This is a genomic window from Motiliproteus coralliicola, assembly GCF_003345655.1.
Classification (GTDB): domain Bacteria; phylum Pseudomonadota; class Gammaproteobacteria; order Pseudomonadales; family Balneatricaceae; genus Motiliproteus; species Motiliproteus coralliicola.
Genome location: NZ_QQOH01000004.1, coordinates 230687 through 288240 on the forward strand (window position 1 = coordinate 230687; position 57554 = coordinate 288240).

Annotated in this window: 53 protein-coding genes (1 of these 53 cut by a window edge); 25 read left to right on the top strand and 28 right to left on the bottom strand. The window is 55.3% G+C overall.

All coding sequences use genetic code 11. The annotated features are described in order from the left end of the window. The 6 genes from metW to DV711_RS15040 all read left to right on the top strand — a co-directional run. Positions 1-266: the final stretch of a methionine biosynthesis protein MetW gene (gene metW / locus DV711_RS15015; RefSeq protein ID WP_114696538.1), read on the top strand. It extends 325 nt beyond the left edge of the window; 266 of the gene's 591 nt are visible here — the last part of the coding sequence; its start codon lies off the left edge, out of view; its stop codon occupies positions 264-266. 43 nt (positions 267-309) lie between these two features. After that, a complete protein-coding gene (locus DV711_RS15020; protein ID WP_114696539.1) occupies positions 310-741 on the top strand; it encodes a DUF4426 domain-containing protein in 432 nt (143 codons plus the stop codon). A gap of 36 nt (positions 742-777) precedes the next feature. Continuing rightward, on the top strand, positions 778-1377 hold the full coding sequence (locus DV711_RS15025; protein ID WP_114696540.1) for an XTP/dITP diphosphatase: 600 nt from the start codon (positions 778-780) through the stop codon (positions 1375-1377). A gap of 19 nt (positions 1378-1396) precedes the next feature. Further along, positions 1397-2575, top strand: a complete 1179-nt coding sequence (gene hemW, locus DV711_RS15030) for a radical SAM family heme chaperone HemW (protein ID WP_114696541.1) — start codon at positions 1397-1399, stop codon at positions 2573-2575. Beyond that, positions 2575-3210 carry a LysE family translocator gene (locus tag DV711_RS15035; protein WP_341537597.1) on the top strand — a complete coding sequence of 212 codons (636 nt, stop codon included), beginning with the start codon at positions 2575-2577 and terminating at the stop codon, positions 3208-3210. Before hemW ends, DV711_RS15035 begins: the two co-directional genes overlap by 1 nt. A 160-nt stretch (positions 3211-3370) precedes the next feature. After that, positions 3371-3925: a hypothetical protein gene (locus DV711_RS15040; protein ID WP_114696542.1), complete on the top strand. Its 555-nt coding sequence runs from the start codon at positions 3371-3373 to the stop codon at positions 3923-3925. Between the two features lie 1339 nt (positions 3926-5264). Here DV711_RS15040 and DV711_RS15050 read toward each other — a convergent pair. Then, entirely contained in the window at positions 5265-6017 is a 753-nt protein-coding gene (locus DV711_RS15050) for a Crp/Fnr family transcriptional regulator (protein ID WP_114696544.1), read from the bottom strand. A 370-nt stretch (positions 6018-6387) separates the two neighbouring features. On the opposite strand from DV711_RS15050, the gene DV711_RS15060 reads away from it, so the two are divergent. Continuing rightward, positions 6388-6987: a uracil-DNA glycosylase family protein gene (locus DV711_RS15060; protein ID WP_114696546.1), complete on the top strand. Its 600-nt coding sequence runs from the start codon at positions 6388-6390 to the stop codon at positions 6985-6987. 6 nt (positions 6988-6993) lie between these two features. On the opposite strand, the gene torS is transcribed toward DV711_RS15060, so the two are convergent. Continuing rightward, positions 6994-9876, bottom strand: a complete 2883-nt coding sequence (torS, locus tag DV711_RS15065; protein ID WP_114696547.1) for a TMAO reductase system sensor histidine kinase/response regulator TorS — start codon at positions 9874-9876, stop codon at positions 6994-6996. A gap of 154 nt (positions 9877-10030) precedes the next feature. Here torS and torT point away from each other — a divergent pair, with 154 nt between their 5' ends. The 3 genes from torT (at position 10031) to DV711_RS15080 (ending at position 12961) form a co-directional block, all read left to right on the top strand. Next, on the top strand, positions 10031-11110 hold the full coding sequence (torT, locus tag DV711_RS15070; RefSeq protein WP_133297468.1) for a TMAO reductase system periplasmic protein TorT: 1080 nt from the start codon (positions 10031-10033) through the stop codon (positions 11108-11110). Positions 11111-11461: 351 nt separating this feature from the next. Next, positions 11462-12037, top strand: coding sequence for a hypothetical protein (locus tag DV711_RS15075; protein WP_114696549.1), 576 nt, complete (start codon positions 11462-11464; stop codon positions 12035-12037). Positions 12038-12244: 207 nt separating this feature from the next. Continuing rightward, the gene (locus tag DV711_RS15080) at positions 12245-12961 is read left to right on the top strand and encodes a DUF6639 family protein (RefSeq protein WP_114696550.1); all 717 of its coding nucleotides are present in this window, start codon (positions 12245-12247) and stop codon (positions 12959-12961) included. A gap of 39 nt (positions 12962-13000) precedes the next feature. Here DV711_RS15080 and torR read toward each other — a convergent pair whose 3' ends face one another. After that, entirely contained in the window at positions 13001-13744 is a 744-nt protein-coding gene (torR, locus tag DV711_RS15085; protein WP_114696793.1) for a two-component system response regulator TorR, read from the bottom strand. A 296-nt stretch (positions 13745-14040) separates the two neighbouring features. Between torR and DV711_RS15090 the strand changes: the two genes are divergently transcribed. The 4 genes from DV711_RS15090 (at position 14041) to torD (ending at position 18713) form a co-directional block, all read left to right on the top strand. Continuing rightward, on the top strand, positions 14041-14211 hold the full coding sequence (locus DV711_RS15090) for a periplasmic nitrate reductase, NapE protein (protein ID WP_114696551.1): 171 nt from the start codon (positions 14041-14043) through the stop codon (positions 14209-14211). Positions 14212-14259: 48 nt separating this feature from the next. Beyond that, positions 14260-15438: a pentaheme c-type cytochrome TorC gene (gene torC / locus DV711_RS15095; RefSeq protein WP_114696552.1), complete on the top strand. Its 1179-nt coding sequence runs from the start codon at positions 14260-14262 to the stop codon at positions 15436-15438. 87 nt (positions 15439-15525) lie between these two features. Then, the gene (gene torA, locus DV711_RS15100) at positions 15526-17991 is read left to right on the top strand and encodes a trimethylamine-N-oxide reductase TorA (protein ID WP_114696553.1); all 2466 of its coding nucleotides are present in this window, start codon (positions 15526-15528) and stop codon (positions 17989-17991) included. 80 nt (positions 17992-18071) lie between these two features. Then, positions 18072-18713, top strand: a complete 642-nt coding sequence (torD, locus tag DV711_RS15105; protein ID WP_114696554.1) for a molecular chaperone TorD — start codon at positions 18072-18074, stop codon at positions 18711-18713. 67 nt (positions 18714-18780) lie between these two features. Here the strand turns inward: torD and DV711_RS15110 are convergent, their stop codons facing one another. The 4 genes from DV711_RS15110 to DV711_RS15125 form a co-directional block, all read right to left on the bottom strand. Further along, positions 18781-20151, bottom strand: coding sequence for an ankyrin repeat domain-containing protein (locus tag DV711_RS15110; RefSeq protein ID WP_114696555.1), 1371 nt, complete (start codon positions 20149-20151; stop codon positions 18781-18783). Positions 20152-20163: 12 nt separating this feature from the next. Continuing rightward, complete coding sequence (locus DV711_RS15115) at positions 20164-22338, bottom strand: PepSY domain-containing protein (RefSeq protein ID WP_114696556.1); 2175 nt, start codon at positions 22336-22338, stop codon at positions 20164-20166. Between the two features lie 6 nt (positions 22339-22344). Beyond that, on the bottom strand, positions 22345-22833 hold the full coding sequence (locus DV711_RS15120; RefSeq protein WP_114696557.1) for a DUF2271 domain-containing protein: 489 nt from the start codon (positions 22831-22833) through the stop codon (positions 22345-22347). A 366-nt stretch (positions 22834-23199) separates the two neighbouring features. Next, a complete protein-coding gene (locus DV711_RS15125) occupies positions 23200-25245 on the bottom strand; it encodes a putative bifunctional diguanylate cyclase/phosphodiesterase (protein WP_114696558.1) in 2046 nt (681 codons plus the stop codon). Positions 25246-25736: 491 nt separating this feature from the next. Between DV711_RS15125 and DV711_RS15130 the strand changes: the two genes are divergently transcribed. Continuing rightward, positions 25737-26525, top strand: coding sequence for a substrate-binding periplasmic protein (locus DV711_RS15130; protein WP_114696559.1), 789 nt, complete (start codon positions 25737-25739; stop codon positions 26523-26525). A gap of 88 nt (positions 26526-26613) precedes the next feature. On the opposite strand, the gene DV711_RS15135 is transcribed toward DV711_RS15130, so the two are convergent. The 5 genes from DV711_RS15135 to DV711_RS15155 form a co-directional block, all read right to left on the bottom strand. Continuing rightward, positions 26614-27918, bottom strand: a complete 1305-nt coding sequence (locus DV711_RS15135) for a TRAP transporter large permease (RefSeq protein ID WP_207802652.1) — start codon at positions 27916-27918, stop codon at positions 26614-26616. A 3-nt stretch (positions 27919-27921) separates the two neighbouring features. Then, positions 27922-28437, bottom strand: coding sequence for a TRAP transporter small permease (locus DV711_RS15140; protein WP_114696561.1), 516 nt, complete (start codon positions 28435-28437; stop codon positions 27922-27924). 135 nt (positions 28438-28572) lie between these two features. Then, positions 28573-29559 carry a TRAP transporter substrate-binding protein gene (locus tag DV711_RS15145; RefSeq protein WP_114696562.1) on the bottom strand — a complete coding sequence of 329 codons (987 nt, stop codon included), beginning with the start codon at positions 29557-29559 and terminating at the stop codon, positions 28573-28575. A 197-nt stretch (positions 29560-29756) separates the two neighbouring features. After that, the gene (locus DV711_RS15150) at positions 29757-31124 is read right to left on the bottom strand and encodes a sigma-54-dependent transcriptional regulator (protein WP_114696563.1); all 1368 of its coding nucleotides are present in this window, start codon (positions 31122-31124) and stop codon (positions 29757-29759) included. 35 nt (positions 31125-31159) lie between these two features. Continuing rightward, complete coding sequence (locus tag DV711_RS15155; protein WP_243633841.1) at positions 31160-33142, bottom strand: ATP-binding protein; 1983 nt, start codon at positions 33140-33142, stop codon at positions 31160-31162. Positions 33143-33288: 146 nt separating this feature from the next. On the opposite strand from DV711_RS15155, the gene DV711_RS15160 reads away from it, so the two are divergent. Next, on the top strand, positions 33289-34362 hold the full coding sequence (locus tag DV711_RS15160) for a TRAP transporter substrate-binding protein (protein WP_114696564.1): 1074 nt from the start codon (positions 33289-33291) through the stop codon (positions 34360-34362). A gap of 17 nt (positions 34363-34379) precedes the next feature. Here DV711_RS15160 and DV711_RS15165 read toward each other — a convergent pair whose 3' ends face one another. Beyond that, positions 34380-35384, bottom strand: coding sequence for a CobW family GTP-binding protein (locus DV711_RS15165; protein ID WP_243633842.1), 1005 nt, complete (start codon positions 35382-35384; stop codon positions 34380-34382). A gap of 183 nt (positions 35385-35567) precedes the next feature. Further along, positions 35568-36497, bottom strand: a complete 930-nt coding sequence (locus DV711_RS15170; RefSeq protein WP_114696566.1) for a LysR substrate-binding domain-containing protein — start codon at positions 36495-36497, stop codon at positions 35568-35570. Between the two features lie 197 nt (positions 36498-36694). Here DV711_RS15170 and DV711_RS15175 point away from each other — a divergent pair, with 197 nt between their 5' ends. The 5 genes from DV711_RS15175 (at position 36695) to DV711_RS15195 (ending at position 41570) form a co-directional block, all read left to right on the top strand. Further along, positions 36695-37042, top strand: a complete 348-nt coding sequence (locus tag DV711_RS15175; RefSeq protein WP_114696567.1) for a RidA family protein — start codon at positions 36695-36697, stop codon at positions 37040-37042. 53 nt (positions 37043-37095) lie between these two features. Then, positions 37096-38097, top strand: a complete 1002-nt coding sequence (locus DV711_RS15180) for a TRAP transporter substrate-binding protein (RefSeq protein ID WP_114696568.1) — start codon at positions 37096-37098, stop codon at positions 38095-38097. Between the two features lie 123 nt (positions 38098-38220). Beyond that, positions 38221-38820, top strand: a complete 600-nt coding sequence (locus DV711_RS15185; RefSeq protein ID WP_114696569.1) for a TRAP transporter small permease — start codon at positions 38221-38223, stop codon at positions 38818-38820. Positions 38821-38894: 74 nt separating this feature from the next. Beyond that, complete coding sequence (locus tag DV711_RS15190) at positions 38895-40205, top strand: TRAP transporter large permease (protein WP_114696570.1); 1311 nt, start codon at positions 38895-38897, stop codon at positions 40203-40205. Between the two features lie 102 nt (positions 40206-40307). Then, positions 40308-41570 (top strand): NAD(P)/FAD-dependent oxidoreductase, encoded by a 1263-nt coding sequence (locus DV711_RS15195; protein ID WP_114696571.1) that lies wholly within the window; start codon positions 40308-40310, stop codon positions 41568-41570. A 25-nt stretch (positions 41571-41595) separates the two neighbouring features. Here DV711_RS15195 and trmB read toward each other — a convergent pair whose 3' ends face one another. From trmB to DV711_RS15230, 7 genes are all read right to left on the bottom strand, one after another. Next, on the bottom strand, positions 41596-42354 hold the full coding sequence (trmB, locus tag DV711_RS15200; RefSeq protein ID WP_114696572.1) for a tRNA (guanosine(46)-N7)-methyltransferase TrmB: 759 nt from the start codon (positions 42352-42354) through the stop codon (positions 41596-41598). 78 nt (positions 42355-42432) lie between these two features. Further along, positions 42433-44277 carry a dihydroxy-acid dehydratase gene (ilvD, locus tag DV711_RS15205; protein WP_114696573.1) on the bottom strand — a complete coding sequence of 615 codons (1845 nt, stop codon included), beginning with the start codon at positions 44275-44277 and terminating at the stop codon, positions 42433-42435. A 134-nt stretch (positions 44278-44411) separates the two neighbouring features. Beyond that, the gene (locus DV711_RS15210) at positions 44412-45026 is read right to left on the bottom strand and encodes a YigZ family protein (RefSeq protein WP_114696574.1); all 615 of its coding nucleotides are present in this window, start codon (positions 45024-45026) and stop codon (positions 44412-44414) included. A 94-nt stretch (positions 45027-45120) separates the two neighbouring features. Next, positions 45121-45414 carry a hypothetical protein gene (locus DV711_RS15215; protein WP_114696575.1) on the bottom strand — a complete coding sequence of 98 codons (294 nt, stop codon included), beginning with the start codon at positions 45412-45414 and terminating at the stop codon, positions 45121-45123. A gap of 18 nt (positions 45415-45432) precedes the next feature. Next, entirely contained in the window at positions 45433-45882 is a 450-nt protein-coding gene (locus DV711_RS15220) for a DUF3465 domain-containing protein (RefSeq protein WP_114696576.1), read from the bottom strand. A gap of 68 nt (positions 45883-45950) precedes the next feature. Beyond that, positions 45951-46313: a DOPA 4,5-dioxygenase family protein gene (locus tag DV711_RS15225; protein WP_114696577.1), complete on the bottom strand. Its 363-nt coding sequence runs from the start codon at positions 46311-46313 to the stop codon at positions 45951-45953. A 26-nt stretch (positions 46314-46339) separates the two neighbouring features. Then, on the bottom strand, positions 46340-46960 hold the full coding sequence (locus DV711_RS15230; protein ID WP_114696578.1) for a dioxygenase family protein: 621 nt from the start codon (positions 46958-46960) through the stop codon (positions 46340-46342). 236 nt (positions 46961-47196) lie between these two features. Here DV711_RS15230 and DV711_RS15240 point away from each other — a divergent pair, with 236 nt between their 5' ends. The 4 genes from DV711_RS15240 to DV711_RS15250 all read left to right on the top strand — a co-directional run bounded on the left by DV711_RS15240 (position 47197) and on the right by DV711_RS15250 (position 49375). Beyond that, complete coding sequence (locus DV711_RS15240) at positions 47197-47517, top strand: hypothetical protein (RefSeq protein WP_114696580.1); 321 nt, start codon at positions 47197-47199, stop codon at positions 47515-47517. Positions 47518-47933: 416 nt separating this feature from the next. Beyond that, positions 47934-48146 (top strand): hypothetical protein, encoded by a 213-nt coding sequence (locus tag DV711_RS19390; protein WP_133297469.1) that lies wholly within the window; start codon positions 47934-47936, stop codon positions 48144-48146. After that, on the top strand, positions 48125-48553 hold the full coding sequence (locus DV711_RS15245; RefSeq protein WP_114696581.1) for a hypothetical protein: 429 nt from the start codon (positions 48125-48127) through the stop codon (positions 48551-48553). Before DV711_RS19390 ends, DV711_RS15245 begins: the two co-directional genes overlap by 22 nt. Before the next feature lie 24 nt (positions 48554-48577). Further along, positions 48578-49375, top strand: a complete 798-nt coding sequence (locus DV711_RS15250) for a DUF2971 domain-containing protein (RefSeq protein ID WP_114696582.1) — start codon at positions 48578-48580, stop codon at positions 49373-49375. A 289-nt stretch (positions 49376-49664) separates the two neighbouring features. Here the strand turns inward: DV711_RS15250 and DV711_RS15255 are convergent, their stop codons facing one another. The 7 genes from DV711_RS15255 to DV711_RS15285 form a co-directional block, all read right to left on the bottom strand. Beyond that, positions 49665-51788, bottom strand: a complete 2124-nt coding sequence (locus DV711_RS15255; RefSeq protein ID WP_114696583.1) for a DEAD/DEAH box helicase — start codon at positions 51786-51788, stop codon at positions 49665-49667. Positions 51789-51792: 4 nt separating this feature from the next. Further along, a complete protein-coding gene (locus tag DV711_RS15260; protein WP_114696584.1) occupies positions 51793-52707 on the bottom strand; it encodes a HamA C-terminal domain-containing protein in 915 nt (304 codons plus the stop codon). A 920-nt stretch (positions 52708-53627) separates the two neighbouring features. Continuing rightward, a complete protein-coding gene (locus DV711_RS15265) occupies positions 53628-53981 on the bottom strand; it encodes a hypothetical protein (protein WP_114696585.1) in 354 nt (117 codons plus the stop codon). Between the two features lie 60 nt (positions 53982-54041). Continuing rightward, complete coding sequence (locus DV711_RS15270; protein ID WP_114696586.1) at positions 54042-55520, bottom strand: coiled-coil domain-containing protein; 1479 nt, start codon at positions 55518-55520, stop codon at positions 54042-54044. A gap of 96 nt (positions 55521-55616) precedes the next feature. Continuing rightward, positions 55617-56696: a site-specific integrase gene (locus DV711_RS15275; RefSeq protein WP_114696587.1), complete on the bottom strand. Its 1080-nt coding sequence runs from the start codon at positions 56694-56696 to the stop codon at positions 55617-55619. Continuing rightward, complete coding sequence (locus DV711_RS15280) at positions 56672-56851, bottom strand: hypothetical protein (RefSeq protein ID WP_114696588.1); 180 nt, start codon at positions 56849-56851, stop codon at positions 56672-56674. Before DV711_RS15280 ends, DV711_RS15275 begins: the two co-directional genes overlap by 25 nt. Positions 56852-56862: 11 nt before the next feature. Beyond that, positions 56863-57372, bottom strand: coding sequence for a hypothetical protein (locus tag DV711_RS15285; protein ID WP_114696589.1), 510 nt, complete (start codon positions 57370-57372; stop codon positions 56863-56865). Positions 57373-57554 lie beyond the last annotated feature (182 nt).

Sequence of the window (57554 nt, forward strand, 5' to 3'; positions counted from 1 at the left end):
CCTTCCCCAATTTCGGTCACTGGCGGGCCCGCTTCTATCTGGCGTTGAAGGGCAAGATGCCGGTATCCGACTTCCTTCCCTATACTTGGTACAACACCCCCAATATCCACTTCTGTACCTTCAAGGATTTTGAGGAACTGTGCCGCGAGAAGAACATTCATATCGTTAAACGCACCGTGGTGAATCGTGAGCACCGTGATCACTGGGCCAGCAACCTGTGGCCCAACATGCTCGGTGAAATCGCTATCTACCACGTCACCAAATAACGGCCGCACCGGCACCGACCGGAGCGCCGTCCAGGAGGCCCTTATGCGCCGTTCAATCTTTACCCTGCTGCTGGCCATGCTGCTCCCGGGTCTGACCCAGGCGGAGCAGTTTGAGGCCGTTGACCATTACCAGATTCATTACAACGCCCTGGGAACCACCTTCCTGCTTCCCGAGGTCGCCGAGCAATACCAGATCCAGCGCAGTAAGGTTCGCGGGCTGGTCAATATCTCGGTGCTGGACAGTCGTGCCGACAACAGCGCCGTCGTGGCGCAGGTTCGTGGTGAAATCCGCAATCTGGTGGATCAGCGCCAACCGCTGAATTTCCGCCAGGTGCGCGAGGGCGATGCGATCTACTATATCGCCGAGTTCCGCTTTACTGACGATGAGCGGCTGTTTTTTGAGTTGCAGGTGCAGCCCGATCCGAACGGGCCAAGCTACCCGCTCAATTTCGAGCAGCATTTTTACACTGAGTAACGGTTACCGACCAACTCCTAATTGAAGCGAGACCCCATGCAGCAGATCGTTCTGGCCAGCGGCAACGCCGGCAAGCTCAAAGAGTTCAACCAGGTACTGGCCGACTTTGATATCGAAGTCCTGCCGCAATCGGATTTCGATGTCGGTGAGGTCGAAGAGACCGGCTTGAGCTTCGTTGAGAATGCGATCTTGAAGGCCCGTCATGTCAGCCAAGTCTCGGGACTACCGGCACTGGCCGATGATTCCGGGCTGGAGGTCGATGCCTTGAAGGGGGCCCCGGGTATCTACTCGGCCCGGTTCTCCGGTCCCGGTGCTACCGATGCCAGCAACAATGAAAAACTGCTGTCGCTGCTGGCCCAGGTGCCCGAAGCTCAGCGTAGCGCCCGTTTCCAGTGCTTGTTGGTGCTGATGAAACACCCGGCCGACCCGACCCCGATGATCTGTCAGGGCACTTGGGAAGGGCGGATTCTCGAGCAACCGCAGGGCGAAAACGGGTTTGGCTATGATCCGTTGTTCTGGGTGCCCGAGTGCGAGTGTGCCTCGGCCGAGCTAGCACCGGAGCAAAAGAACAAGCTCAGTCATCGCGGCCAGGCCGTGGCCGAGCTGCTGCGCCGGCTGGCGCTGCAGAAGAGCTGACGATGGCGATAACAGTCTGATGGCTCTGATATCTGGGGCATCCACAGGGCTGCAACTCCCGCCGCTGAGCCTCTATATCCATGTGCCCTGGTGCGTGCGCAAATGCCCCTACTGTGATTTCAACTCCCACGCCCAGCGTGGCGAGATCCCGCAGGCGGATTATCTGCAGGCGCTGCTCGATGACCTCGATGCCGAGCTGAACTGGGTCCAGGGCCGGACGCTGCAGTCGATCTTTATCGGCGGCGGCACCCCGAGCCTGATGGAGGCGACGTTCTACCAGCAGCTGTTGGAACAGATCGAGCAGCGGATTCCGTTTGCAGATGGAATCGAGATCACCCTGGAAGCCAATCCCGGCACCTTCGAGCAGGCTCGCTTCGCCGGTTACCGCGAGGCCGGGATCAACCGGTTGTCGCTGGGGATTCAGAGCTTCGACGATGGTTGTCTACAGGCTCTGGGGCGGATTCACAGCGGCGCCGAAGCAGAGCAAGCCGTTGCCCAGGCCCAGGCGATCGGGTTTGAGCGGCTCAACTTGGATTTGATGCACGGCCTGCCCGGCCAGACCCCGACGATGGCGCTGGCTGACCTGGAGCGGGCGATTGGGTTGGGTACCACCCACCTGTCCTGGTACCAGCTGACGATCGAGCCCAATACCGAGTTCCACAGCCGCCCACCTAGGCTTCCCGAAGATGAAGCCCTGTGGGCTATTCAGGAGCAGGGCCAGGCGCGGCTTTCCGAGGCGGGGTTCGAACAGTACGAGATCTCCGGTTACTGCAAAGTCGGGCAGCAGTGCCGCCATAACCTCAACTACTGGCGCTTCGGGGACTACCTAGGTATCGGCGCCGGAGCCCATGCTAAACTGTCCGACCCTCTAACCGAACGGGGTGGGCAGATCGGGCGGCTGGTCCGGCGCTGGAAGGCTCGCCAGCCAAAGGCCTATCTGGCCGGGCTGAATCGGGCCGAACAACGGGTGATCGAAGCCGACGAGCTGGCATTGGAGTTTATGATGAACGCGCTGCGACTCAGCGATGGGGTCGAGGCGCAGCTGTTTGAGCAGCGTACCGGTTTGCCACTGGCGACGATCGAGCCCCAATTAACCCGAGCCCGAAGCCTGGGGCTACTGGAACAAGATCCTGCGCTGCTACGCCCGACCCTGCAGGGGCGGCGTTTTTTGAATGAATTGCTGGAGCTGTTTGTCTGATGGCGATGTTTGAACATTTCAGCTGGTTGCCGCTGCTGCTGGCCCTGACTGCGTTGACCCTGGCGCCGGGGGTCGACACCCTGCTGGTGCTGCGAAACACCACCCGGGGCGGAGGACGCGACGGCCTGCTGACCGGACTGGGGATCTGTTCCGGGCTGTTTGTGCACGCGCTGATCTCGGCGGCCGGGCTGTCGATGATCCTGCTCGGCTCGGCCGAGCTGTTTATGCTGCTGAAGCTGGCCGGGGCCGCCTATCTAGTCTGGCTCGGGATCCAGAGCCTGCGCTCGGCCATGCGTCGACGGGGTATGACGATGGAGTCGGTGGCGCCGCAGCAGGTCGCGGTCAAGGTGTCGCTACGGGAAGGTGCACTTTCCAACCTGCTCAACCCCAAGCCGATCGTATTCTATATGGCGTTCCTGCCGCAGTTTATCGACCCGAGCCATCCGGCGGTGCCCCAGGCGCTGCTGATCGCCGCACTGCATTTCCTGCTGGCGATGGGCTGGTACCTGTTGCTGGTAGTGCTGATCGGCTGGGCACGACGCTGGCTGCAGCAACCGAAGGTGGCGGCCTGGCTCGACGGCATCAGCGGGCTGGTGCTGATGGGGTTTGGTTGGCGTTTGGCCAACTCTCAGTAATAAGACTGTGTGACAACTTCTGTGCTCGCCACGTTTTCACCCAGCCTCACCGGGTTTGATTTCGAGCGTTCATCATTCGTTCTTCTTTCTGTCAGAGAACTTTCATAATTCGCTATTAGGCTGGTTCGGCATTGAAACCGCGCAATAGAGGAAAGCTCGAATGCTGAACCGTAAATCTCTGATCGTCGCCGGCCTGGCGATCTCCCTGGCCGCCTGTGGCGGCAAAGAAGTGAAGCCGCAGACTGCCGCTGTCGATCTGAACAATGGCGATATGTACGAAGTCCATCATGAAGGCCGCCTGTACGTTTTCGATGACTTCGACACCTATCAGAGCTTCCTCGTCGTTGGCGAAACCTCCTACCGTCAGACCTTTATCGGTGCCGGCCCCAAGGGTGAAACCCTGGTCTTCGGTGTAACTGGTAAGGACAAAAAGAAGGCCGCCGACAAGATCGCCGCCTACAACCTCTATCACGGCAATCTGGAAGCTGCAGAGGATTTCTACGGTGAAATGCGTGCTGAAGGCCGTATCTACGTGTTCGACCGCCTGGAAGACATGAAGACCGTACGTACCACCGGTGAAGCGCCGCTGCGTTACACCGAGATCGGCAACGGCCCCAAGGGTGAAACCGTTGTTTATGTACTCCGTAGTGAAAACAAAAAGCAAAAGCCGGTAGCGTTGCAGGCCGCCTTCAAGAAGCACAACGGTCTGATGTAATTCCGCTCGGCATTTGATGATGCCGTAATGGGCTGAAATCTCGACCGCAGCGGTTGAATGCGTTGCGGCGGGTGTCCGGAAACCTGTGGACAGGTTGGCAGGTTTTCAGAGGCTCTGTAGGGAGCACCTAGCTCCATTTTGATACCGGTGGGTTAGCTCAGACACCCACCGGTTTTTTTTGCCTGCTGGCTCTGTTTAGGGTGTTTATTCTGGATTACCGAGTGTTCGGGTAGCTGTTGTTGCGCTCCCCCGAGCGCCTTCATTCTTTGCCCATAGCGGCAAAGAACGAAGCAAGAAAACGCCTAGCCCGATGACTTGTCGGCTTCGCCGATTTCATTCGGCACATCCCTGTGCCTCACCCTGCGGGCAGCCTCCGGCTGTGCAAATTGGCTGTCCTGCCAATTTGTCCTGCGCGTTGTCTTCGGAAATGGGAACCGATTGAACTCGGCCTGCGGCCTCAAACAGTAATCCGTGCTGATCCATTCCCGAAGCCAATGATCGGCTGCGTCAAGGGCGGTTGAGTCCGTGCAAGCCGAAACTATAACCCCATTAATTTCAGAACAAACTCCCTGATCCCCTTTTGCGCCGGTGAGCATTGAGCTGTCCGATGGATCAGCGAAGACGGCTGTCTGAGTGAGCGAAGCGAGCGAGTTTCCGTCGTAGCCCATCGGGCAGTTCAACGCGCAACGAAGTCGGCGAAGCCGACCAAGCAAGCGGGGCCGCCTAGGGTTGTTAGGGAAATGGCGGCGCATTTCCCTAACACGCCCGAAAGGGCGTAACTGGAGTTATCCGCAATTGACAGTGTTTGAGCTGGCTTCCTGAGTTGGCGGATAGTTCTTATTGCGCTCACCCGAGCGCCTTCATTCTTTTCGCATTGCGGAAAAGAACGAAGCAAGAAAACGCTAGCCCGATGACTTGTCGGCTTCGCCGATCCCCTTCACATAGTCTTCGTAAATGGGCACCGATTGAACTCGGCCTGCGGCCTCAAACAGTAATCGGCGCTGATCCATTTCCGAAGCCAATGCTCGGCTGCGTCAAGGGCGGTTGAGGCCGTGCTATTTGCAGTTCCGTTGTCTCAGAATAAACTCCCACACCCCTTTTGCGCGGGTGAGAATTGAGCTGGTCGATGGATTAGCGAAGGCGGCTGTCTGAGTGAGTGAAGCGAGCGAGTTTCCGTCGTAGTCCACCAGACAGTTCAACGCATAACGGAGTTGGTGAAGCAGGCCAAGCAAGCGGGGCCGCCTAGGGCTGTTAGGGAAATGGCGGCGCATTTCCCTAACACGCCCGACAAGGGCGTAAATGGATTATTTAGGAGTTGGCGGTGTCCTTTCCGCTTCGGTTAGGAGCGGCTGACCGGCAGTCCCAGTTCGTCCTCCAGCGACTTCTGTAACACCAGTACCCGTTGCGACTCTTTCAGGATATAGCCGTCGGTCTGCATCCGAGTCAGTACCCGACTCAGGGATTCCGGGGTCAATGACAGGTAGCTGGCCAAATCCTGCTTTGCCATCGGTAACTTGACTCGTGGTGAGGTCGAACCGTTGCGCCGGTTGCGTTCATGCAGCTGGTATAGGAAGCGCATTACTCGGATCTCGGCAGGATCGCTGCGTAGAACTTTCCAGTCCTGTTCGTGCTGCTGGATCGTCATCCCCATCCGCTCGATAAAGCGGCTCTGTAGCTTGGGTGAATGCCCACACAGATCCAGCAGCTCTTTGTAGGGGATTTCACAGATCCAGGTGGTTTCCAGCGCGATCAGGTCGGTCGGATAGGTTTTGGAACCGATCCCATCGAGACCGGCCAGGTCGCCCGGATGGAAAAAACCCACCACCGAGGCGCGGCCATCGACGGTGACGGTTTCGGCTTTGACGCAGCCGGATTGGATCGAGTAGATCGAACGGAACGGATCGCTCTGTCGATAGATGGTATCGCCGGCTTGAAAGGGGCCTCGTTCTTGGATCAGATCGCGCATCTCGGCGCCGATCGATTGGTCCAGGCCGAAAGAAAGGCACAGTTTTTCAGCCTGGCAATGCTGACACTGGCGATGGCTATCGACCAGATGCAAGCGAGCCCGACAGTTTTTTTCCTGATTGGTCACAAGGGGCGTCCGTTCTTATTTTCTAATGAAAGTGATATATATCACATTCAAGTTGGCGAATACGAGTGTTCGGAAGCGTTTTCCTCGAAAACTCTTCAATGCCCGCGTAAGCCGCATGGTTAAAGGGGTAAGCGTTTTCCGGCAAGGTGACTTCGAGCCCCGAATTGATCCAACAACCGGTCCCAAAGAACCGATCATTTTCCGGGGTGTTGCCGGCGAGGGCGCGATCATACGGGAACCAAAACTCCGATTACAGTCTTTATATGATTATTTTTGGAACATCGGAATTTGTGTCCGAACAGGCTGGCCCCAAGGTGCTCCGAAAAATATAGTCGATATCTGCGAAATGGCATGGGTTGGAGGTCAATAAATGACCGATCACATGATTGAGTCCTGGCAGCAGCTCCTCGAGGACGTTAAGGCTTGTCGTCAATGCCAAGCCGATCTTCCCTGTGAGCCAAGACCGATTCTGCAGTTTGACCCTCGAGCGAGGATTCTGCTGGCCGGACAGGCACCGGGCCGGATCACCCACGAGCGTGGGATTCCATTTGACGATCCCAGCGGCGAGCGGTTGCGGGCTTGGTTAGGGCTGCAGAGGCAGCAGTTCTACGATCCCTCCAAGCTTGCCATTCTGCCGATGGGATTTTGCTACCCGGGTCGTGGTCGTAGCGGTGATCTGCCGCCGCGGCCGGAGTGTGCCCGACGTTGGCGTGACCCGCTGATGGAACAACTGACTCAGTTGCGGCTGATTCTTCTATTGGGTAAATACGCCCAGGACTACCACCTGCAGGACCGCCGCTCGTTGTCCGAGCGGGTGGCTGACTGGAAAGAGGCGGCTTCTACCGACAGTCCACTGATGATCTGTTTACCCCATCCCAGCCCGAGAAATCAGCATTGGATCAAACAGCGACCCTGGTTCGAAGCCGAGCTGCTGCCCTGGTTGCGGCAGCAGGTGGCGGATTGCCTTTGATGGGACTTAAATCGCCTTACTGAAGGCCTGTAGCGCGTCGATGCTGGCCTGAAGCAGCTTCGTCAGTTCGTTTAGCTGCTCGGCGGTCAGCGGTTGGTTTCGGCTGCTGGCTTCAAGGGCCTGACAGCGCTGATACAGTTGTTCCAGTCCCAGGCTGGCGGCGGAACCTTTCAGGCTGTGGATAAGATCCGGCTGTTGGTCGGTGTTGTCGTGGCAAGCGATCTGCTCCAGTATCTGGGGTGCGTTGCTGACAAACAGCTCGATCATCTGCTGCACCGTGGACGGGCCCAGTTGCTGCAGATCCTGCTCGAGCACCGAGGCCTTCAACAGCTCAATATCATCGGAACCGGAAGCCTGGACGGGCGGTTGCTCGGGTAAGCTCTCCGCCATCCCCATGGCTTTCATGAGGGCCTGGCTCAATGCCTGACGCTGAATCGGCTTGGCGATAAAACCATCGAAGTCGGCGGCCAGGTAGTCGTCGATCTCCTCTTTGAATACATGGGCGGACACCGCCAGGATCGGCATCGATCGACCCTGTTCGGCCAGTTTCGCTTTGAGTTGTGAGCACAGCGCCACGCCGTTGATATCGGGCAGGTTGATATCGACCAGGGCGATATCAAATGGCTGCTGCGATAGCTGCTGCAGAGCACTCTGTCCGTCGACGCTGCTCTGGACTTGGTGCCCCAGCTGTTGCAGCAAGCCTTCGGCCACCAGCCGATTGATGGGGTTGTCCTCCACCAGCAATACCCGCAGCCCGGACAGTGCCGGTTCTGAATCTGAGGCAAGCTGAAGGCTTGGCTGCTCGTCTGACTGTTGCGGCGGCTCGGCTTCGCAAAGCGGCAGCTCAAACCAGAAACAGCTGCCCTCGCCATGGCGGCTGCGTAGTTGCAGATCACCGCCCATGGCCGCCACCAGGCTCTTGCTGATGGTCAATCCAAGTCCGGTACCACCGAGTTGGTGGTTGCTGCCGACCTGGGAGAAGGCATCGAAAATATCCCGTTGCCGCTCTTCGGCGATACCGATACCGCTATCGGTCACCTCAACCCGCAGCCGGGCCGATTCAGCCTGGGTATTGAGACCGACCTGCAACTGTACCGAGCCCTGTTCGGTAAATTTGATCGCATTGCCGACCAGGTTGGTCAGCACCTGGCGCAGTTTGCCTTGATCGGCGCGAATCCTCTTCGGCAACTGCGGGTCAACCTGCAGCCGGAGCGATAGCCGCTTATGATCGGCTCGCGGCTGCATCAGCGTGATCAGCTGATTCAGCATCCGGGTCAGCTCGAAATCCTGCTCGCTGATCTCGACCCGGGTCGATTCGACCTTGGAGTAGTCCAGGATGTCGTTAAGGATATCGAGCAGGTTCTCACTGGAGATCAGCGAGGTGTCGACGTAGGTCCGTTGTTGCGGGTCAAGCGGGCTCTGCTTGAGCAGTTCCAGGGTACCGATAACGCCGTTCATCGGGGTGCGGATCTCGTGGCTCATATGGGCCAAGAAGGTGGATTTGGCCCGATTGGCCTGCTCGGCCCGCAGTTTGGCTTCGGCGTGGGCGGCGGCCTCGTTGTTGAGTTGGAGGTTGGCCTGGGACAGCTCCTGAGTGCGTTGGTCGACCTGCCGCTCCAGATCCTGCTTGTGTTCCCGTAGCTGTTGTTCGAGCTGCTGTCGGGCCAGGATATTCTGGCGGAACACCTCGATGGCACGGGCCATGTCGGCCAGCTCGTCGTTGCCGCGCTGGTCCAGCTCAATGGCCAGGTCGCCCTCTGCCAGCCGGTGCAGTGCCTGGGTCCGGTCCTCCAGTCGGCGCACGATATCGCGGTAGACCACCTTCCACATCAGCAACACCAGCAGCACCAGGGTGGCGATACCGCTGACGATCACCACCCGCTCGCCTTCGATCAGCAGCTCATTGAGCCCCTCGGTGGCTTGTCCGATCCGGCGACTGCCGTGATCGACGATCGCTTTGACCACCTGGTTGAGGTTGCTGAACAACTGCTGGTTGCTGCGATCGAGCATCCGCAGCTCCTGGTTGACCGCCAACCACTGGCGCCGGGCCTCGAAGGGGCTGCGCAGCTGCTGGATCTGGTGCAGGGTGGCCTGGGCGCGCTCGGCCCGTTGCGGGTCGGCAATCACCTGAACCCGGCGTTGCATCACTTCCAGCACTTGCAGGTACTGCTGCTCCAGCTGATCGATAACGTTGCTGCTGTCCAGCGAAGCCAGCTTGCCGATGTTGTAACGCAGCTGGTAGCTCTTTTGCAGCAGCTCCGACATCTGCTCGAGCTGGTCGATATCGTCTTCCAGGGTCTGATCCAGCGAGCGGAACACCTGCTCCGGCTCGACCTGGCGATCGACCAGATCATAAACATTCACCAGATTGACGATGGCAATGGTATTGGCATTGGCGACCTGGGATTGGGTCAGATCGGCGATCTCACTGAGCATCTGGTCCAGTTGCTGCAATCTCGAATCGAGCTGCTGCTGATAGGTGATGCGGCGGCTGGTGAGCGGTTCGAGCTGGCGCAGGTTGGTTTCGATTCGCCCCCCCAGCTGACGGACCTGATCGAGCTGTTCGGCCGAAAACAGGTGATCCAGATCGGCCCGAAACAGGGTCTGCAGCTCGGCGCTCAATCCGGCCAGGGCGTTGCCCAGGGCGTAACTGTCGGGTTGGCTGTTGGTGGTGCTGAGTAACTGGGCGGTCTTGGAGATGCCGATATTCAGCTCCGCCAGTTGCTGCGCCACCCGCATGGCTGGAATCGCCTCTTCGGACACCAGTCGCTCTTTGCTGGTCACCTGCTTGAATCCGGACCAGGCGATCAACGACGCCAGCGACGACAAACCCGCCATCAACAGGAAGGCGTAGAGTAGTTTGCGTGTGATGCCGATCCTTAGGGTCAACGCGTGCTCCTGGGCCGTTTGGGTTGAGCTTAGTGCTAACAGGCCCTAGTCTATCGACAATCCCGCTCAGGTTGAAAAGCGATTGCCGGTCGATTATCGGTGCTCAAACTGCAACCTGTCCGACGGCGGGTCCGGTCAACGAACAGGTGCAGACGTGAACAGATCCGCTTGCCATTGGTGGCATCGGTACCGATTTGGGCTGGTAACGATCATCCTGACCGTCATGATGGCATCGACGGTGCAGGCCTGGACGGTTCAATCCCGCCAGCCCCTGTTCCAGTTCGAACAGTGGCAGCAAGCCCAGATCGAGCCGATCAGCACTGCCAGCCGACCCTGGCGCCTCTGCGCACTGTACCCCCATATCAAAGACTCCTACTGGCTCAGCGTCAATTACGGCATGGTCGATCAGGCCCAGCGGCTCGGAGTGCAGCTCAAGGCGGCCGAAGCCGGCGGCTACCACCACCTGGAGCGGCAATGGCAGCAACTGCAGGCCTGCCTGGACTGGCCCGCCGATGCGATTCTGCTGGGTACGGTGGCTTATCAAGAACTCAATAGCCGATTGCAGCAGCTCGATAGCGAGGTGCCGCTGTTCGGGGTGGTGAATGATCTGTCCCGCGATGGCCTGACCGGTCGGGTGGGGGTGTCCTGGTACCAGATGGGCTTCAAGGTCGGCCGTTTTCTGGCCGAGCGCCACCCGGCCGGGAGCGCACCGGTCAAGGTCGCCTGGTTCCCCGGTCCGAAACGGTTGGAAGCCAAATCGGAAGTGGGCAGCGGAATCCGAGACGGTCTGGCCGGCAGCGCGGTGTCCGAGGTGATCACCGCCGGTTACGGCGATAACGATCGTGATGTGCAGCGGGCGTTGTTGCAGCAGCTGCTCGATCAGCATCAGGATCTGGACTACATCGTCGGCGGGGCGGTGCTGGTCGAGATCGCCATCAATGAACTCAAACACCGTCAACTGGACAAACCACCGCAACTGATCAGCCATTACTATTCCCACGGTATGTACCGGGCGCTGCTGCGGGGCAAGGTGCTGATGGCCAACACCGATCAGATGGTGCTGCACGGTCGGCTGGCGATCGATCAGGCGGTGCGGTTTCTGGAAGGGCAGCCGTTCGAGCGCGATATCGGTCCGGAGATCATTAGCTTGACCCGGGACCGACTCAGCCCGCAGATCAAACAGGATTCACTGTCGCCGGCCAGCTTTATGCCGACCTATCGGGTTGAGCCTTAGGCGTTATAAAAAGCGGTAACCCAAATAGGTTTTGCTGGGGAATAAAGCAGACTACCAGTACAAACGCTAAGCTATAGTTCGAGACGATAAGTACCGAGCGTGCCGGTAACAATATCGGTTTACTCTTCTAAGATCAGGGAGATCACAACAATCAGCATGGACAGTTTCTTCCAGTCATTTTCTTTGCTGGCCTACCCATTAGTCAATTGGGCGAACTGGGCCTGATAGATTTTGCTGCGTTGATGGATGATTTTTCCTTTATACATTGGAAGGTATGGCCAAGCTTGCAAGGAAGTCTTCCTTGCAAGGGCCAATTATTAAGATGCTAAATTAAAAAAAGAAGATACAGCAATGTCTGATAACGATCGCATCATCGAACTGATGAAGAAGGAGGGGTTCTTTGCCAGTATCCGGCGGGCAATAGACAAACATGTTGAAGGCGATCCCTGGAAGGAGCGATACATACCAGTATTATCTATCGGAGTCGCATTGGTAACTGTAATTGCTACGCCTTTAGCAAATTACTTTGTGGCTGAGCGAAAAAACGATGCGGTTTATCTAGAAGCCAAACAAAAGGAAGTCGAATACATTCAGGAAGCATATCGGGATTTTTGCACAGAATGGAAAGTGTTTAAGCCAAAAGCACTAGATGGTATGTATAGAGAGTCGGATCTTAGGCGGTTAACAGAATCACTTTACAATATCGAATTTTATGCCTCTTGGCTTGATGGCGTTTTAATTGATTCTGAAATCGATAAGTATTGGAAACACCTTGGCACTATCAATCTGTATTACGACGAAATGAGCAATCTTGGAAAATCGGATATTAATCTTAAGGACGAGATCTACCCTGTAAAAGATTTGTGTCTGGGGGTTCGGGAAGGGCTGAACAAATACCAACGAGAACTTAACAATGCCATCAACTAGGGCGCCAGATTCTTCGCTTTGCTACGAGTATGCCGCCTGTTATGGCAAGTGTTACATCAACAACTAAATTCCTGACTATTTTTTGATCCGTCACTAACAAGCAGCCAGCCCTCGCCATACAAGGCCTTCAACTATACTCCCTGCTGTTTTAACAACTCGGTCCAGACCGTTCTAGCGGTGCGGTAGATTTGAAATAGGGGGTAGTTGATGATGCACAGAAACCACCCGAAGCGTTCGATCATCGCCCTGGTGTCGCTGCTATTAGCCCCCATCTTTTCGGCGTCGCCTGCCTCCGCCGCTCAGTATCGCTGCGACAACATCCCGCAAGTTTCCCTCTCTTCATCCAATGACAGCATGCTCGACTATGTTTGCACGGCCGCCGACAGGACGTTCGAGTTTCTGGGCCGATACCAGATGAAGCCTCAAAGGCCGATCCAGGTCGACATCATCGAGCATCAGATTAACTCGGGCGGCTACAAGGCCTTTGGCAGTTACGACCGCCAAAGCGAGCGGGTCCGAATTATGTCGCTGCCCTCTGTATTGAACAGCAATCAGTCGCCGCAGATGTACAAGATGGCGTTTGATGAGGAGCATTATATCGGCGCTATCGCCCATGAGTTGGCTCATGCGGTCTTTCACCAGAACGCCGTCGACGTCGAGGAGAAGTGGAACAATACCGCCCACGAATATATCGCCCATGCCACCCAGCTCGGTGTCTTAGCGGCGCCGAAGCGTGAGCAGATTATTTCGTCTGAAGAGACGGGGCCTTGGGAATCCGGCGATGAGATCAGCGTGACCTACATGGCCTTCAATCCCACCGGCTTTGCGGTGAAGTCCTACCTGCACCTGACCCAGTTGAGCGATCCGCAGCCGTTTATCACGCTGCTGTTGAATCACAAATGGTTGTATATCTCGGTGCCTTGAGGGTTTGCGGTCTGTGAAACAGCGCTGCTAAGAGTCGGCTTAGTTCACCTCGGCGGCAAACAGGTAGCCTTCGCCGTGGACGGTGATCAGTACTTCCGGGGCTTTCGGATCGATTTCGATCTTATTGCGCAGGCGCCGAACCAGCACATCGATGGTGCGATCGCTGGGGCTGTCGACCCGATGACTGATCAGGTTCAACAGGCGCTCACGGCTCAGGACCCGGTTGGGGTAGGCGACAAAGGCCACCAGGATTTCGTACTCGGCTTTGGTCAGCTTGACCGGCTGATCGCCACAGCACAGCTTGCGGCGCGGGATATCGAAGCGCCAGTCGCCAAAGCGCAGGATGTCGCTGTCCTCTTCAACCTCCGGCTGTCGGGCTTCGGATTGGCTCGCCAGTGAGATCCGCCACAGCAGGTTCTTGACCCGCACCAGCAGCTCGCGCAGCTCCACCGGCTTGGTGACATAGTCGTCGGCGCCCATCTCCAATCCCACGATTCGGTCCACCGTATCGGTGCGGCCGGTAACCAGAATAATGCCGATGCTGGACTGGCCGCGAAGCTCGCGGGTCAGTGCCAGGCCGTCTTCCCCTGGCAGGTTGATATCCAGCAGCACCAGATCGATCTCGGCCTTGGCCAGCTCCTCGCGCATCTCGACCCCGCTGCCAGCCTGGCTGACCCGGTATCCGGCATTCTCGAAATAGCCGCTCAACTTGAGCCGGGTGATCGGATCATCTTCGACCACCAGAACATGGTAAGTCGGTGCCGGTTGGTAGCTTGTGCTCATGTCGGTTTCACTCTGTGCGGCGGGTGACGGCAGCGGGATTTGCTCGACCACTGCCGGCAAGGATACCCGGTTTTGCCGGGATGGCATCGTCCCAGGTCAATTTCTGTTAACAATTTTTCATATTTCGTTCCCGCCTGTACATAACCGCCGACAGACCCGTTCACACCCTCGCTTTAGCATTAAACCCATACAGAAGTTAATGGCATGTGGTGCCGGCGACTGCCGACCTCTCCTGCAATGGTGGTCGCCGGTTCACCCCGCTACCGATTCACGCTTAACGCCCGAGTGAGGTTGTTATGAACACGAACTCTGAAACCAAAAACGAGGTTAGCGCAGTCCAGGAAACCAAGGCGTTTCTGCTGATCTCTGCGCTGGCTATCCCGCTGCTGACCGTGCTGGGCATTGCCGGTTACGGCTTTGTCGTCTGGATGATGCAACTGCTGATGGGCCCTCCGGGCCACTTCTGATCGGCCTGCGCGAATCCGTCGCCTCGAAACTTATTCTGGAGTGAAATCATGTCTATTCCTTCCATGTGGAAAATCATCCGCTCGCCGAGCACCCACCTGAGTCTGGGTGTGCTGACGCTGGGCGGATTTATGGCCGGTGTGGTGTTCTGGGGTGCCTTCAATACCGGGCTGGAAGCCACCAATACCGAAGAGTTCTGCATCAGCTGTCACGAGATGGAGGCCAACGTCTATCAGGAGCTGCAAGAGACCGTACACTGGTCCAACAACTCCGGTGTTCGGGCCACCTGTCCCGACTGTCACGTCCCTCACAACTGGACCGACAAGATCGCCCGTAAGATGCAAGCCAGCAAAGAGGTGTTCGGCAAGCTGTTCGGCACCATCGATACCCGCGAGAAGTTTCTCGACAAGCGGCTCGAGCTGGCGCAGCACGAATGGCAGCGCTTTTCGGCCAACAAGTCGCTGGAGTGCCGCAACTGCCACGATTACAACAGCATGAACTTCGACAACATGTCGGAGAAAGCCCAGGTGCAGATGCGTCGCGCCGCCGAGCGTGACCAGAGCTGTCTGGATTGCCATAAGGGCATCGCCCACGAACTGCCGGACATGCTCGAAGGGGTCTCCGAAGCCTTTGCCCAGCTGGAGCAGAGTGCCGCGGTATCCGGCTTCGACACCGGTAAAACCTATTACAGCATCCGTCAGCTACCGATCTACGAAGACCCGCAATTGGCGGTGGAAGCCGGTCAGTTGAATGCGGCTACCCCGGTCAAGGTACTGGAGATCGACGGTGACAGCCTCAAGGTCGAGCTGAGCGGTTGGCGCCGGACCAAGGGCTTTGGTCGGGTGATCAACGAAGACTTCGGCTTCAATATCTCCTCCGGCCACCTGTCCAAGGCGGCGGCCCAGAACGATCAACTGGTCTCCGGCTTCGAGCGTAAAGAGGACGACATGACCGGTCTGGAGTGGGAGCGGATCAACGCGGTGGTCTGGATGCGGGCCGGTTCCCTGGCCGAGTCCACCGAGATGATCTGGGACTATGCCAAAGAGACTTACCAGAGCAGCTGTAGCGTCTGCCACACCCAGCCCGATGAGAACCACTTCGACGCCAACACCTGGCCGGGGATGTTCAACGGCATGCTGTCCTTCGTCAACCTCGACGGTGACAGCCAGGCGGTGATCCTGAAGTACCTGCAGAAACACTCGTCCGACTTCTCCGACGACAAGCATTGAAACCCCGGCGCGCGGGCAGGGATGGCCGTAAGTCGCGCTCTTCAGCTCACTGAAGCAGAACGAATTTGAAAATTTAAGGAGCACATTATGTCCATCAACAGACGTAATTTTCTAAAAGGCATCCTGGCTTCATCGGCGGCTTCGATGGTTGGACCCAGCCTGCTGGTTCGCAGCGCGCAAGCGGCGCAGAACGACCCCGGTATCTGGCGGATAACCGGCTCCCATTGGGGTGCCTTCCGGGCCCGGGTTTACGGCGGCAAAGTGGTTGAGGTGAAGCCGTTCGAGATGGATTCCCACCCCACCGATATGCTCAACGGTATCGAGGGGATCATCTACAGCCCGTCGCGGGTTCGTTATCCGATGGTGCGCTACGACTGGTACAAGAACCGCCATAACAGCGACACCAGCCAGCGCGGTGACAACCGCTTTATCCGGGTGACCTGGGACGAGGCGCTCGACCTGTTCCATGAAGAGCTGGAACGAATCCAGACCCAATACGGCCCCTGGGCGCTACACGCCGGTCAGACCGGCTGGCGTCAGACCGGCCAGCTGCACAGCTGCGGTAACCATATGCAGCGGGCGGTGGCGATGCACGGCAACTTCATCAAGAAGGTGGGGGATTACTCCACCGGCGCCGGCCAGACCATCCTGCCCTACGTGCTGGGTTCCACCGAGGTCTACGCCCAGGGCACCTCCTGGCCGCTGATCCTGGAGAACAGCAAGCTGATCGTGCTCTGGGCCAACGACCCGGTGAAAAACCTGCAAGTTGGCTGGGCCTGCGAGACCCACGAATCTTACCGCTACCTCGACCAGCTGAAGCAGAAGGTCGCCGATGGCGAGATCCGGGTGGTCAGTATCGACCCGGTGCGCAGCAAGACCCAGAAGTTCCTCGGCTGCGAGCAGCAGTACATCAACCCGCAGACCGATGTGGCGATGATGCTGGCGATTGCCCACACCCTCTATACCGAGAAACTGCACGATCAGAAATTCCTCGATACCTACTGTCTGGGTTTCGAGCGCTTCGTGCCCTACCTGCTGGGCGAGTCCGAAGACAAGGTCGAGAAGACCCCGGAGTGGGCCGCTGAGATCTGTGGCGTCGAGGCCGAGGTGATCCGGGAACTGGCCCGGGCGATGGCGGCGGATCGGACCCAGCTGCTGTTTGGCTGGTGCATCCAGCGTCAGCAGCACGGCGAGCAGCCCTACTGGATGGGTGCGGTGCTGGCGGCGATGCTGGGTCAGATCGGTCAACCCGGTGGCGGGGTCAGTTATGCCCACCACTACAGCTCGATCGGGGTGCCCTCCTCCGGCGCCAGCGGCCCAGGCGCGTTCCCGCGTAACCCGGATCAGGGCCAGAAGCCGATCCACGACAACGACGACTTCAACGGCTACAGCAAGACTATTCCGGTGGCGCGCTGGGTCGATGCGATCCTGGAACCGGGCAAGAAGATCGACTACAACGGCGGCAAGGTGACGCTGCCGAACCTGAAGATGATGGTGATCTCCGGCTGTAATCCCTGGCACCACCACCAGGATCGAAACCGGATGAAGCAGGCGTTCCGCAATCTGGAAACCGTGGTCACGATCGACTTCAACTGGACCGCCTCGTGCCGCTTCTCCGACATCGTGCTGCCGGCCTGTACCCAGTTCGAGCGTAACGATATCGACCAGTACGGCTCCTACAGTACCCGCGGCATCCTGGCGATGCAGCGACTGGTGGACCCGCTGTTCCAGTCCCGTACCGATTTCCACATCTTCACCGATCTGTGCCGTCGTTTCGGCAAGCACAAGGAGTACAGCCGCGGTAAGGGCGAGATGGAATGGCTGCGCGAACTCTACGAGGGTTGTCGCGACGCCAACAAGGGCAAGTTCGCGATGCCGGAATTCGCCCAGTTCTGGGATGAGGGCTATGTCGACTTCGGTGCCGGCAAGCCCTGGACCCGCCACGCCGCTTTCCGCGACGATCCGGAGCTGAAGGCACTGGGTACCCCGTCCGGCTTTATCGAGATCTTCAGCCGTAAGATCGACCGCTACGGCTACGATAACTGCAAGGGGCATCCAATGTGGTTCGAAAAGAGCGAGCGCTCCCACGGTGGGCCCGGCTCCGACCGCTTCCCGCTGTGGTTGCAATCCTGCCACCCGGACCAGCGATTGCATTCGCAGATGTGCGAATCCGAAGCCTACCGCAGCACCTACAGCGTGCGGGGTCGTGAGCCTATCTACCTAAGTCCGGAAGATGCCCGTCGTCGCGGTATCCGTGATGGTGATCTGGTGCGGGTCTACAACGATCGCGGCCAGCTGCTGGCCGGGGCGCGTGTCACCGACGACTTCGCCACCGGGGTGGTAAGGATCCACGAAGGGGCCTGGTACGGACCGATGGACGAGTCGATCGGGGCGCTGGATACCTACGGCGATCCGAACACCGTGACCCAGGATCTGGGGGCTTCCAAGCTGTCCCAGGCCACCAGCGCCAACACCTGTCTGGTCGAGATCGAGAAATATGTCGGCGAGGTGCCCCCGGTGACCGCCTTCGGTGGCCCGGTGGAAGTCCGCTAGCGAGAAGTTCGGCCGCTAATGGCGTCCACAATCAACGGCGGTCCTAAGGGCCGCCAACGCTCTGAAAAGCGAGGAATCTCATGAACAGTTTCAGCGAATTGTCAGAAACGCGGGCAAGTATCTACTGGTGGTTTTCGACCCTGTTTGCCAGCGAGCTGAACGATGAACAGCTGCAGGCCTATTGCGGTGAGGAAGGTCGCGACTTTCTGCAGGGGCTGGCGGATAACGGCTTGAGCGAAGAGGTCGGCGCGCTGCAGCAGGTATTGCAGCAGCTGGCAGCGCAGGACCAGCCCCGGCTGGAACTGGCGGCTGACTTTACCCAGTGCTTTCTGGTGGATCAGAAGAGTTCGGCATTACCCTATGCCTCGGTCTATCTGTCCGACGACGGCCTGCTGTACCAGCAACCCCACCTGGATATGCTCGACCTGCTCCAGTCCGAAGGATTGGCGGTTAACGAGGGGATGAACGAACCGGCCGATCACTTGGCGATCATGTTGGATTATCTGGGCAACCTGGTGATGCAGGGGGTGAATTCGAGCTCCGATGCCGAGCAGGGCATGCTGCTCGAGAAGCAGCTGAGTTTTATCGAGCAGCAGTTGATGAGCTGGGTACCGGCCTTTGTCGAGCGAACCCAGCAGCTCAAGCAGACCTTCTTCTACCCTAAGGTGGCGATGCTGTTGTTGGCCTACCTGCGACTGGATCAGACCTTTCTGAGTGACTGAATTACTCGAGAAGGTATCAACAAAAACGGGGCACCCAAGGGAGCCCCGTTGTTCGTTTCTGTTCCGTTTACTGCAGCTTGGCGATCACCTGGCTGCCCTTGAGCGCAGCGTTGTCCATTGCCATCTGAGCCGCGGTGTCATCGAACACGTCCTTGATCGACTTGTCGGCACCGGCGGCCAGCAGGAACTCGATTACTTCCGGTTTTTTGCCCAGCAGCGCGGCGTGCATCAGCGCGGTGGTTTCCTCACCGTCCTTGGCATTCAGATCGACACCGGCATCGACAATCTTCTGTAGCAGCTCGATCGGCTGGCCACCCTTGACCGCGTAGGTCAGGGCGGTGCCACCCTTGGCATCTTTGGCGGACAGGTCGGCACCCGCGGCGATCAGGCGGTCAATTACAGCGGTGAAATCGTCACCACGCAGCAGCGCGGCCAGCAGTGGAGTAACGCCTTTGTCGTTGGCGGCGGTGGGCTTGGCACCGGCATCGAGCAGGGTTTCGATTACCGCCGGCTCCTTGAACGACAGCGCCAGCAGCAACGGTGTGTTACCGGCATTGTCGACCGCGTTGACGTCAAAGCCACGCTTCATCAGCGCGTCGTAGCCCTCGGCTTCTTCTTCGCGGTTGGCCATCAACATGTGCAGCGCAGTCTGGCCACGGTCGTTGGTGATGGTCAGGTCGTAGCCCTTGCTCTCGAGGAAGGCCAGACGCTCTTCGGAGGTGGCCTCGTCGGCGACCGTCAGCAGCACACCAGCGTAGCCGTAGTTGTCGGCCACTTCCGGGTCTTCGCTCATGTTGTAGAACTTCTCCAGCATCTCGACGTTGTCGTTGGAGGTCAGCGCGCGCATAAACAGGTCGCGGCCTTCACCGTCGATATAGCCCGGATCGTAGCCCTTGTCTTCGAGCAGTTCGAACATCTTCATCGCCCGCTTGTTGTAGGCGAAGGCGCCCAGCGGGGTGATGCCCAGACGGTTCTGCTCGTTGAAGTCCAGACCGATCTCCTCGAAGTATTCGACGATGCCGGGACGGAATTTTTTGTTCTTCGACAGCCAGTATTGCGGGGTCTCGCCCATGTAATCACTGACCTGGTAGTCGGCGCCGAATTCGGCGAACAGTTTGATCAGCTCGAGATCGCCGTAACGGGCGGCGTACAGCTCGGCGTACACTCCTTTACCGCCTTCGGGACGGTAAGGCAGGCCCTGCTCCAGCAGCCAACGCATCACCTCGATCGAGGCTTTGCCGCGCAGCGCGTAGTGCAGGCCCTGACGGCCGATCTTCTGTTTCTCGAGCAGGCTGTAACCTTCGTCCAGCTTGGCCTGCACGTCCTCGATGGTGGCTTCCTTCCAGAACTTCTTGGTCAGGAAGGGGTTCTTGGCGTGCGCGCCGGTGGCGAGCATTGCCGTCACCGCGAAGGTGGAAAGCAAGGTTCCGAGTTTCATTGCAGGGTCCTCTTAGTAAATATCTTCAAGATAACGGCCGCATAGGCGCAATTCGGCAAGGCTGAGCCCTATGCTGGCGGAAATGGTGTCAATCTCTTCGGCCACGGCGCGGGCCATGCGGGACGAGCCGCAGACCATGATCGTTGCGCCTTCACGCAGGTGGTTGGCCACGGTATCGCCGGCACCGCGCAGGCGGTCCTGGACGTAGGCCTGATCGTCGTGACGAGAAAAGGCCGGGTGGAAGCCGGTCAGGCGTCCGTCGCTCTGCCATTGTTCGATGGCGTCGCGGTAGTAGAAATCGTGATCGGGGTGCCGTAGTCCGAAGAACAGCTCCATCGGCTGGTTGCGGTTCTGGCGGATCATGCCGGCGAATGGAGCGATGCCGGTGCCGGCGCCGATCATAATGGTGGGCGCACGACGGGCCGGTCGGAAATCCGGGTTGTGCTCGACGTAGGCGTCGACGCAGTCACCGGGCTCCAGCCCCAGCAGGTAGTTGGAGCAGATACCACCGTCGACGCTGACCACGCACAGCTCGACCATGCCTTCGCGTTTGGAGGAAGCCAGCGAGTAGAGTCGTGCTATCGGATCTTGCGGCGGCACGATACCCATCAGATCGCCGGCCTGGAAGCCCGGCAGACGGCGGCGTTTCGGCGCGCGGAAACGCAGAATCGCCGACGGTGCACCGTCGTAACCGATAAAGTTCTCTCGTTCGGCCAACTCCAACTGACGAGTCTTCGGTCGCGGCGGGGTGTAATCCAGCACCAGCGCATCCAGCCCCAGTTTGGGCGCAATGGCATGGCCCCAGGCGGTGAAGGCCTGGGCCGAGCGACGGTTGATATCGCCCATCGGCAACAGACTTTCGCGGCCGGAAGCCTCGAGTGCTTGTTGGCATTCGATCGCAAAGGCGCAATAGGCCGGGAAGGCCTTGTCGCCAAAGCCGAGTACCGCAAACTGGTTAGCCCCTTGGTAGCCGGGCAGCCGATCCAGGAATTGGGATGCGCCCGAGGGCGGGGTGCCATCGCCGTAGGTGGCGGCCAGCAACAGCAGGGTGGTGTCCTCGCGTAGCTGGCAGGTGTGGTTCATGCCGCCCAGATAGACCGCTTTACCGGCATCGCGCAGTTGTTGCGCCAGGTGCGAGGCAAAGCCCCAGCTGGTACCGGTTTCGGAACCGACCAGAATCACGATCTCGGCCGACCCCATCGACACCATACCCCGTGGGCGCGGATGACGACGACGCAGCCAGATCACCACCCCGGTGATGGCGAAGAACGGTACCGATAGCGAGATTAGCCCGGCGATCGCGCCCCAGGTCGACGCACCCTGGCCTGTGTGCAGCAGGGTGAACAGGTCCAGCACCTGGGTCAGTGCCGGTACGCTTTCCTGGCCGATAATCTCACCCGACTGGCGGTCGATAAAGCTCAGGGTACCGCCTTGGCGCAGCACGTAGACATCCCACCAGTCGGCCCAGATCGGGAAACTGAGTTCGGTCAGTTCGCTGAGTTTGATGCTATCGAACACCGCCAGATCGGTGGCAGGGACCGGGTCCGCCTCAATTCTGGACTCGGGATAGGTCGGACCATCATCGACACCCGAAGGTACGATGCCGTTGGAGACCAGCGACATCCAGGTTCCCGACAGCACGGTGACAAACAGCGGTATCACCAGCAGGCGACCGATCAGGGTGTGCCATTTGTCCATTCCCCGACCTTTGACCTTGGTAAACAGCCGACCAAAGCCGCCGAGCCGGCGGGCCAGCAGGGTCAGCCCGGTGATTGTCAGCAGCAGCATCGCCACCACGCCGATCAAGGTGATCTGGCGACCGTCAGGTCCCAGCGCCAGGTTGCGGTGCAGGCTGTTGACCAGATCCATAAAGGGATTGGGGCGATCTTTGCGCGCCAAACGGCCATTGTGGGGATTGAACGGGACTTCGCGAGAGCCCGCAGCATCGGCACCGCGCAGCAGCACCCGACCGGAATAATCGATACGGACGCGATCAATCTCGAAATAGGGATTCTTTTTGGCGGACAGGCGCAGCACATCACCCACGGTCAGCTCACCGAGCTCGTGCACGTTGCGGTCGAATCGCTTCAGGATTGGATCGATCGACAGGATCGACCCGGTCACGGCCAAGAAGACCAGCAACAGACTGAGGGCAACTCCGGCCCAGCGATGTGTCTGACGCCACATGGTCAATTACAGCTTGTAGCGGATGTAGCGGACGTAACCGGTGCCGGCGATCTTCTGTCGCTGGTTGGCCTTGGTCAGATCAACCTCGGCATCGGTCTGAACGTTGTCGGCATTCTCAACCGAGGTCTCAACCCGCAGCTTGTAGCCGGCATCCACCAGCGCCGGATCGATATCAATCCGCATCACCGAACGCGCACCCGGCGCAGTGGAGGCGCCGGTGATGCCGTCGACATCCTCACGGGCGCGGCTGTGGTAGCCAAACCAGCGCTTGGAGTCGGGCCACCAGATCTTGTCCGGGCCAGAAACCCACAACGTACGGTCGAACTTGCCCTTGGGGTTGACCAGGTAAACGTGGAAGTAGGCTTCGGGACCGTTGTATTCGTTCAGTTGCACCAGTACGACCGCCTCTTTCGCCTGAGCCGGAAGGGCAAAGGCCAGCAGCGATGCGCCGACAAGAAGGTACTTACGTAATTGGGCCGGTAGTGAAAGCAACATGGTGGGTCTCCAGTGAATGTTAAAAAGGTGCCCGCCCCCAGACCTGACGGCAGGGAGAGTGCGGAATAAGTCAGCTGATCACTGTTGATGTCCAGGGCCTCAACGTGGCGCTATGGACAGGGAAAAGCCTGAATAAGAATTGGAGTTATTATTTTTCGAAACACTATTATCAATATTGAGAATCGTATTTCAATAGATAATGAGAATGGTTAGCGTGCTTTGGTAGCTATTAGAGTAGGTAGTGTTACGTGTACAGCAATAGCTGCTTCGTGATTCTTTGTATGAATTTCAACCGCTTGCGAGTAGTTGTGGCATTAAACCCTGACGGATTGCCCGTCAGGCACAGCTACCGTGACTGGATGTGACTCAGTCATGTAATCCGTTACTGCGTTGTTTGCAGTTGGGTTTGAGGGTCAGCACGTTACTGGCTTTGGCCGGGACGAACTGGGCATTGATCTGTTCGACTGGCAGCGGCTTGGCGCACAGATAGCCTTGACCGGTCTGGCAGCCGAAGCGGGTCAGGTCCTGCTCCTGGCGCTCGGTCTCTATCCCTTCGGCGACCACGTTTAATCCCAGCGAACGGCCCAGTTGGATGATGTTGCGCAGGATGATGCCGGTGGCTGCATTGTCCTGATACTGGTCGATAAAGCTCTTGTCGATCTTCAACGTATCGATCTGCAGGTCGCGCAGGTAGCTCATCGATGAGAAGCCGGTACCGAAGTCGTCGATGGCGATCGTCACCCCCAGCTTTTTCAGGTTGGCCAGCACTTCCCGGCTGTAGTCGCTGTCTTCCAGTAGCGCGTGCTCGGTAATCTCGATCTCCAGCGAGTCGCCGCTGACCTGATGCCGGGTCAGCAGCTCGACCACGGTGCTGAGGAAGTCCTGCCGATGGAAGGTGTAGGGGGAGATGTTGACGGCCACCTGCTTGAGCTTGAAGCCCTGGGCGTGCCACCGCAGCGTCTGCTTCAGGGAATCTTCGAGCACCAGGTAGTCGATCAGGTGGATCAGGCCGATCTTCTCGGCCACCTCGATAAACTGGTCCGGGGCGATCAGGCCGTGCTCTGGATGTTGCCAGCGTACCAGGGCTTCGAGGGCGGTGATCTCCTTGGTCTGCAGTTCCCACTGGGGCTGGTAATACGCGATCAGCTGGCGTTCCTGCAGGGCTTCACGCAGGTCGTGTTCGATGGTGATGCGCTGTTGTACGCTGGTCGACAGCGACTGGCTATGCAGCTCAAACCGATTCCGACCCATCTCCTTGGCGTGGTACATGGCCGAGTCGGCCGACAACATCAGGGCTTCGGCGTTATCGCCGTCGTCGGGATAGATCGCCACCCCGATGCTGGCGGTGACATAGGAGGTCACCTCGCCGAGCCGAAACGGCTGGCTCATCTCACTGGTCAGGCGCGATGCGATCTCCTGGGCTGTCTCGACGGCATGGCTCTGGCCCTTGAGGGTTTTCAGCAGCACCATAAATTCGTCACCACTGATCCGGGAGGCGGTGTCCAGTTCGCGCAGGCAGCGACTGATCCGCACGGCGGTCTGTTGCAATAGCTGATCACCGGCCTGGTGACCGTAACGATCATTGGTGGTCTTGAAGTGATCCAGATCGATAAACAACAGCGCGAAGCTGGTCTCCATCCGTTTTGACTCCAAGATGGTCTGGGCCAGGCGGTCGGTGAACAGGGTCCGGTTGGGGAGTTGGGTCAACGGGTCATAGTTGGCGCGGAAATTCAGTTCCAGATTCTTCTGCTCGATCTCGTGATTGGATTCCGACAGCGACTGCAGTAGTTGCTGTTTCTGCCGTTCGCGCTGATAGAGGGCCACGCTGAACAGCAGCGCCAGCAGGGTTGCTAGCACCAGGATGGCGCCGCCGGCAATTTTGAACTGCCTCAAGTCGGCGGCGATCTGGCCTTGAATATCCTGCTGGACAAAGTCGGCCTCGTGGATAAAGGACTGGAACACCCGGTCGAACTCCTGGTCAAGATCCGAACCGGCTTCAGAACCACTGAGGTTCTCGTAACGCTGGACCGCGATCTGACGAAAATTCTCCAACTTGGCCCTGACCAGGGTGATTGCCTCACGCAATGCCGGCTCATTCAGGGGCTGATAGGTGTGATTGTTTCGGCGGCCTCCGCGAAGCAGGGCTTCGGCATACCAGTCCGCCTGATCGATATGGGTCCATACCGAGCTCATCGACTCGTTGCGATCGCCGGAGAGAATCTCTTCGAACCACAGGTGCGCGGTGGTCGCCTCCAGCTTAATATTCATCACCGCATGCATCTGGGGCACGTGGTGGGCATCCATCCGGTTGCCCTGGTAGAACAGAAACGACATGGCCAGCAGGAAAACCAAGGCGCTGATGCTGGTGGTGATCACCAGCCGGCGGGGGTTGAGTGCATGTTGCTCTGGCATACCAATATCCCTATCGATTTTTACAACAACAGCAAGTCCAGGCCATTGATCGGATTAAATCATCCTTAGCGGGGATTATCGAGGCGGTTATCTGAATGGGGGAACGCAACGAACCATAAATTGATTCTAGAGCAGAGTTGCCGATTTCGCTGTCACCCTGAGGTTGAGAGCGGAAAATTCACCTAATCGTCATGTTGTTGATCAGCAGCCGGGTAGAAAGTTCGGTCTTAGTCTGTTGATTAATATCGATTTAATCCGGTTTGGTCGGGTTGGCCCTGAGTGTCATCCCTTCCCTGATCTGCACCCGTAGCGGCCGTGGAATCACCCGAAAATCGGTCGTCAGCCCCACCTCGGTCGGGATGATAGATGTCGATGGCCGAGATCTTTCCAACGAAGTGCGCGCGAAGCTGCTATACCCATACTGTTGGGGCTGTTATTGAGGCTAAGGTTCTTGGTTGCTGTCCGGAAATCAGTCGCAGAGGTTAACTGCCATGCATCGGTATCTATGGGCACTGTTGTTGGTGCTGGTATTGGGAAGGGCGAACGCGGACGCGCTTGAAGATGGCTGTGCTTCGTCGCTGGAGCAGATCCAGTGGTTGAGCGAGCATTATGCGCCCTATAACTTCGTCGGCGAGCAGGGCACTCCGACCGGTATGACGACGGAGATCCTGCTAACCCTGTTTCAACGTCTGGGGGCCAAGGTCGATGCTGAAAATATCGTGTTCCTGCCTTGGGCCCGCTCCTACCGGACCATTCAGATCCGACCGGATCACGGCCTGTTCTCCACCACCATCACACCGCAGCGGGAAAAGCTCTTTACCTTCGTCGGACCGATCGTTCCTATCAAGGTGGCGCTGATCGCCAAGCGCGACAAGCAACTGCGGATCGGCTCGGTGGAAGATATGAACGATCTGAGAATCGGCACGGTGAAAGACGACATCGGTGAGCAGCTGCTGCTCGAAGCCGGGGTCAATCCGCTGGCCATCCAGCGTACCAGCTATGCGGATAATCTGGTGATTCAGCTGATTCGTGGGCGGTTGGATGCCATCGCGTACGCCGAAATGCCCACCTTCTACTACATGAAGCAGCTAGGCGATAATGCTGCCGACTACGAAGTGATCCATGTCTTCAGCGAGGCAGAGATGGGGGTGGCGTTTCACCCCGCCACCGACCCGCTGGCCATTGCCTGCCTACAGGAAGCGCTGGATAAGTTGAAAGCCGAAGGTGGAGTAGAAGAGGTGGTCAACCGTTATATCGGAGAGCTGCCGGAAGCCCCCTAGTTTTCGTTTCCATCATGGAAAAAAGCCCGCCGCGGTTGAGCACCGGCGGGCTTTTTTTGGGCTTTGAATTGACAGCAAGACCTAAGGGTCAGGACGTCATCATTGTCGGCAGGTACAGCACGATCGACGGGTAGAGGGTGATCAGCACGATGGCGAGCGCGATCATAAAGAAGAACGGTAGCGCAGCCTTGGCGACATAGAAGATGTTCTTGCCGGTCAGGGCTTGAATCACGAACAGATTGAAACCCACCGGCGGGGTGATCTGCGACATCTCCACCACCAGCACCAGGAAGATACCGAACCAAAGCAGGTCGATATTGGCCTGGGTCACCATCGGCAGCACCACCGAAGTGGTCAATACGATCACCGAGATGCCATCGAGGAAGCACCCCAGCACCACGAAAAAGATGGTCAGGTAGATGATCAGCTCCACCGGCGACAGGCCTAGTTGGGCGATCCAACTGGCCAGTGCATTGGGGATGCCGATAAAGCCCATCGCCAGGGTCAGAAAGTGGGCACCGACCAGGATCAGCCCTAGCATGCAGGAGTTTTTCACCGCCCCGGCGATGCTGTCCAGCAGCCCGTTAAGACTGAAACTGCCCAACAAGGCTGACAGCAGCAGCGAACCGGCCACGCCAAATGCGGCGGCTTCGGTGGGGGTGGCGATGCCTTGGTAGATCGAGCCCAGTACGGCGGTGATCAGAAACACGATCGGGATCAGTTTTTTCAGCGACCGAACCTTGTCGGCGAAGCTGTAACTGACATTGTCGGCGGTCTTGCCCTTGCGCCCTTGGATCAGGGTCCAGATGGCGGTGAAGGCCATAAACAGCAGAATCAGTACCAGACCGGGGAAGACGCCGGCCAGGAACAGCCGGGCGATCGAGACTTCGGCTGAGACGCCGTAGACGATCAGGATGATCGACGGCGGGATCAGCAGACCGAGGGTGCCGGAACCGGCCAGGGTACCGATCGACATGGCATCGTCATAACCGCGGCGGGAAAGCTCCGGCAGGGTCATCCGGCCGATGGTCGCGGCCGTTGCTGCCGAAGAGCCGGAAACCGCCGCGAAGATGCCACAGCTAAGAATATTCACGTGTAACAGCTTGCCAGGAAATTTTGACAGCAGCGGGGATAGGCCTTCGAACAGGTCTTGCGACAACCGGGTGCGGAACAGAATTTCACCCATCCAGATAAATAACGGCAGTGCGGTCAGCGACCAGCCGGTCACGGCGCTCCAAGATGAGGTTCCCAGCAGCAGACCGATACTGTCATTGCCAATTAAAGCCAGGCCGATGACCGAGATACCAGTCAGGGTCAGTGCAACCCAGATACCGCTGGTCAGCATTAGCAGCATGCTGACGACGACGATGGCGCCTACGATTGAGATATCCATGATTTACTCCGTACTGCCCAGGGCTTCTTCATGGGCGATAAAGCCGGGCGTTTTACCCTGCAGGGCGGCCAGGAAGCTGTCGGTGATGGCGATAAAAAAGAACACCGAGCCCAGTGCCATCGGCAGCTGTACCAACCACAGCGGAACGGCCAGATAGGTGTCGGTCACATCGTTGTAGATGTAGGACTCATAGGCGGTGTAGGCGGTGTAGTAGGCCAGGTAGCCGCTGATCAGCAGGCCGGCGCTGAGGTTGAAGAATTCAACCAGGCGGCGGCTGGGGCCGCTGAGCCGCGATAGCAGGATCGTGACCCGGATATGGTTGCCGCTGTTGAAGGTATAAGCCAGACCGAAAAAGATCGTGGCCGACAGCAGCCAGCCGGCGAAGTCTTCTGAGGAGGGAATGATAACGCCAAAGAAACGGGCGGTTATCTGGGCAAGAATCAATAGGGTCATCACCACTAGACAGGTGCCTGAGAGCACCAACGAGGAGGTGTAGAAGTACTTTTTCAGCGTCAACATGGTCGTGTACCGATCCGGTTAGTGCATCGATGAATGGCTCAATGCGCCGGATTTTTTTATCGTTTTGATGGCAGAGATCGTGGGGTAGCCATCCACTTGGTGGCGGATGACTACCCTCGTATTCTCGTGTGAGGCTTACATCGACTGGTAGGAGTCCATCACGCTCTTGCCGGTGTTACCGGCTTCGTTGAGCCACTCATCAATCATGGTGGCGCCGATCTTCTCCAGTTCGGAAACCAGTTGCGCGCTAGGCTCGGTTACCTTGATGCCGTTCTCGGCCAGGGCATCGGTATGCTCAACGGCCAGCTTGCGACCCAGAGCCCAGCCCTTCTTCTCGGCATTGGCCGCCGCAGTCAGGATCACCTGCTGGGTCGCTTGATCCAGGCGGTCGAACACGCGCTTGTTGGCGAACACCATGTTCTTCGGAATCCAGGCATGGATGGTGGTGAAGTGCGAGATGTAATCCCAGCTCTGGCTGTTCACGCCGGTGCTGGGGGAGGTGATCATCGCTTCCACCGCGTTGGTGGTGAACGCTTGCGCCACATCGCTGAATGGGATGTTGACCGGTGTGGTCCCCATCAGATCGGCCAGCCGTGAGGTGGTTGGGCTGTAGGAGCGCATCTTCATGCCTGACAGGTCGGCCAGGCTGTTAACCGGCTTGTTCGAGTACAGATCCTGTGCGGGCCAGGGGGAGGTGTAGAGCAGAATCAGGTTCTCTTTGGCCAGGGCCTTGTTGAGGGCCGGCTTAGAGGCTTGGTAGAGCTTCTCGGCGCTGTCGAAATCGGTGGCCAGGAACGGAATATTGTCGAGTTTGAAGATCGGATTGATGTTGCCAAGGCGACCGATAAAGACCTCACCGATCGGCACCTGACGGGTTTTGACCGCGCGGTGGATCTCCGGGTGCTTGATCAGTGAACCGCCGGAATGAACATTAACCGTCAGCTTACCGTTGGCCTTAGCGTTGATCTCTTCGGCAAAGCTTCGGGCCACCTGGGTTTGGTGGGTTCCGTCACCGTAGGGTGTTGGCATATCCCAGCGGGTCGCGGCGGAAGCGGTGCTGGTTGCTCCCAGGGTCAGAATCGAGGCGAGCAGAGCTGCTGTTGTTTGGGTAAACCGTTTCATTGTTGTTCTCCAGATCTGTGTGATTAAGCAATACCGAAGACGGTTGCTGTATCAGCTATTGCAAGCCAGGGGCCAGATCTGAAAAAAGAGATAGTTTCTTTTAAAACAATGAATTAGGAATTTCTGGATGGTCTTGATAAGCTTGGAATGAGTCACTTTTGACACGTCGGTAGAACCGTCGACGTGTCAGTTTTAACTCAGCCGTCGAAGTAATCACCGCGCTCGAGCTGGTACTTTTTCATCCGCAGATAGAGTTTCTTGCGCGGGATACCCAACGCCTGGGCGGTCAGTTCGATCTGGCCGTTCTGGGCTTTCAACGCCGCGATGATCACCTCCCGCTCGTAACTGGCGATCAGGTCGTCGAGATTACCTTCGGTCGGTACCGAGGCCGGGGCCTGGTTGAGCAGGGTTTCGCCGGTAAACGGTAGTCCCAATGCCCAGCGCTCGGCGGCATTACGCAGCTCGCGAACATTACCGGGCCAGCATTGCAGGCTCAGCTGTTGCAGCAGCAGCTCGGGTACCGGCTTGCGTTCGCGGCCGTAGTGCTGGCTGGCCTGCTCGGCGAAATGGGTGAACAGCAAGGGGATGTCGTCCTTGCGCTGATCCAGGCTGGGAATGTCGATGTTGGCGACGTTTAGGCGGTAGTACAGATCCTCACGGAAGCTGTGTTGATCGGCGGCCTGGCGCAGGTCGACCTTGCTGGCGGCAATGACCCGGATATCGATCGGAATCTCGGCATTGCCGCCGAGTCGTTGCAGGGTCCGTTCCTGCAGTACCCGCAGCAGTCGAACCTGCAGTGATGGCGGCATGCTTTCGATCTCGTCCAGAAACAGGGTGCCGCCGCTGGCGTGTTCGATCTTGCCGATCCGCTGCTTGTTGGCGCCGGTAAAGGAGCCGGCCTCGTGGCCGAACAGCTCGCTCTCGATCACTGACTCGGTCACCGCGCCGCAGTTGAGGGCCACAAAGGGCTTGTCCTTGCGAGGACTGAAATCGTGCAGGCAGCGCGCCACCACCTCTTTGCCGGTGCCGGTCTCGCCGTGGATGATCAGATCGACATCGATCTGGGCCAACTGCATCACCGTGTCGCGCAGTCGAACCATCGCCTCGGTCTGGCCGACCAGGCGATGATCGAGCTGGCTCTGGCCATCGATGCTTTGCCGTAGTCGTCGGTTCTCCAACACCAGTTCGCGCTTCTGCCAGGCCCGCTCGACCGTATTGAGCTGGTGCTGCGGATCGTCGTTCTTCTCCAGGAAATCGTAAGCGCCCTGGCGGATCGCCTGGATCGCGATGGCGATATCAGCGTGACCGCTGAACATGATCACCGGAATCTCCGGATCGATCTCGAGGATCTTCTGCAACACCTCCAGTCCATGCATGATGTCCATCCGAACATCGCAGATGACCACACCCTGCCAGTCCATCGATAGCTGCTCCAGCGCCTGCCGTGGGTCTTCCACCGCCGTTGCCTGGTAACCCTCCAGATCGAGGGTCTGGATCATCGACTCGCGGACGATCTCTTCGTCGTCGATGATGATGACCTGGCCGGTGGGGGTGACTGCACTCATGACTTGTCTCGTTATTTCTCTGATTACTTATTTCGTTACTTATCGCGTTGATGGCGGGGTAGCTGGATACGGAAACTGGCGCCGCTGTCATGGTCGTCATTGACCGTCAGCCTGCCGCCGAAATTCTTGATGATGTTATACGAAATGGACAGCCCGAGCCCGAGACTCTGGTTGCGCCGCTTGGTGGTGAAGAAGGGCTCGAAGATCTGCTCGCGCAGCGCGTCGCTGATACCGGGGCCGTTGTCGCTGACATCGATCTCAATCCGATCGTCATGATGGCGACAGTCAATCCAGATCCGCTTGTCAGCCTGCTCGTTCATCGCGTCCAGCGCATTGGTGATCAGGTTCAGGATCACCTGCTCCAGTTGGACCGCATCGGCTTTGGCCCGATTTTCGGCCTGATCGAAGCTAATCTCGATTTGGGTCTGCTTACGGACCTCATCGCCCTCGAGCAGCATCAACACGTTGTCGATGACCCGGTTCAGGTCGACCACCACCAGATTGACCGGCTGGTTGCGGGCCAGCGATTTGAGCCGGGTGATTATGGTGGTGGCGCGTTTGGTCAGATTGGCGATCTGATTGAAGTTCTTCTCGGTATCTTCCAGTCGGCCGGCATTGAGCAGTCGCACGCCGTTGTGGGAGTAGTGGCCGATGGCCGACAGCGGTTGATTGATCTCGTGGGCGATACCGGCGGACAGCTGTCCCAGCGCTGCCAACTTACCGGCCTGCACCAGCTCCTCCTGCAGCGTGCTGAGCTGGTCGCGGAAACTGATCAGCGAGCGCGCCATGGCGCCGATCTCATCGTTGCCTTTGACCGACACCGGTTCCTCCAGATGGCCGTTGGCGATCGAGCGCATGCTGGCGTCCAGGCTGGTGATCCGCGCCACCATGTAGCGGCCGACGTAGAGCCAGACCACCAGAATCGAGAACAGCAAACTGATCGCCACCATCAGCAGCATCCAGAAACGGCCTTTCTGGATGGTTTCGCGGGCGCTGATCACCGAGGCCTGGGCCGACTCCTCGATCCGGTTGGTCTGTAGCGCGATCAGATGGTTAAGCCCTTCCAGCTCGTCCCCCATCTGGGTCAGCAGCCCTTGGCCTGCCTCCAGGGTTGCGCGCTCCTGGCTTCGCAGCCGGAACATGTTGTTGTCGCCATGGGTCAGGAAGACGATATTGGTGATGGTCTGCTTCAGAGTCTGGGCGCCCTGGATATTGCCCAGAGACTGGATCGCCTGCTGGATCTGGCGGGTGATCTCATCGGCATGGGTCTGGGTGGCGATCAATGAGTTCAGGTCCGGCAGATGCTGGGCCCGATCGACCAGGTTGATCAGCAGGTTGACGTCGGCCTTGATCTGAAACAGCCGCTGCAGATCCAGCTTGAGATTGCTGGCCTGTGGCTGTCCCAGGCTGTTGATCACAATCCAGGAATCCGGGAAATCCTGGTTGTAGTAGCTGGCCAGGCTCTTCTGGGCGTTGTCGGCCAATAGGTTGATCTCGTTCAGGAAGTTGGAGGCGATCCAGCGCAGGCGTTGGTTTTCCGCCCCTTTTTGCCGCTGCACCGCAAATCGTTCCAGCACATTGGTATCCAGTGCTGCCAGGGTGGACCTGAGTGTGGCGATCCGATCAACCAGACTACTGATCGTCTCTGGATCACGGGTATGGTCGGCGATCTGCGGCAGCAGGTCGGTCATGGCGGTGATGTTCTGATGCAGCTGCTGCCAGATCTGCTGGCGGCCGGGGTCATCACCGGCAGCCAAGAGCGTCGGGGCCAGCAGGGTGATTCTACTACCATGCTCGCGCAGATCGGCCATCAGCCCGAGGGTTTGGATATTGTCCTCGACCACCTGATTGAGTTCGTCACCGAGGCGATTATAGGAGACCCAGCTGATGATACTGGCCAGCAGGGTCAGTGCGCTCAGGGCGCAAAATGCGATGAAAAAGCGGCCACGGATCCCCAGCCGACGACTTCGAGTCATAGAAAAACTGCCTTGATCGGTCTGCTTTGCATCATACGCCATGGTTCCACCGAATGAGAAAGCGGGATGGAAAAATCCCTGCCGTCGAATAGCAGCCATCCATTGGCTGACGTAGTTAATCGGTTGGAATCAGGCTACTCTGGTGCCTGTAAATAGCGATCTGATTAAGGCAAGTCTCGCAGTTACTTATGAAATGGTTATCACAACACTCTCGCATACGGGCTCGCTCGTTGGCCTTAAGCCTGGCACTTGCTCTGATCAGCTTGCCGCTTAAAGCCGGCGACACCCAGATCATCAAAGCGGTCGGTACCTGGGACTATTTCACCAACTACCAGAAGCACGAAGGACCATTCTGGAATCAGCATATCGCCGAGGTGTCGGAAGGGACCATCGTCGGTGAGATTAAACCCCATACCGAACTGGGCCTGCAGGGTTTCGAGATCATGCGGTTGGTGAAGAAGGGGGTGTTCGATTTTGCCTTTGGCCTGCCTGGCTATGTGGTCCCCGAGAGTGAGATTTTCGAAGGCGCCGACCTCTCATCCCTGGTGCAGAACATCGCGGTGCAGCGCCAGGTTGCCGATGCCTATTTCCATACTCTGGAGCTGGCATTTGCAGAGAAGTACAACGCCAAGCTGATGATGCTGTATCCGTTCCCGAGTCAGATGCTCTGGTGCAGCAGTCCGGTGCGCAGTGTTGCCGACCTGAAGGGCAAGCATGTGCGGGTGTTCCTGACCACATTGGGCGACTTTATTGAAGGAGCCGGTGGGGTGCCGGTCAGCGCACCGTTCAATGACGTGTCCGATGCGTTGGAGAGTGGGATCTTCGATTGCGTGATCACCGGCACCATGTCGGCCTACACCGGTGAGCTCTACAAGGTGGCTCCCTACGGCTTCACCCTAAGGGTTGGCTGGGGGCTGGCGTTCGGTGCCATGAATCTGAACAAGTGGAACCGGCTTAGCCCGGAGCAGAAGTCGCTGTTGCAGCGTGAGCTGGCGCAACTGACCGACAATATGTGGCGCGAGACTGCCACCGAAGATGCGATCGCGCTGTCCTGCCTCTCCGACGGTCCTTGCCCGATCGGAGAGGTCGGTAACATGGAGCTGTTTACCCCGTCCGATGCGGACCTAGCGGCCCGCAGCAAGATCGCCCGAGAAGTGGTGTTGCCGCGTTGGGCCCAGCGTTGCGGACCCGATTGTGCGGCGAACTGGAACCGAACGGTCGGTAAAGTGCTGGATTTGAGGGCGCAGGCGATCGCCCACTAAATCTTGATGAGCCGCTGTTAGCTGGTCGGATTTACCCGACAGGCCATCAACTCAGTCTCCCAGCTCGAATCTCTTGCGGGGGCGATAATCTCGATGCGGCTTTCCAGGCTGTCGTCGAGTTCGATCTCGGTCAGGGCATCGCGGGTCAGGTTGTAGCCGAAGATCCCCTCTTCGGTGATGAATACCGCTTTCATCCGCTCGGCATCCAGACCGCTGAGGAAATTCATCAGCTTGGCGCGATCGAAAATTTCGTCGGCGTTGAAGCGCCAACCGATACTCTCAAACCCTTCGCCCTGATTCTCCGCTTTCAGGAAACCGCTGTCCGGGATGGGCGCTTCGGAGAGACCCGGCGCTGAGCTGTGGTGATGGTGGCCGTATCCATCCGTTTCGGGCATCGCCGCCCGGGAGGCGCCGTTCAGCAGCTCCGGTGCCAGCTCGCCCTGTTCGGTGAATAGCACCGGGACGTCGGGTTTGGCCTGCTTCGCCACATAGGCTTCCAGTTTGGCGTGGTCACCGGTCTGGTAAAGGTCCTGCTTGTTGCCGACGATCAGGTCGGCGATGGCGATCTGTTGGTTGAAGGTGGGGTGATCGGTGTAGCGGCTGTCGTCCAGTTGGCGGGCATCGACCAGGGTGATGATCTGTTGCAGCGACAGCACGTCGCGGTAGTGCTCGGCCGATAGCGACTGGACTACCTCCAGCGGGTGACCGAGGCCGGTCGGTTCGATCAACAGCCGGTCCGGCTTGGCCCGGCTGAGCAGCATGTTCAGTGCGATCTGCATCGGCAGACCGGCGGCGCAGCACATGCAGCCGCCGGGGACTTCGCGGATAAAGACTCCACTCTCTTCGCCGTGTTGGCCTTCGAACAGGCTGCCATCGACACCGATCTCGCCGAACTCGTTGACCAGCACCGCCCAGCGCTCATCGGCCGGTTTCTGCTCCAGCAGTTGCAGGATCGCGGTGGTTTTTCCCGCGCCTAAAAAGCCGGTCAGGATATTGGTGGGTACGGCCAGAATTTTCGTCACGGAACTGTTCTCGGGTTGAATGCGATCGGGCATCGGTTAGGTATTTGGATCGAGCCCAAGCCGGCAGCGACTCAGCCGTTGCAGGGTTGGCTACTAGCGGTGGGATTGCTGGGGCTCATATCAACAGGCGTTATGGTATAACAGCAGGCTAGATGCGCCAATCTGCTAGGCAGCAACGACGCTCTAGCGTAGATCGATATGATCCGGATCCGCCGGATGCAGTGGGAACAGCGACTTGCTCTGCTCGATAAAGACCTCGATAAACTGCTCGGCCAGGGTTGATGGCTGACGATGCAGCGGAAAAATAAAGCCGAAGTAAAACGGGATGGCCGGGTTGAACGGGCGGGAGCTGCCGCCTTGCTGCTCAAACAGGTTCGCTGTGTAGGGGTCGATGATCGATACGCCCTGGCCCTCGCGCACCAACGCTTGCGCGGTGATGTACAGCGGTGTTTCAAGATCGGCACGAGGGCGTATGCCCGCCGCAGCAAAAGTGGCATCGATCCGGTACCGGGTCAGGGTATTCTCATGGCCAATGGCGACGAAGGGTTGGTCGTCGAGGTGTATGGGTTCGATCTGATCCAGTGCTGTCAGCGGGTGGTCATTGGGCATTACTACCCGGCAATCGACCCGAAAGCAGGGGCCGAAGCGCACGTCACTGCTGTCGATCGGCAGCATCACCACCCCGAGATCGAACTGCTGTGCCGCCACCAGCTTGGCGACTTCGAGCGTGCTTCCGGGGGTGAGGGTCATCGACACGTCGGGACGGTCGCGCAGAAAGCGGCTCAGGGTGCTGGGTAGGATGCTGTGGGCCAGCGCCGGCATTGAGGCCACCCGTAGTCGACCGGTTTTATTCATCCGTATCTGCGCCGCCATCTGGGCCAGGTTATCCAGCCCCAGAAAGTGTCTTTTCACCTCCTGATACAGGGCGTGCCCTTCGGGGGTGGCAAATAGCCGCCCGTTGCGGCGCTCAAACAGTTCGAAGCCACAGCTATCCTCCAGATCCTTGATCAACCGGGTGATCGCCGGCTGGGATACAAACAGCATCTTGGCGGCGCCCACCATGCTGCCCGACAGCATCACCGCGCGAAACGCATTTAACTGCTTGGCATTCATGGACTTGCCTCCTTTGGCCGGACTTTGAACTTAGCCGGTCTATAAGGTTTTGTGATAGCTGAATCAAAACATGGTATTGGATGTTATTGAGTGGATGCAAACATAATCATTTTCGAGCGGGCGGGGCTGACCCAGAACCGGAGATCGGCCCAGCCCAAACTGAATTCAACCTAACAAAACAATCAGAGAGAACAGCCATGGCGATCGATCGTATCGAGACCGGCACCCGTATGAGCCGGGTAGTGATCCATAACCAGACGGCCTACTTGTGCGGCCAGGTGGCCAAGGATGAATCGGCGGACATCGCTGGTCAGACCACCACCACACTGGAGAAAGTCGAGGCGTTGCTGGCGGATATCGGCAGCAGTAAGGAGAAGATCCTGTCGGTGACTATCTACGTGGCGGATATGGCGGATTTCGCCGCCATGAACAGCGTCTGGGACGCCTGGGTAGCCCCGGGCCATGCACCAGCCCGCGCCTGTGTTGAGGCCAAGATGGCCCGTCCGGAACTCAAGGTGGAGATGTCGGTGATTGCCGCTGTTTGAACGCTGTGCCCCCCAAAAAACATGACCTACAACAATAAGATGAGGAATCAATGATGCGACTTAATTCTATCTTTACCCCCCGCAAGCTGTGCACCGGTCTGGCCGCTGTGGCGCTGACCGCCGCCGGCACTCTGGCGATGGCCGCCGAGAAGTGGGATATGCCGATGGCCTACACCGACTCCAACTTCCACACCCAGAATGGCAAGTCGTTCGCCGAGGCAGTCACCCTGGCCACCGGTGGCAAGCTGGAGGTTAAGGTGCATGGAGGTGGATCCCTGTTCAAAGGCAGCGAGATCAAGCGTGCGGTGCAGACCGGGCAGGCGCCGATCGGTGAACGGATCATGTCCAGTCACGCCAACGAAGACGCACTGTTCGCCTTCGACTCGGTCCCTTTCCTGGCGACCTCCTTCGAGGAGTCCGACAAGCTGTGGCAGGCCGCCAAGCCGGAGCTGGAAAAGGTGATGGATAAGCACAATCTGGTGCTGCTCTACTCCGTCCCTTGGCCTCCGGGGGGAATCTATGCCAACAAGCCGCTGCAGACGCTGAGCGATATGGAAGGGGTCAAGTTCCGCTCCTACAACAACGCCACCGCCCGCTTTGCAGAACTGGCCGGCGCGGTGCCGGTGCAGGTCGAAGCGTCCGAGCTGAGCCAGGCGCTCTCCACCGGGGTGGCCGAGTCCTTCATGTCCTCCGGTGCCACCGGTTACGACCGCAAGGTCTGGGAGCATCTGTCGCACCACTACGTGGCTAACGTTTGGCTGCCGCGCAACTACGTGTTCGTCAACAAGCAGTCCTGGGATGAACTCGATACAGAGACCCAGAACGTGGTTCGCGGCATCGCGCTGATGGCGGAGAAGGCCGGTGCGGCACGCTCTGAGCAGCTGACCGGCTGGTATCTAGAGCAGCTGGCGGCCAACGGCATGACCGTGACCGGCGCCGGTGAAGCGTTGAAGGCAGACTTCCAGAAAGTCGGCGAGACCATGACCAAAGAGTGGTTGGCACAGACCGGTGAAGCCGGCCAGCGCATCCTCGACGCCTACAAGTCCAGCCTCTAAGGCATCCTCAGGCGGGCTTTCATAGTGCCCGCCACTCTTGGGCGGGGGCAACCCCGCCGTTTTCTCTGTATCTACCCTTGCGGTGCCGACGCAACCTGCGACCGGTGCCCGGGAGTGTGCCTAATGAATAGTATCAATTCCCACGTCGCCAAGCCGGATCGCTCCGGATCGACAACCCACAGCGTCGGTGGCCGACTGGCTCGGGGCCTGCGCAAAGGTCTCGATGCCCTCTACCTCGGTTGTGGCGGTCTGGCGGCGCTGTTCCTGCTCGCCATTTTGGTGATCATCGTGGCCCAGATGGCGTGTCGATGGCTGGGGCTGCAGTTCCCCGGTTCCAGCGCCTACGCCGGCTACTGCATGGCGGCGTCGAGCTTTTTTGCGCTGGCCTACACCCTCAACCAGAACGCTCATATCCGGGTGACCCTGTTTATCCAGGGACTGCGGCGCAGCACGCGTCGGCTGGCCGATATCTGGTGCCTAAGTGTGGCGCTGTTTCTGGCCGGTTATCTGGCCTACTACGCCTGCAAGAATGTCTACATCTCACACCTGCTTCACGACATTTCGCAAGGCCAGGATGCGACGCCGCTGTGGATTCCACAGCTGTCAGTCGCCATCGGATCGGTGGTGTTTGCTATCGCACTGGCGGACCACCTGGTGCGCACCCTGTGGCGCCGTGATCACACCTTTGATGAAGACCACCATGTCGAAGGGGAGGAGTTCTAGTGTCCTATCACGCGAATCTGCTGCTGCCCTCGCCGGCGACCTTCACCAACCTATTCACCTGAGAGGACACCGTAATGAACGAATTCGTTGCTACAGGTATCTTCCTGTTCACTCTGTTCTTCCTGCTCGGAAGCGGGGTTTGGATCGGCCTGGCGCTGTTGGGCGTGGCCTTTGTCGGCATGGAGCTGTTTACCAGTCGCCCGGTGGGCGACGCGATGATCACTACCATCTGGGGCGCCTCCTCCGGTTGGTCACTGACGGCGCTGCCGCTGTTTATCTGGATGGGTGAGATTCTCTACCGCACCCGCTTGTCGGAGGACATGTTCCGCGGACTGGCGCCCTGGATGTCGCCGTTGCCCGGCCGTCTGCTGCATACCAACGTAGTCGGCAGCACCATCTTCGCCGCCGTCTCCGGGTCTTCGGCTGCTACCCTCACTACGGTCGGCAAGATGTCGATTCCGGAGTTGAGAAAGCGCGGTTATCCCGATTTCATGATCTTCGGCACCCTGGTAGGTTCTGCCACCTTGGGGCTGATGATTCCGCCGTCGCTGACCCTGATCGTCTACGGCGTTACCATCAATGAATCGATCTCGAAGCTGTTTATGGCCGGTATTCTGCCGGGCCTGACCCTGGCATTGCTGTTTATGGGTTACGTGGCGGCCTGGTCATTTGTGAAACGCTCTCAGGTGCCGGCAGCGGAACCGTCGATGACGCTGATGCAGCGGCTGCACGAGTCGCGCTTCCTGATTCCGGTGGTACTGCTGATTCTGGTGGTGATCGGCTCGATCTATACCGGCACCGCCACCGCCACCGAATCGGCCGCCTTCGGCGTAGTCGGTGCCTTGGTACTGGCCGCCTGTCAGGGTTCGCTGAAGTGGGATACCTTCCGCGAAAGCCTGCTGGGTGCGACCCGCACCTCCTGCATGATCGCACTGATTCTCGCCGGCGCCGCCTTCCTGGCCTTGGCCATGGGGTTCACCGGCTTACCCTCCATGGCGGCGGAGTTTATCGCTTCGCTGGAGCTGTCGACGCTGTCGCTGATTCTGGCGCTGATGCTGTTCTATATCGTACTGGGCTGCTTCCTGGACGGTATCTCCTCGGTGGTGCTGACCATGGCGGTGGTGGAGCCGATGGTGCGTCAGGCCGGTATCGATTTGATCTGGTTCGGGATCTTTATCGTGGTGGTGGTCGAGATGGCGCAGATCACTCCACCGATCGGCTTCAACCTGTTCGTCATGCAGGGGATGACCAAGAAGCCGATCGGCTATATCGCTCGCACCGCCTTCCCGATGTTCCTGATCATGGTGGTGATGGTGGGAATTCTGATTCTGGTGCCGGATCTTGCCACCTATCTGCCCGAGAACATGCGTCAATCACCGGGCTGATAGCCCGTCGCCTGGGGCCCGGTCGGGCCCCTATTCCCGTCTGAGTGAATTCATTATTGCAACAGCGATAGGGTCGGATGCCTATCGCCTTGAGGTGACCCTATGGAAAACGAAATCAAGCCCGTGGATGTCACGGTGATCGGTGCCGGCATTATCGGTATCTCCTGCGCCCTGCAATTACAGAAGAAGGGCTACAGTGTCCGGGTGGTGGATCGTCTACCTCCGGGGGAGGGGGCATCTTACGGTAACGCCGGTATCTTTGCGGAGTGCGGCTGTGTACCGGTCAACCTGCCTGGATTCGCCTGGCAGATCCCTAAGCTAATGCTTGATCCGCTGGGGCCGCTGTCGATCCCCGGTAATTACATGCTGAAGGCTGCGCCCTGGGGGTTGTCGTTTGTCTGGAACAGTCGTCGGAGCAAGTTTGAGAAGGTTGCTGACGGTCTAAGTGCGCTGCTCAAAGACGCCACTCGATTGCATTTGGAGCAAGCCAGGGAAGCCGGTGCCGAGCAGTGGCTGAGCGCTTCACCCTACTACTACCTGTATCGTGATCGAGCCCACTTCCAGGGTGATCGAGTAGCCTGGGAGGCTCGGCGCAAGCGCGGCATCCGCTATGACGAACTGGAGAACGAGCAGGTGCAGGCCGCGGAACCGGCGGTTTCTTCGGAGTTCAATTTTATGGCTTCGCTGCACAACCATGGCTTTGCAAGAAACCCGGAGCAGCTGGTGAAGGCGCTGGCGCAATCGTTTACCGACAAGGGGGGCGAGATCCTGTTGCGCGACGTGCGCGATATCGAGTTGCTGGACAGCAAACCGAGAGCCCTGATTACTCATAAAGAACGGCTGCCGATCGACAAACTGGTGGTGGCGGCTGGTGTTTGGTCGCGTCAGCTTGTCGCCAAGCTGGATCGTAGCGTGCCGCTGCAGTCCGAGCGTGGCTATCACATTGAGGTCAGTGCACCCGGCATCGAGCTCAACAATCCAATCATGTTCGCCGAAGGAAAGCTGGTGGCGACACCGATGACCGGCGGCATCCGCTTCGCCGGTCTGGTGGAGTTTGGTGGCCTGGAGGCCGAGCCCAACGAGCGATTTGCCAGCCGACTGCTGCATCACGCCAAGAAACTGTTCCCGGCGATCGACACCCGCGAATACCGGGAGTGGATGGGACACCGCCCCTCGCTGCCTGACTCGCTGCCGGTGATCGACCGCTCGCCTAATCACGATTCGGTTTACTACGCCTTTGGCCACCAACATATGGGGCTGACGTTGGGGCCACGTACCGGTCAATTGGTGGCCGAGCTGCTCAGCACGGGGGCCACGGCCGAAAGCGGTATTGATCTTAGTCCGTACCGTCTCAGCCGGTTCTAGATTGAGGGTCGTGCGGATCGATCCCTTACTCGGTCCGCTCGAATACCAGATCCCAGACCCCGTGACCCAGGCGTTCGCCGCGACGCTGGAACTTGGTGTCGGGGCGGCTCTCGGGCTGGGGTGAGTACTCACCTTCACCGGCCGCGTTGCGGTAGCCTTCGGCGACGCTCATCACTTCCATCATGTGCTCGGCGTAGTTTTCCCAGTCGGTGGCCATGTGGAACTTGCCGCCGAGTTTGAGTTTGGCGCGGAAGGTTTGGGCGATCTCGGGCTGCACCATCCGGCGCTTGTGGTGCTTTTTCTTGTGCCAGGGATCGGGGAAGAACAGCTGGATGCCGTCCAGCGAGCCGTCGGCGATGCAATCGTTCAGTACCAGCAGCGCATCGTCGTTGTAGACCTTGAGGTTCTTCAGTCCCGTCTTGGCGACATTGTTGAGCAGTCGGCCGACGCCGGGCTTGTGCACTTCGATGCCGATAAAGTTGATCTCCGGGGCCGCCTCGGCCATCGCCAGTAGCGAATCACCCATGCCGAAACCGATCTCCAGCACGGTCGGCGCTTCGCGCTCGAACACTTTGGCGTAGTCGATCGGGCCGTCGGCCAGCTCCAGCCCCAGGGTGGGCCATTGCTCGTCCAGCGCTTTCTGCTGCGCCGGGGTCATGCGTCCGGCGCGCATCACGAAGGTGCGGATCGAGCGCATATGTTTCTGCTCGGCGTTGTCGACCTCGGTTTCGGTCGGGGCAGCGCTTTCGTCAATGATTTCGGGGGTATCGATTTGGTCGGTCATGATTTGCAGTGATCTTTCAAAAAACAAAAAGGCCGAGCCCGAAGGCTCAGCCCAGTCTTGCCACAACAGGGTGGCGGTTTAGTCCAGCTGGCTCAGGTCGCGAACCGCGCCCTTGTCGGCGCTGGTAGCCATCTTGGCGTAGACCTTGAGCGCGGTGGAGACGGCGCGGGGACGCTCTTCGGCCGGCTTCCAGCCGTCCTTGCCCTTGGCATCCATCGCCGCCCGACGGCTGGCCAGCTCTTCGTCGCTGAGCAGCACGTCGATGGAGCGGTTGGGGATATCGATCTTGATCCGGTCACCCTGTTCCACCAGGCCGATGGCGCCACCGGAGGCAGCTTCAGGGGAGACGTGACCGATCGACAGACCGGAGGTACCGCCGGAGAAGCGACCGTCGGTAAGCAGCGCGCACTCGGCGCCCAGGCCTTTGGACTTCAGGTAGCTGGTCGGGTACAGCATCTCCTGCATGCCGGGACCGCCGCGCGGGCCTTCGTAGCGGATCACGACGACGTCGCCGGGCTTGACCTTGTCGGCCAGGATGTCGGCCACGGCCTGGTCCTGACTCTCGCAGATGTAGGCGCTGCCTTCGAACACCCAGATGCTCTCGTCGACGCCGGAGGTCTTGACCACACAGCCGTCTTCGGCGATGTTGCCGAACAGTACCGCCAGGCCACCCTCTTTGCTGAAGGCGTTCTCAACCGAGCGGATACAACCGTTGGCGCGATCCGCATCCAGTGAACCCCAACGGGCTGCCTGGGAGAACGCGACCTGGGTCGGAACCCCACCCGGGCCGGCCTTGTAGAAGTTCTTCACCGCCTCGTCGCCGCAGGTCATGATGTCCCACTTCGCCAGTGCTTCGGCCATGGTGGCGCTGTGGACGGTGGAAACCGAGGTATCGAGCAGGCCGCCGCGATCCAGTTCGGCCAGGATGCCGAGGATACCGCCAGCGCGGTGCACGTCTTCGATATGGTATTTCTGATCGTTCGGCGCCACCTTGCAAAGGTACGGAACCTTGCGCGACAGCTTGTCCATGTCGGCCATGGTGAAGTCGACTTCCGCTTCCTGGGCGATCGCCAGCAGGTGCAGGATGGTGTTGGTGGAACCGCCCATGGCGATATCCAGGGTCATGGCGTTTTCGAACGCGGCCTTGGAACCGATCTCACGCGGCAGCACGCTGTAGTCGTCCTGCTCGTAGTGACGCTTGGTGATCTCGACGATCTTGCGGCCGGCTTCCAGGAACAGCTCTTCGCGGTCGGCGTGGGTGGCAACGACGGTGCCGTTACCCGGCAGCGCCAGACCCAGCGCTTCGGCCAGGCAGTTCATCGAGTTGGCGGTGAACATACCGGAGCAGGAGCCACAGGTCGGGCACGCGGAGCGCTCGACTTCGTTGACCAGCTCGTCGGAGGCATCGTCATCGGCCGCCAGTACCATGGCGTCGACCAGGTCCAGGCCGTGGTCGATCAGCTTGGTCTTACCGGCTTCCATCGGACCGCCGGAGACGAAGATCACCGGGATGTTCAGGCGCATCGCCGCCATCAGCATTCCGGGAGTGATCTTGTCGCAGTTGGAGATGCACACCAGCGCGTCGGCACAGTGGGCGTTAACCATGTACTCGACCGAGTCGGCGATCAGGTCGCGAGACGGCAGCGAGTAGAGCATGCCGTCGTGGCCCATGGCGATACCGTCATCGATGGCGATGCTGTTGAACTCTTTGGCCACACCACCGGCCTTTTCGATCTCCCGTGCTACCAGCTGGCCCATGTCCTTGAGGTGGACGTGGCCCGGTACGAACTGGGTAAAGGAGTTGGCAACGGCGATGATCGGCTTGTTGAAATCATCGTCCTTCATACCGGTGGCGCGCCAGAGTGCACGGGCACCGGCCATGTTACGGCCTTTGGTCGAGGTATTGGAACGGTAGGCGGGCATGGCTGCTCTCTCGTTATATTTACTGAGGTCTTTCTATGTCGGTTAAACCGACAATTCTAGCAAGGGGGGCGGGGGCTGTTAAGGATGCTGTGAAGAAGCTCTCGCCAGGGCTTTTTGGAGCCTTTGCGGGGACTTCAGTTATCCGACACCCACTGCCCGCCGGCACCCTCGACAAAGGCCCGCAGCGGGGCTTGTTCCTCATCGGGGACGCTGACCTGAAACCGCACCTGCTCGGTGTATTCCACCGACAGCATCTGGCCGCTGTGCTGGCCGAGCCAGTGACGCAACGGCTGCTCCAGGGCGTAATCGCCCACCACCTGGCACTGGCTGTAAGGAACCTGATCTTCGGTGCTCAGCTCGGTCATCGCCAACTGGGCCGCTTGACTGTAGGCGCGCACCAGGCCCCCGGCGCCGAGCTTGATACCGCCGAAGTAGCGGATCACCACCAGCATCAGATCGCCCACCCCTTTGTGCTGCAGCACGTTCAGAATCGGTTTGCCGGCGGTGCCGCTGGGCTCGCCGTCGTCGGACATCGCCACCGTGGTGGGGGAGTGGGGGTTGCCGATCAGGTAGGCCCAGCAGTGGTGGCGGGCATCGGGGTAGTCTTCCCGGGCCTGGGCCAGCATCGCCATCGCCGCTTCCCGATCGGCCGCCTTAGTGACCCGGGCGATAAAGCGACTCTTCTTGATCTCGTACTCCACCTCGACCGCGGCGGCGGGGACAGCATAGGTGGGGCGGGGTGGTTGCATGGAGATTCCTGGCTTGCGGGTGGGTGGTTGTCGTCAGCCGGAGTCTACGGGGTTTGGCGGCGGGCGGCTACGACAGCAATGATTGGCGTGCCGATCACTCCTCGTGAGCTTCCAGTTCCGGCGGCTCGATCAACTTGACGCTATAGCGGGTCTGCAACACCGCCAGCACCTTGGGGATCAGCCGGCTGTTTGGAGCCGACGATTTGAGCTGGTGCTTCATGGAACTGAAGGAATCCAGCGCCACCTTGTCGTCTCCGTCGAAAATCCAGATCCAGGAATCCCCCTGCAGCCCCGATTGGACCTGGTCGAAGTGGGCTTCGAGCAGTTCAACCAATGGCTCGTGACAGTAAGAGTAGTGTTCTGGGTAGTCGAGTTCGGCATAGAGCATCGGTAGTCTTCCCGAGGGCTATTGATAGGTGATCCCCTGATGCTTCAGCCAGCCGCCGACATGGCGACCCTTGGGGTCGTGATGGGTCCAGTGTAATACGCCCCCCTTGGCATTCCACTCGTACTCACCGAAGAACTCGACCTTATCACCTCGGCTCAAGGCGTTGATTCGTGGTGCCAGATCTATGTTATGGGCCACCAGCAGGGTTTGTCCGTTGGACAGCTCCAGGATGAACTTCTGGTGTTGGCTGCCGCGGGTATCGTCCGGCAACAGGCGAATCACGATGCCTTCGCCACCAACCTGAACATCGCTCTGCTGATTCTGATAGGCGTGGCTGATTCGCTGGACTGCTTCGGTGTTGGATTGAGTGTCCTTTCCGGGAAACAGAGAACCCAGCCACTGCGGGTTTTTCTCCAGCAGGCCGCTGAGACCCACGACGATGATGGCGACTACGAGTATTTTCTTCATCGAATCCCTGATGGTTGCTGTTTATTGCTGAGGGTAAGCGCTGAGCGTTGGTCGTCCTTGAGAGCTGTTCAATGTTGGAACATCGCCAGCTTCAGCTCAACCGGGTCGCCCAGCCAGTAAGCATAGGTGGTGTGATCCTCCAGGTCGTTGCCGGTGGAGGCGTGGATCAGCACGGTCAGCCCCTGCCGGTGTTGCTCCAGCCAGGGGACCAACAGCTCAAACTCGTCACGGTTGAACTTGATCTGACAGCTCCACCTCGGATGCGGCCCCACCGGACGTTGGTGAACCCGCCCCACCTCCAGCTGAAACCGCTCGCCGACCTGCCGACACAGTGAGGTGGCAAACTCCAGCGTCTCGGCATCGAAATAGACATGGGCATGGTAAGCCGAGTGTTGGTTGACGGGGCGGGGGATCGGTTGGGTTTCAGGCATGGGGTGATCAGATGACGGTAGGGAGGTTAAACAATGATATCGACCTGGGTTTCGAGCAGGTTACCAGCTTCGGCGAAGCGCATCGAAACGGATTCCGCCTCGGCCCGCGACATCCGTCGATAGAGCCAATCTCGGCGGTTATGGGGATCGTCGGCGATATAGAACTGGGTGGTCAGCAGCTCGTGCCGGCCCTTGAGTACTTTGACATGGATATGCGGTGCCCGGCCCGGATAGATCGTCGGCTTGATGGTCCGGAAACGGTAGTGGCCGTCGGCGTCGGTGATGTCATGCCCGAACCCCTGGAAACCGGTGTCGTAAACCACGTTGCGATCATCACCGCGGTGCAGGTATTTGCCATTCACATCGCACTGCCAGATCTCAACCCGATGATCGGCCAGCGGCAAACCCTGGCGATTCAACAGCCTGCCATGTAACTCGATAATCTCGCCACCGGCTTGTTCGACCGCCCCGGCCACCTTCACCAGATCGTTATCCACATCGTCCATCCGCATCGAGGCGGTGGGATAGAAGGGGCCTTCGGAGGCGCTGGGGGTCAGGATGGCGGCTATTACCGTGCCCGACAACGCCGAGCCACCGGCAATGGCGGCCGAGTCGATCAGGAGTTTTCTACGGGATAGAGGCTTCATGGTTAAGGGGCTTCACTGCGGTTGTTGTCGGGCACCCTAAGTGTAGTTGCCCCCGGTAGCGGCTGCGCCCAGCCGCAGACCGGGCTGGTAAGCAAGCCAGTAGAGCCATAAGCCCCTACAAAATAAAAGGAATATGGGTAGACCAAGGTATTGCTGCGTCGCAGCAAGGAAGCTGATAGTTTTGGCCTCAACATCGAAACGGAACCACGACAAACCGTACATAAACGAAATCTAGGATGAAGTCAGATTTCAACGCCGAGGTGACAATGGCTGGCTTCAATTTAGACTGCGTCTGCAACAGCGATCTCGACCGCATCGCCTTCTACGCCCGTCGGCGCTTCCTGGAAGGTATCGACACCATCACCCTGATGGAACAAGCCAGCAACGAGCAGGAAAAACGCGAAATCGCCTACGCCGCGTTGCTGGATCTGGATGACGACAGCATTCGAAGACTTAATCTACTCGCTTGTGACAACAGTGGCTGTAAGGCTGATAGTTACCGACAGGAACTGCAGCAGATGCTGGCGGGATCGCAGGGAAGAGTGGTTGGGTTTTGAGTTAGCAGTTAGAGCTTCTCAAATGATAAAGGCCGCCCGGTTGGGCGGCCTTTTTATTTAGTGGAGCTGGCGGCTACCGAAACGATGTTATAATAATCTGATTTATACGGATTATTTGTTTGGTGGCATGGTGCTGTACTGCTAAATTTCCAAGTCAGTAACAAAATATGCTTTTAAGTGCAGCCTACAGAAGCCGTTGATAGCGTAGCTATCGACTGGAGAAGTTGGCCTATTCAGCCTCAAGGGCACAGGGATTGCAAAACTAACCTTGTTTAACATTTGAAAGCGGATAGGTGATCTACTGCGGAGTCTATTCCTAGTGAGTACAGCGTGGCTAATTTGTACGTTCTGTCGTAGTTTATATCTAGCCTTCAGGAGTTATCAGCAAGCATTATGCTATGAAATAAGGATGGTTTATGAGTAACTTTAAGGAAGATTTTTTAAAGCATTATCTTAATTTCGGTTTAGGGGCTATGCCTAAATCAGATATAGATGCTTTAGTTATGCATTTATTGGACATACACGGTAATGGCGGACCGCCGTTAGCAATTTATAGTAATCAAACTGTGAGTGAGATACTCAAGACACCAGTTACCAAAATAAAAAAATGCGCTATGACGCAGCATTAAAATTTGGTGGCAGAGTTGAAGATGAAGCTAAAGGTAGGTTGTTAGCTGCTCTAAGTAAAGCCAGCTTAGAGCCAGATGGTAAAAAAGTAAATTTGATAATTGAGGATACCCTTGCCAAAAACTGGCTTCAAGGCCAGTTAAAAACGAATCAGCACATATTTGACTATTCTTTCAATACAGAAATAGTAAAGGTATCTGTTGATGGTCTTTTCCAGGTTTTAGACTCAGTTTTTGACGAAGATGAACTAAATGAGTTTAAGGACGGCTACAAAATAGCTTCAGATGAAGCTGATTCAGAAAAGCGTAAGGAATTATTTAAGGGTATAGCCAAAAAGTTTGCAGAAGGTGCTGCTAAGGCCGCAGGTGGTGGAGTAATGACGGCGCTAAAAGCTAAGATCGGAATTTGATTAAGTGCAAAGGTATATTTGAACATGGACGGAATTATTTATAAATATATGCCTTTGAGAGAAGAGTTTTTTGATAATCGTCTTCTTAGGTTTACCCCAAGACTCCTTTTAAATGATCCTTTTGAGGTAAGGCCTTCGTTTTCGCAACACGCTGAGTTTGTTCATAGAGTAAATAATTATGGTGAATCTGTAGCTTCAGTAATCGAAGAGATGGAGAAAAACCAGTGGCTTGTATTAAGAGGAATAGCAGTTCAGCATTTTGATATATTCGGTATTCTTTCTTTAACAGAGAGGGTAGATAATCTGTTGATGTGGGCGCACTATGCAAATCACCATACCGGAATCGTCGTGGGTTTTGATCCTAATCATGAGTTTTTTGATGCAACTAAATCAACTAATGAATGGATAAGAAATGCGGCCAATGACTATATAGGAGTGCTAAAAAAAGTTAGATATTCAGATAAGCGAAAGATCAAAGGTGAATCTTTGGATGAATGCTTTTTTCTGAAGTCTAATGATTGGTGGACTGAAAGAGAATGGAGGTACGTTCTCCCAATAGCAGAAGCTGATGAGATCTGGAACGTGAATGATAATGAAAAGCAAACAATGGCTCTTTATAGAGTGCCTCCTGATGCAATCGTCTCAGTCACATTTGGGGTAAAAGTTCCTGATGATACGATAGAAGAATTACGATCAAATATTATTGATAATGAAATTTATAAGCACGTTAAGCTATATCAGGCGAAGATGTGCAATGAAAAATTTGATCTTATTGTTCATTCAATTGATGAGGGTATCGTTAAGGATAGGATATTTCAATGAATGGGTGTGATTAAAAAGGTGTGTTGGTAGCTCTATTACCATGCATCCACCAGGACTATCTAACCCTTGTCTAAGTATAAAAAGGCCCCCGCTTTGAAAGAGCTGAGGCTATGGGTGATATATTTATGTTAGCTGCTTCGGTAAGAGGGTTTGTTAAGGGTGAGGACTTATAGGCTTTGTGCTTCTCTTACTGGAAGTAACCCGGGGCAAAGTTCATAACTAACCCCCGGGCAAGCAATTGAGATACCTATATGGAACGACCTAGTCTAGATCCATTTGTGTTATAAAACTAATTAATTTGGCTGCTGGTCATTAATTTATTGTCTAGAGATATCCCGTCAAAGAAATAATTCAATATATATATATCAAAGGAATCAAGATCACTTACAGATTCTATAACACCATTAATTGATATTTGGTTCAGTGTATCGATAGTCTGATGTAAATTAGCATCTGGATCTTCAAAATTGATTAATCCTGAATTGTGAATCTTTTTAGAGATCATTCTTGGAAGCCCATACTCCTCTAGCTGATAAACAACTTTAGGCAAAAACGCATGTGATATTTTTGATACGAAAGGCGATATATCTGTTTTAGAATCAGCAAATACTTTTTGCTGTATCAGGTTAACGTCATTCAATATAGCTGCAAATTTAAATGTAACAGTTCTCTCAAGTTTAAAGAATTCATCGACTCCAATATCAACTCTATCAAGATCGTACAGTAGCTCTGGTATTGTCTTGTTCCAGTTGTCAGATAGTGTTTTTATAAAAGAAACAAACTTCCTATATTGTACGCCCCATGCGCCAGGTTGTAGATTTATTATCTTGTATAATAATCTATCCCAGTCCTCAGGGTTTTCTGAGTTTAAATAGCTAAGCCCGTTCCAGTCACCTTCATTTTTAGATATGTCTATGGCTATATCTCTAATTAAAATTGAGTTGCTGGACTCTAGTTTTCTTTCTTCCTTTAATTCTTGGTAAACTTCATTACCAAGTATCCCTGACATTTCATCCTTGTAGGATATGATTTTGGCAATTTGATCTGGAGTTAGTTCCTTTTTGTAATTCTCTTCGTCAATATCGCCTAAGAGTTCATCTGGAAAATTAAGCTCTAGATTGGTATGTTCTGATTCTGGTGGTTTGTCTAGAATATATATTTTGCCAACAAAATGTTTAAACATTCTGCCGCCTCTACCTATTATGTTTTTATAAGTAAAATCATTTAGCTTGGAGACCCCGTTTTTGTTTTGCCAAAGGACAATGTTTTCGGCAGAGGTGTTGACGCCCTCAATTATAGAAGATGTTGATATGATGTTTTTTAATCCATCATCTTCTTCAAACAACTTAACTTGTATTTGGCTTAATGATCTATGAAGCTGGCCATTATGTATGCCACTGCCCCTCTTTACTAGATTTGTTAAGTGCCAATTCCTCCCATAGTTTTTTATTAGCCAATCATGAAAATTTATAAGAATTTCGTTTTCTAATGTAGGATGTTTGTCAGTTATCAGATTCGCTATCTTGTCTATTGCAGAGTAGGTTCCGGCATATACTAATGTCTTTCCCTTGGTTTCGCTTAAGATTCTGACTAGTATATTGCTTTTAATATTTTCATCTTTCCCAATGTGTTCATAGAGATTATGCTTTTCCAAATAGACTGTGTTGAAGTCAATTTGAAAAAACTCCATGTCTTTAGTAAAAAGACTATTATTTAATGTAGATATGTTAGGGGCTAAGAAATACTTTTGCTTAGCCTTTTCTCCTAAGGTTAATATCGCTTTTAATAAAGATGGTGATCGTTCTTTATCAAATTCGGGGCTAGCTTTGTAGAATTCATCAATGATCAATATGTCTAGGCTTTCAATTTTGTCTACATAGTGAGCGGCCCTTTCTTGTGGGAATATAAAAATATTATTTTCTGCAAGCTCCACATCTGAAGTTGTTATTATTTTGTACTGATCAGAAAATTTGTGATGCAATCTTCGCCTAGTTTCATCTGTTAATGCTATTGTTGGGACTATGATTACAATGTTTCTAGGGTTGTTGATGGCTATAAATGAGTCAATAATAAAGCTTTTTCCAAAGCTTGTTGGAGCACTTACAGCAATGTTTTTTCCAGATAAAAGTTTTTTAAGAACAGAGGACTGTTCTCTATGTAGAGTAACAGTCTCTTCTTTTCCAATGTCTGCTTTAAATGATTCGTAAGCAAACCGGTCTTGCCAGGATGATGTATCTAGTTGCAGGTAAGGGTATAAGCCAACCCGTCTTATTAGGTGGTTGAGAACTGGGGTATAACTAATTTTGTTCTGTTCGTGAAAGTCAAGTAGCTTTATAAGCTCTTCTCTAGCTTGGTGCTCTTTGTTAGTGTTAATTAATTCATTGATCACTTGGCATGTATCAAAAGTATCCATTTTTTTACTGCTCCTTATAGTGCTCAACGTTTTTAACAAACTTATCAACTATTGTTTCCTTATTTGGAACAGGAAATAAAATAATATGGAACGTTATATCTCCGTACCCAAAGATTCCACTTATCTTTTTTATCTGTTTCTTGAAATAGGAATTGGCTCTATCTAAGTGAAAGTCTGTTATTTTCTTATTGTATAGTTCTGATGATCTGTCGGTGTTCTCAGTTATTTCGCACTCGTGCAATATAAAGATTGGTATGTGTATCTTAGGTTTAAGATCATCTATCGATGCTTTGTTAGAAAGGGAGGCTACTACCCTGTTCCTCAACTCTTCATCATCAATCAGTTCTTCGATATCTGATACATTTGTTATTATGCTATTTTCTTTTTTTAATTTCTCAGTTTTCAATGAATTTTCAACAGATGTTACAATGCTAGATAATCTTGCATCTTCAATGTTGTTGTAAAATTTAGCTTCTCCAAACCATAATGAATAATCATTATCTTCTATTACAATATGAACACTGTCAGCTCCCTTAGCATTGTCTTGTGCGTTTTGTTTATAGAAGATTTTTGGTACAACTGGTAATGCAGAATAATGATGCTTCATTATCCCGTATAGAATTATTTCTGCTAGCTCACTACCTTTGCTTATATCTTTTTCTTTGTCGGTAAGTCTAAGGTTCTGGGCTGCTGCAGTTAATAGTGAGTGAGATTGGTCTATGAGACTGTCTCTTTCTTTTTGCGATAATGATGTTTCAGCAATGTTATCCCATATAAAGTTTTGGAACTTTCTGTACCTCCATTCTCCGTCTTCGAAATCGTTGATCAGGCTAAGTACATATTTGTTATGGGTTGGGTTGATGTTGTCATCAACACAAACGTTAGAGAATGAATCATCAATTATTACTTCGAAATCCATATCAAAATTCCTTTGGGTATTACATAGATATTCTAATTATCGACCTAGCATAGCGACTAACGCTTAAAACATATGGTTTAACTTATATATCAATAGTCTATAGTGCTGTAGATCTCTTTGATATTGAAGTATTTTTTAACTACTAGCTAGTGTTTATTGATGCCCTAGCTGAGCTAGTATCGCCTATTGCAAAAAACTGGGACAGATTTAATTATTGCTGTAGTCGCGCAATAGTTCTCTATGCTGGTGGGGTTGCTCGCTTAATTTATTAGGATCGAACTCGCCCCCTACCTGTTGTCGAGACCTCCGTTGCGGGCACCGACGTCCCGCACCTAGCGAAGACTTGTGAACTCGGCGCTTTGAACTGGTTCGGTTTGTACAAATAGATAAAGGCTACCTTGCGGTAGTCTGAGCTGGCGGGGTTACTCGAGCCTTCGGCTTTCGCCCTTCGGGCCGTCGGCAAAGCCGACGTTGTCTCGCCGCATGCGGCTCGGCTGAACCCGCTTCTTGGGTTCAAGTCCGGGGTCTTCCAAATAGATAGGTTACTTCGTAGAAAGAGTCACGCTGGCGGGGTTGCTCGCTCAATCTTTTTGGATTGAGCTCGTCCCTTCCTCTGGTCGGGACCGTCGTCGCGTGCTCCGACGTCCTGCGCCTTCGCTGGTAGCAGCGAAGGCTTGTGAACCCGGCGCTTGGCTTCATGTCCCGGCCAGCCAATAAAAAACCCCATGCCTTGCGGCATGGGGTTATTTATTGGTGGAGCTGGCGGGACTTGAAGACTCAGTAAATGCTTTCAGATCATGCATTTATTTAACCCTTGTGCCGATGTTGTGCCAATATTATGTCATTTGGCGTGGTTTATCTATATACATCTACGCACAGTAGCCCCCTACATGTGGGGCTTCTCTGTGCGAAGTTGACAGTCAATTTGCGTTGTTAGCTATCTTATGGTTCAGCTCGGTCCAAGAGGAGTTAGCAACAAAGTTTCGGGATCTGTATTCATGAGTAATATTTAATACTAGCTCAACATAATTACAGGTTGATATACCCAGCTTATTATAAGCTTCTTTTGCAGACTTCTTTGTCTTGAAAATTGCTACGTTCTTCTTTTTTATTTCATAGAGCGTCTCTGGCGTTAATATTATCGCTCCATCGTAGTCATACTGCCTTGTTTTAATCTCTACCAGGGTATAATCAATTCTTGCTTTTTTTGAAGTTGAATCAAACGAATATGCCTTTTGATTCTTTGTGCTAGTGTCTGAAATAATAAAAGCCATTCGCTGTCCTATGATAATTATACAAATATCATTGATAGACTTAAGATTTATATATACTGCTTATTCATTTCTTTCATCATTATCAACCTCATCATCTATATCGTCTGAGTTATGATCGATATCGTTCGGTTCGACACTTTCTATAGGTTTGTTTTTACTCTTTTCTTTATAATGATAATCTTCTCTTATATATGTTTTAAGATGTTCTTTGAGAAGCTCCATTTTCAGAGATACTCTCTTTTCATAAATTTCATCATCAGAAAAGTCTAGTGAGCTGCAGCTAGCATCTGATACGTCCTTTGCAATAATGCTGACTTTAGAAAGGTTAAGCTTTTGCTCTGTTATTCTTATCGCCTCAGATATAAATCTATAGATCAAAGAGCTGCAGGCCCCAAGTATGGTGAAGGAGAGAAGGACATAGGGAAGCCGGCTTATGATGACTTCAGCCAAATCAACATTGCCAGAGTTATCTTTAACATAGTCAGCTAGATCAGCAGCACTGAAGTATAGGTGTATAGATATGAAAGCAATAACAAGCATAGGAAGAACAGAAATAAGCATGTATCTATTTAAGCTTTTTCCTCCTTCTTTTGCATAATCTGATAGTTCAGAAGGGAATAAATTGATATTGCTCTTTAGAGTGCGCAATTCTGATTCTTTTATCGATATATCTTTGGCTAATTGGTTGAATTTTTCTCGCTCTTTAGTCAGATCTCTGTCCAGTGATTCTAGATCTCTTTGACGATCAGATAATTCAGTTGCCGCAATATTGACTGCTTTTTTTCTTTTGTCTAATTTTTCATTTAAATATAATAAATCGCCGCTACATGATTCTTTTAGTTTCTCTTGCTTTTCAATTTCAGACTGAAGCTTTTCCTTGGTATTGAATATTTCACTATATTCATCTTTGTATTTTTCAAATTTATCTGTTGCTTCGTTACACTTTTTCAGAATGTCTAGTTTCGTAGATGTTACTTCTCTGAATGTTTTCTCTATCTCACCAAAAGCCTTCAACTCTGTTCCTGTCACACAGATTGATTTCAGCGAAGTGCTTGTAAACATTTTAGAAGGGGTTTTTATCTCAATGTGAGTTACTAATCGTTCTATGTTAATTGCAAAATCAGATCTTGATTTATGACATTTAACTTCCTTAGAAAAAACTACCTCTTTATCAACGTAACATCTAAAACTCAAAGAGTCGTATAAGCTGTATCCCACTCCTTCTATATATATCGCATCTACGTATGTCAGGCTGTTGAGCCTGATGGTGTGGGTTGTATTATTTGTTTGTATTGGCAGTACATCTGCTTCTGTATCATTGATAATTCCACGAAGCCTCTGGCTAGTAGTGGAAAAAAGGACAGACGGAAGGAGATCTGGCTCTAATTCATTTAAGAGCTTTTTAGACAGTTCTTTAGACTCAGATATAGCTTCGATTTCTTTATCTAGGTTAACTGTTTCAGGATGTATCAGTTTTTCACTGTTAAGTTCGGCAGACTCTTCTTCAGATTCATCAATTAGCTCAAGATCTTCAGACATGCTAACACTCCTTGTTGACTGAGAAACAAAACTTACATCTTATGGTGCTGCTAGGCAAAGTTGTCGTATCCAATCTCATGGCTCACATTGAGCATGCTATCCTGTAGCGATCCAACGGCCATAAACCTTACGAATCATTCCCCAGTCCTTATGCCCCATCTGTTGGGCAACCCAAAGAGGGTTCTTACCCGCAGACAGCATCATCGAAGCAAAGGTATGCCGGGTTTGATAGGGGGAGCGATATTCTATACCGGCTGCGAGGAGGGCTGGTTTCCAGACTCTTTTTCGTATCGCCTGGTCATCATGCCATGGGACCCCGTTCTTGGGGTCATGGAATACTCTCAAGTCATCGGAAGTATAAGGCTGTTGAGCTTCGATAGCTGTCAGTGCATTTGGTTGTAATTCTACTGTTCGATGCCCAGAACTAGTCTTCGTCCCTTTCTCTTTGTTACGTACAACGGCTGTCCTGACATAAACCCGTTTGTTGGACGGGTCAAAATCTTCCCACCTTAAACCGATAAGCTCCGATGTTCGTAGTCCTGTCCAGAATGCGAACTGAATCAGATTCCGCTCTTGGCCATCAAGCCGGCTCAGAATTGCATCAATCTCTTCTAAGGCAAAAGGCTTGGGTTCACGAGTGCTTATAGGAAGATTCCGAAACCGATCCATCGGGTTTCGGTCAATTAGGCCTTCATAGAAAGCATCCTTAAAGATCTGGCGCAGCGGGGACAGAACGTTGTTGATTCGCTTGTGAGAAATTGCCACCTCATCTAACCATTGGTGGATGTGGTCGACCGAAAAATCATCAAGCGTTAGGCTGCCGAAAGTTGGAATTAAGTGATGATAGACGGCACTGTTGTAGTCTCTGATAGTGCTGTACTGGCACCGCTTCTCTACTCGTTTCAGCCAGTCCTTAAGTGCCTGCTCAATAGTGATCAACGCGCCTTTGTTGGATGAAAAGGTCAAGGCGTGCTTGCTGTTAGGGAAGTGCGATGCGTAATCAAATTTCCCCATAGCAATTTCATAGAGTATCGCTTCACGCTTTCGAGTCGCTTCCTTGAGGGCTGTCCGGGTCGGTTTAACCCGGAGTGTTTCTCTACAGCGCTGACCTTTATACATGAAACCGATAACAATGCTGTTACCGCGTGGTCTTACGCCGGTTTGCCCTCGATCCATGCTTCCACCGCCAAGTAGTTGATAAAGATTCGCCCGTTAGCGGCTTTGATCCAGTGGATCTTTTCTCGCCATATCCCCTTTTTCTTAAGGGCTCGGATAGACTCTTTTGACATCCCCGATTCAGCGGAGAATTTATCGATGGTTTTCCATTTCATCGCTAAGCTCCTTAGCCACTGAAGCGAACATAGTCATCGGAGGCGTATTCCGATAGATCAACGAGCATGTCATCGAATACGATGAATTCAGGCGGATGGAAAAATAGCTCTCGAATATAGTCGATAGCATCCTTGATCGATTTAATCTCAGACCTTTCAAAAGTTAGAGCGACCCAATCGTTATGCTCAATCCATTCATCTGGAGAAAGTGGGTCATCTTCATCTTGGCTATCGCTGTAGAAGTAATCTTCATAGGCTTGGCGGCACTGATCCCAATAAGTTGGGTGCTCAGAAAGCCCGTTTTCGGCAAGGAAATCGCTAGAGCAGTCCAGTACGTATTTGAGATGAAGTCCGAAAATAACTACATGAGGCTTCTTCAGTAGCTCTTTTCTTGCGTGATGGTAGTCATTGAACCCGCTTCTACGTGCAGCCTCGTCAAGGGCTTGTTGGTGTTTAATACCAAGCTCGGACTTGATGGTTTTGGCTTGAGCTTTGAGTTCTTTGATTTGAGAATCAGACATTGGAACACTCCTAATGCTTAATCAATCACCAATGGCCCACTCATCAGCAACAAGCTAATTAGGAATATCACAAAGTAAGTTGTGAGAAGTGGTGTTTCGCCAGTGTGGGCGGCAGGCACACCAAATTGCCTGAAAGACTTTATATCAGAACTAGAAACGGACGGTCAACACCTGTATGGGTA

Bases quoted from the DNA above. Each gene is read 5' to 3' on its own strand.
- DV711_RS15020 (WP_114696539.1), top strand. From the start codon at position 310: ATGCGCCGTTCAATCTTTACCCTGCTGCTGGCCATGCTGCTCCCGGGT.
- DV711_RS15025 (WP_114696540.1), top strand. From the start codon at position 778: ATGCAGCAGATCGTTCTGGCCAGCGGCAACGCCGGCAAGCTCAAAGAG.
- hemW (WP_114696541.1), top strand. From the start codon at position 1,397: ATGGCTCTGATATCTGGGGCATCCACAGGGCTGCAACTCCCGCCGCTG.
- DV711_RS15035 (WP_341537597.1), top strand. From the start codon at position 2,575: ATGGCGATGTTTGAACATTTCAGCTGGTTGCCGCTGCTGCTGGCCCTG.
- DV711_RS15040 (WP_114696542.1), top strand. From the start codon at position 3,371: ATGCTGAACCGTAAATCTCTGATCGTCGCCGGCCTGGCGATCTCCCTG.
- DV711_RS15060 (WP_114696546.1), top strand. From the start codon at position 6,388: ATGACCGATCACATGATTGAGTCCTGGCAGCAGCTCCTCGAGGACGTT.
- DV711_RS15075 (WP_114696549.1), top strand. From the start codon at position 11,462: ATGTCTGATAACGATCGCATCATCGAACTGATGAAGAAGGAGGGGTTC.
- DV711_RS15080 (WP_114696550.1), top strand. From the start codon at position 12,245: ATGATGCACAGAAACCACCCGAAGCGTTCGATCATCGCCCTGGTGTCG.
- torR (WP_114696793.1), bottom strand. From the start codon at position 13,744: ATGAGCACAAGCTACCAACCGGCACCGACTTACCATGTTCTGGTGGTC.
- DV711_RS15090 (WP_114696551.1), top strand. From the start codon at position 14,041: ATGAACACGAACTCTGAAACCAAAAACGAGGTTAGCGCAGTCCAGGAA.
- torC (WP_114696552.1), top strand. From the start codon at position 14,260: ATGTCTATTCCTTCCATGTGGAAAATCATCCGCTCGCCGAGCACCCAC.
- torA (WP_114696553.1), top strand. From the start codon at position 15,526: ATGTCCATCAACAGACGTAATTTTCTAAAAGGCATCCTGGCTTCATCG.
- torD (WP_114696554.1), top strand. From the start codon at position 18,072: ATGAACAGTTTCAGCGAATTGTCAGAAACGCGGGCAAGTATCTACTGG.
- DV711_RS15110 (WP_114696555.1), bottom strand. From the start codon at position 20,151: ATGAAACTCGGAACCTTGCTTTCCACCTTCGCGGTGACGGCAATGCTC.
- DV711_RS15115 (WP_114696556.1), bottom strand. From the start codon at position 22,338: ATGTGGCGTCAGACACATCGCTGGGCCGGAGTTGCCCTCAGTCTGTTG.
- DV711_RS15120 (WP_114696557.1), bottom strand. From the start codon at position 22,833: ATGTTGCTTTCACTACCGGCCCAATTACGTAAGTACCTTCTTGTCGGC.
- DV711_RS15125 (WP_114696558.1), bottom strand. From the start codon at position 25,245: ATGCCAGAGCAACATGCACTCAACCCCCGCCGGCTGGTGATCACCACC.
- DV711_RS15130 (WP_114696559.1), top strand. From the start codon at position 25,737: ATGCATCGGTATCTATGGGCACTGTTGTTGGTGCTGGTATTGGGAAGG.
- DV711_RS15135 (WP_207802652.1), bottom strand. From the start codon at position 27,918: ATGGATATCTCAATCGTAGGCGCCATCGTCGTCGTCAGCATGCTGCTA.
- DV711_RS15140 (WP_114696561.1), bottom strand. From the start codon at position 28,437: ATGTTGACGCTGAAAAAGTACTTCTACACCTCCTCGTTGGTGCTCTCA.
- DV711_RS15145 (WP_114696562.1), bottom strand. From the start codon at position 29,559: ATGAAACGGTTTACCCAAACAACAGCAGCTCTGCTCGCCTCGATTCTG.
- DV711_RS15150 (WP_114696563.1), bottom strand. From the start codon at position 31,124: ATGAGTGCAGTCACCCCCACCGGCCAGGTCATCATCATCGACGACGAA.
- DV711_RS15155 (WP_243633841.1), bottom strand. From the start codon at position 33,142: ATGGCGTATGATGCAAAGCAGACCGATCAAGGCAGTTTTTCTATGACT.
- DV711_RS15160 (WP_114696564.1), top strand. From the start codon at position 33,289: ATGAAATGGTTATCACAACACTCTCGCATACGGGCTCGCTCGTTGGCC.
- DV711_RS15170 (WP_114696566.1), bottom strand. From the start codon at position 36,497: ATGAATGCCAAGCAGTTAAATGCGTTTCGCGCGGTGATGCTGTCGGGC.
- DV711_RS15175 (WP_114696567.1), top strand. From the start codon at position 36,695: ATGGCGATCGATCGTATCGAGACCGGCACCCGTATGAGCCGGGTAGTG.
- DV711_RS15180 (WP_114696568.1), top strand. From the start codon at position 37,096: ATGCGACTTAATTCTATCTTTACCCCCCGCAAGCTGTGCACCGGTCTG.
- DV711_RS15185 (WP_114696569.1), top strand. From the start codon at position 38,221: ATGAATAGTATCAATTCCCACGTCGCCAAGCCGGATCGCTCCGGATCG.
- DV711_RS15190 (WP_114696570.1), top strand. From the start codon at position 38,895: ATGAACGAATTCGTTGCTACAGGTATCTTCCTGTTCACTCTGTTCTTC.
- DV711_RS15195 (WP_114696571.1), top strand. From the start codon at position 40,308: ATGGAAAACGAAATCAAGCCCGTGGATGTCACGGTGATCGGTGCCGGC.
- trmB (WP_114696572.1), bottom strand. From the start codon at position 42,354: ATGACCGACCAAATCGATACCCCCGAAATCATTGACGAAAGCGCTGCC.
- ilvD (WP_114696573.1), bottom strand. From the start codon at position 44,277: ATGCCCGCCTACCGTTCCAATACCTCGACCAAAGGCCGTAACATGGCC.
- DV711_RS15210 (WP_114696574.1), bottom strand. From the start codon at position 45,026: ATGCAACCACCCCGCCCCACCTATGCTGTCCCCGCCGCCGCGGTCGAG.
- DV711_RS15215 (WP_114696575.1), bottom strand. From the start codon at position 45,414: ATGCTCTATGCCGAACTCGACTACCCAGAACACTACTCTTACTGTCAC.
- DV711_RS15220 (WP_114696576.1), bottom strand. From the start codon at position 45,882: ATGAAGAAAATACTCGTAGTCGCCATCATCGTCGTGGGTCTCAGCGGC.
- DV711_RS15225 (WP_114696577.1), bottom strand. From the start codon at position 46,313: ATGCCTGAAACCCAACCGATCCCCCGCCCCGTCAACCAACACTCGGCT.
- DV711_RS15230 (WP_114696578.1), bottom strand. From the start codon at position 46,960: ATGAAGCCTCTATCCCGTAGAAAACTCCTGATCGACTCGGCCGCCATT.
- DV711_RS15240 (WP_114696580.1), top strand. From the start codon at position 47,197: ATGAAGTCAGATTTCAACGCCGAGGTGACAATGGCTGGCTTCAATTTA.
- DV711_RS19390 (WP_133297469.1), top strand. From the start codon at position 47,934: ATGAGTAACTTTAAGGAAGATTTTTTAAAGCATTATCTTAATTTCGGT.
- DV711_RS15245 (WP_114696581.1), top strand. From the start codon at position 48,125: ATGCGCTATGACGCAGCATTAAAATTTGGTGGCAGAGTTGAAGATGAA.
- DV711_RS15250 (WP_114696582.1), top strand. From the start codon at position 48,578: ATGGACGGAATTATTTATAAATATATGCCTTTGAGAGAAGAGTTTTTT.
- DV711_RS15255 (WP_114696583.1), bottom strand. From the start codon at position 51,788: ATGGATACTTTTGATACATGCCAAGTGATCAATGAATTAATTAACACT.
- DV711_RS15260 (WP_114696584.1), bottom strand. From the start codon at position 52,707: ATGGATTTCGAAGTAATAATTGATGATTCATTCTCTAACGTTTGTGTT.
- DV711_RS15265 (WP_114696585.1), bottom strand. From the start codon at position 53,981: ATGGCTTTTATTATTTCAGACACTAGCACAAAGAATCAAAAGGCATAT.
- DV711_RS15270 (WP_114696586.1), bottom strand. From the start codon at position 55,520: ATGTCTGAAGATCTTGAGCTAATTGATGAATCTGAAGAAGAGTCTGCC.
- DV711_RS15275 (WP_114696587.1), bottom strand. From the start codon at position 56,696: ATGGATCGAGGGCAAACCGGCGTAAGACCACGCGGTAACAGCATTGTT.
- DV711_RS15280 (WP_114696588.1), bottom strand. From the start codon at position 56,851: ATGAAATGGAAAACCATCGATAAATTCTCCGCTGAATCGGGGATGTCA.
- DV711_RS15285 (WP_114696589.1), bottom strand. From the start codon at position 57,372: ATGTCTGATTCTCAAATCAAAGAACTCAAAGCTCAAGCCAAAACCATC.